Origin of the sequence: Variovorax sp. EL159 (genome assembly GCF_900100965.1) — a bacterium.
In the GTDB taxonomy this organism is placed as follows: domain Bacteria; phylum Pseudomonadota; class Gammaproteobacteria; order Burkholderiales; family Burkholderiaceae_C; genus Variovorax.
The window spans coordinates 165,770-222,024 of record NZ_FMUJ01000001.1 but is presented as its reverse complement, the minus strand read 5'-3'; the positions used below and the strand labels follow the sequence as shown (position 1 = coordinate 222,024).

The 56,255-nt window shown below is 67.1% G+C and carries 50 protein-coding genes and 4 tRNA genes (2 of these 54 running past the window's edge); 10 read left to right on the top strand and 44 right to left on the bottom strand.

The window, feature by feature from the left end:
• Positions 1-276: the final stretch of a BPSS1780 family membrane protein gene (locus BLQ28_RS01035; protein WP_093236709.1), read on the top strand. It extends 555 nt beyond the left edge of the window; only the last 276 of its 831 coding nucleotides appear in the window; the start codon falls outside the window, past its left edge; its stop codon occupies positions 274-276.
• 28 nt (positions 277-304) lie between these two features.
• Here the strand turns inward: BLQ28_RS01035 and BLQ28_RS01030 are convergent, their stop codons facing one another.
• From BLQ28_RS01030 to BLQ28_RS01020, 3 genes are all read right to left on the bottom strand, one after another.
• Positions 305-1,840: a DUF3999 domain-containing protein gene (locus BLQ28_RS01030; protein WP_256327131.1), complete on the bottom strand. Its 1,536-nt coding sequence runs from the start codon at positions 1,838-1,840 to the stop codon at positions 305-307.
• Entirely contained in the window at positions 1,837-5,721 is a 3,885-nt protein-coding gene (locus BLQ28_RS01025) for a DUF2339 domain-containing protein (protein WP_093236708.1), read from the bottom strand. The genes BLQ28_RS01030 and BLQ28_RS01025 overlap by 4 nt, the downstream gene beginning before the upstream one ends.
• Before the next feature lie 107 nt (positions 5,722-5,828).
• On the bottom strand, positions 5,829-8,264 hold the full coding sequence (locus BLQ28_RS01020) for a UvrD-helicase domain-containing protein (RefSeq protein ID WP_093236707.1): 2,436 nt from the start codon (positions 8,262-8,264) through the stop codon (positions 5,829-5,831).
• Positions 8,265-8,471: 207 nt separating this feature from the next.
• On the opposite strand from BLQ28_RS01020, the gene BLQ28_RS01015 reads away from it, so the two are divergent.
• Positions 8,472-9,449: a GMP reductase gene (locus BLQ28_RS01015; protein ID WP_093236706.1), complete on the top strand. Its 978-nt coding sequence runs from the start codon at positions 8,472-8,474 to the stop codon at positions 9,447-9,449.
• Between the two features lie 45 nt (positions 9,450-9,494).
• Here the strand turns inward: BLQ28_RS01015 and BLQ28_RS01010 are convergent, their stop codons facing one another.
• On the bottom strand, positions 9,495-10,361 hold the full coding sequence (locus BLQ28_RS01010; protein ID WP_176800977.1) for an alpha/beta hydrolase: 867 nt from the start codon (positions 10,359-10,361) through the stop codon (positions 9,495-9,497).
• Between the two features lie 90 nt (positions 10,362-10,451).
• On the opposite strand from BLQ28_RS01010, the gene BLQ28_RS01005 reads away from it, so the two are divergent.
• Positions 10,452-10,527: transfer RNA gene (locus tag BLQ28_RS01005), tRNA-Ala, on the top strand.
• Positions 10,528-10,580: 53 nt separating this feature from the next.
• On the opposite strand, the gene BLQ28_RS01000 is transcribed toward BLQ28_RS01005, so the two are convergent.
• A complete protein-coding gene (locus tag BLQ28_RS01000; RefSeq protein ID WP_093236704.1) occupies positions 10,581-11,288 on the bottom strand; it encodes an SDR family NAD(P)-dependent oxidoreductase in 708 nt (235 codons plus the stop codon).
• Positions 11,289-11,441: 153 nt separating this feature from the next.
• Here BLQ28_RS01000 and BLQ28_RS00995 point away from each other — a divergent pair.
• Positions 11,442-11,517 (top strand) — tRNA-Lys (locus tag BLQ28_RS00995).
• 547 nt (positions 11,518-12,064) lie between these two features.
• Here the strand turns inward: BLQ28_RS00995 and BLQ28_RS00990 are convergent.
• Complete coding sequence (locus BLQ28_RS00990) at positions 12,065-12,478, bottom strand: hypothetical protein (RefSeq protein WP_093236703.1); 414 nt, start codon at positions 12,476-12,478, stop codon at positions 12,065-12,067.
• A gap of 271 nt (positions 12,479-12,749) precedes the next feature.
• On the opposite strand from BLQ28_RS00990, the gene BLQ28_RS32880 reads away from it, so the two are divergent.
• Positions 12,750-12,926, top strand: coding sequence for a hypothetical protein (locus BLQ28_RS32880; protein ID WP_176800976.1), 177 nt, complete (start codon positions 12,750-12,752; stop codon positions 12,924-12,926).
• An 88-nt stretch (positions 12,927-13,014) separates the two neighbouring features.
• On the opposite strand, the gene BLQ28_RS00985 is transcribed toward BLQ28_RS32880, so the two are convergent.
• The 5 genes from BLQ28_RS00985 to BLQ28_RS00965 form a co-directional block, all read right to left on the bottom strand.
• On the bottom strand, positions 13,015-13,578 hold the full coding sequence (locus BLQ28_RS00985) for an HNH endonuclease (protein ID WP_093236702.1): 564 nt from the start codon (positions 13,576-13,578) through the stop codon (positions 13,015-13,017).
• A gap of 57 nt (positions 13,579-13,635) precedes the next feature.
• Positions 13,636-13,709 (bottom strand) — tRNA-His (locus tag BLQ28_RS00980).
• Positions 13,710-13,741: 32 nt separating this feature from the next.
• A complete protein-coding gene (locus BLQ28_RS00975) occupies positions 13,742-13,951 on the bottom strand; it encodes a short-chain dehydrogenase (protein WP_093236701.1) in 210 nt (69 codons plus the stop codon).
• Positions 13,952-13,987: 36 nt separating this feature from the next.
• A tRNA-Arg gene (locus BLQ28_RS00970) sits at positions 13,988-14,064 on the bottom strand.
• Between the two features lie 387 nt (positions 14,065-14,451).
• Positions 14,452-14,652 (bottom strand): hypothetical protein, encoded by a 201-nt coding sequence (locus BLQ28_RS00965; RefSeq protein WP_093236700.1) that lies wholly within the window; start codon positions 14,650-14,652, stop codon positions 14,452-14,454.
• 151 nt (positions 14,653-14,803) lie between these two features.
• On the opposite strand from BLQ28_RS00965, the gene BLQ28_RS00960 reads away from it, so the two are divergent.
• Entirely contained in the window at positions 14,804-15,199 is a 396-nt protein-coding gene (locus BLQ28_RS00960; RefSeq protein ID WP_093236699.1) for a hypothetical protein, read from the top strand.
• Positions 15,200-15,207: 8 nt separating this feature from the next.
• On the opposite strand, the gene BLQ28_RS00955 is transcribed toward BLQ28_RS00960, so the two are convergent.
• From BLQ28_RS00955 to BLQ28_RS00840, 24 genes are read right to left on the bottom strand one after another with little or no spacing between them, the layout of a single operon-like run.
• The gene (locus tag BLQ28_RS00955; RefSeq protein ID WP_256327130.1) at positions 15,208-15,645 is read right to left on the bottom strand and encodes an acyl-CoA thioesterase; all 438 of its coding nucleotides are present in this window, start codon (positions 15,643-15,645) and stop codon (positions 15,208-15,210) included.
• A gap of 5 nt (positions 15,646-15,650) precedes the next feature.
• Entirely contained in the window at positions 15,651-16,181 is a 531-nt protein-coding gene (locus BLQ28_RS00950) for a MarR family winged helix-turn-helix transcriptional regulator (protein ID WP_093236697.1), read from the bottom strand.
• On the bottom strand, positions 16,178-16,954 hold the full coding sequence (locus tag BLQ28_RS00945) for an SDR family NAD(P)-dependent oxidoreductase (protein WP_093236696.1): 777 nt from the start codon (positions 16,952-16,954) through the stop codon (positions 16,178-16,180). Before BLQ28_RS00945 ends, BLQ28_RS00950 begins: the two co-directional genes overlap by 4 nt.
• Before the next feature lie 53 nt (positions 16,955-17,007).
• A complete protein-coding gene (locus BLQ28_RS00940) occupies positions 17,008-17,754 on the bottom strand; it encodes an SDR family NAD(P)-dependent oxidoreductase (protein WP_093236695.1) in 747 nt (248 codons plus the stop codon).
• Positions 17,755-17,758: 4 nt separating this feature from the next.
• Positions 17,759-19,348 carry an ATP-dependent acyl-CoA ligase gene (locus tag BLQ28_RS00935; protein ID WP_093236694.1) on the bottom strand — a complete coding sequence of 530 codons (1,590 nt, stop codon included), beginning with the start codon at positions 19,346-19,348 and terminating at the stop codon, positions 17,759-17,761.
• A complete protein-coding gene (locus BLQ28_RS00930; RefSeq protein ID WP_093236693.1) occupies positions 19,338-20,069 on the bottom strand; it encodes an ABC transporter ATP-binding protein in 732 nt (243 codons plus the stop codon). Before BLQ28_RS00930 ends, BLQ28_RS00935 begins: the two co-directional genes overlap by 11 nt.
• On the bottom strand, positions 20,066-21,853 hold the full coding sequence (locus BLQ28_RS00925; protein ID WP_093236692.1) for a branched-chain amino acid ABC transporter ATP-binding protein/permease: 1,788 nt from the start codon (positions 21,851-21,853) through the stop codon (positions 20,066-20,068). The genes BLQ28_RS00930 and BLQ28_RS00925 overlap by 4 nt, the downstream gene beginning before the upstream one ends.
• Positions 21,850-22,905, bottom strand: a complete 1,056-nt coding sequence (locus tag BLQ28_RS00920) for a branched-chain amino acid ABC transporter permease (RefSeq protein ID WP_093236691.1) — start codon at positions 22,903-22,905, stop codon at positions 21,850-21,852. Before BLQ28_RS00920 ends, BLQ28_RS00925 begins: the two co-directional genes overlap by 4 nt.
• A 40-nt stretch (positions 22,906-22,945) precedes the next feature.
• Positions 22,946-24,109, bottom strand: a complete 1,164-nt coding sequence (locus tag BLQ28_RS00915; RefSeq protein WP_093236690.1) for an ABC transporter substrate-binding protein — start codon at positions 24,107-24,109, stop codon at positions 22,946-22,948.
• 40 nt (positions 24,110-24,149) lie between these two features.
• Positions 24,150-24,617, bottom strand: a complete 468-nt coding sequence (locus BLQ28_RS00910; RefSeq protein WP_093236689.1) for an aromatic-ring-hydroxylating dioxygenase subunit beta — start codon at positions 24,615-24,617, stop codon at positions 24,150-24,152.
• The gene (locus BLQ28_RS00905; RefSeq protein ID WP_093236688.1) at positions 24,614-25,939 is read right to left on the bottom strand and encodes an aromatic ring-hydroxylating dioxygenase subunit alpha; all 1,326 of its coding nucleotides are present in this window, start codon (positions 25,937-25,939) and stop codon (positions 24,614-24,616) included. Before BLQ28_RS00905 ends, BLQ28_RS00910 begins: the two co-directional genes overlap by 4 nt.
• A gap of 32 nt (positions 25,940-25,971) precedes the next feature.
• Positions 25,972-27,114 (bottom strand): ABC transporter substrate-binding protein, encoded by a 1,143-nt coding sequence (locus tag BLQ28_RS00900; RefSeq protein ID WP_093236687.1) that lies wholly within the window; start codon positions 27,112-27,114, stop codon positions 25,972-25,974.
• A 58-nt stretch (positions 27,115-27,172) separates the two neighbouring features.
• On the bottom strand, positions 27,173-29,656 hold the full coding sequence (locus tag BLQ28_RS00895; protein ID WP_256327129.1) for a penicillin acylase family protein: 2,484 nt from the start codon (positions 29,654-29,656) through the stop codon (positions 27,173-27,175).
• Positions 29,657-29,672: 16 nt separating this feature from the next.
• A complete protein-coding gene (locus tag BLQ28_RS00890) occupies positions 29,673-30,839 on the bottom strand; it encodes an ABC transporter substrate-binding protein (protein ID WP_093236686.1) in 1,167 nt (388 codons plus the stop codon).
• Between the two features lie 50 nt (positions 30,840-30,889).
• The gene (locus tag BLQ28_RS00885; RefSeq protein WP_093236685.1) at positions 30,890-31,624 is read right to left on the bottom strand and encodes an SDR family NAD(P)-dependent oxidoreductase; all 735 of its coding nucleotides are present in this window, start codon (positions 31,622-31,624) and stop codon (positions 30,890-30,892) included.
• Positions 31,621-32,433, bottom strand: a complete 813-nt coding sequence (locus BLQ28_RS00880) for a cyclase family protein (RefSeq protein ID WP_093236684.1) — start codon at positions 32,431-32,433, stop codon at positions 31,621-31,623. Before BLQ28_RS00880 ends, BLQ28_RS00885 begins: the two co-directional genes overlap by 4 nt.
• A gap of 17 nt (positions 32,434-32,450) precedes the next feature.
• Complete coding sequence (locus BLQ28_RS00875; protein WP_093236683.1) at positions 32,451-33,704, bottom strand: SDR family NAD(P)-dependent oxidoreductase; 1,254 nt, start codon at positions 33,702-33,704, stop codon at positions 32,451-32,453.
• Positions 33,701-34,873 (bottom strand): thiolase family protein, encoded by a 1,173-nt coding sequence (locus BLQ28_RS00870; RefSeq protein WP_093236682.1) that lies wholly within the window; start codon positions 34,871-34,873, stop codon positions 33,701-33,703. The genes BLQ28_RS00875 and BLQ28_RS00870 overlap by 4 nt, the downstream gene beginning before the upstream one ends.
• Positions 34,870-36,495, bottom strand: a complete 1,626-nt coding sequence (locus BLQ28_RS00865) for an AMP-binding protein (protein ID WP_093236681.1) — start codon at positions 36,493-36,495, stop codon at positions 34,870-34,872. Before BLQ28_RS00865 ends, BLQ28_RS00870 begins: the two co-directional genes overlap by 4 nt.
• Before the next feature lie 7 nt (positions 36,496-36,502).
• Complete coding sequence (locus tag BLQ28_RS00860) at positions 36,503-37,003, bottom strand: aromatic-ring-hydroxylating dioxygenase subunit beta (RefSeq protein ID WP_093236680.1); 501 nt, start codon at positions 37,001-37,003, stop codon at positions 36,503-36,505.
• Complete coding sequence (locus BLQ28_RS00855) at positions 37,003-38,316, bottom strand: aromatic ring-hydroxylating dioxygenase subunit alpha (RefSeq protein ID WP_093236679.1); 1,314 nt, start codon at positions 38,314-38,316, stop codon at positions 37,003-37,005. Before BLQ28_RS00855 ends, BLQ28_RS00860 begins: the two co-directional genes overlap by 1 nt.
• 22 nt (positions 38,317-38,338) lie before the next feature.
• Complete coding sequence (locus BLQ28_RS00850) at positions 38,339-39,331, bottom strand: PDR/VanB family oxidoreductase (RefSeq protein ID WP_093237635.1); 993 nt, start codon at positions 39,329-39,331, stop codon at positions 38,339-38,341.
• A gap of 13 nt (positions 39,332-39,344) precedes the next feature.
• Entirely contained in the window at positions 39,345-40,853 is a 1,509-nt protein-coding gene (locus tag BLQ28_RS00845; RefSeq protein WP_093236678.1) for an indolepyruvate oxidoreductase subunit beta family protein, read from the bottom strand.
• 4 nt (positions 40,854-40,857) lie between these two features.
• Positions 40,858-43,050, bottom strand: a complete 2,193-nt coding sequence (locus tag BLQ28_RS00840; RefSeq protein ID WP_093236677.1) for a thiamine pyrophosphate-dependent enzyme — start codon at positions 43,048-43,050, stop codon at positions 40,858-40,860.
• Between the two features lie 158 nt (positions 43,051-43,208).
• Here BLQ28_RS00840 and BLQ28_RS00835 point away from each other — a divergent pair, with 158 nt between their 5' ends.
• Positions 43,209-43,685 carry a MarR family winged helix-turn-helix transcriptional regulator gene (locus tag BLQ28_RS00835; RefSeq protein WP_093236676.1) on the top strand — a complete coding sequence of 159 codons (477 nt, stop codon included), beginning with the start codon at positions 43,209-43,211 and terminating at the stop codon, positions 43,683-43,685.
• 30 nt (positions 43,686-43,715) lie between these two features.
• On the opposite strand, the gene BLQ28_RS00830 is transcribed toward BLQ28_RS00835, so the two are convergent.
• The 6 genes from BLQ28_RS00830 to orn form a co-directional block, all read right to left on the bottom strand.
• A complete protein-coding gene (locus BLQ28_RS00830) occupies positions 43,716-44,594 on the bottom strand; it encodes a quinone oxidoreductase family protein (RefSeq protein ID WP_093236675.1) in 879 nt (292 codons plus the stop codon).
• A complete protein-coding gene (locus BLQ28_RS00825) occupies positions 44,591-45,394 on the bottom strand; it encodes an alpha/beta fold hydrolase (RefSeq protein WP_093236674.1) in 804 nt (267 codons plus the stop codon). The genes BLQ28_RS00830 and BLQ28_RS00825 overlap by 4 nt, the downstream gene beginning before the upstream one ends.
• The gene (locus tag BLQ28_RS00820; RefSeq protein WP_093236673.1) at positions 45,391-46,395 is read right to left on the bottom strand and encodes a 3-hydroxybutyryl-CoA dehydrogenase; all 1,005 of its coding nucleotides are present in this window, start codon (positions 46,393-46,395) and stop codon (positions 45,391-45,393) included. Before BLQ28_RS00820 ends, BLQ28_RS00825 begins: the two co-directional genes overlap by 4 nt.
• Complete coding sequence (locus BLQ28_RS00815) at positions 46,385-47,458, bottom strand: NAD/NADP octopine/nopaline dehydrogenase family protein (RefSeq protein ID WP_093236672.1); 1,074 nt, start codon at positions 47,456-47,458, stop codon at positions 46,385-46,387. The genes BLQ28_RS00820 and BLQ28_RS00815 overlap by 11 nt, the downstream gene beginning before the upstream one ends.
• A gap of 216 nt (positions 47,459-47,674) precedes the next feature.
• Entirely contained in the window at positions 47,675-49,588 is a 1,914-nt protein-coding gene (locus tag BLQ28_RS00810) for a DEAD/DEAH box helicase (RefSeq protein ID WP_176800975.1), read from the bottom strand.
• Positions 49,589-49,839: 251 nt separating this feature from the next.
• Positions 49,840-50,436 (bottom strand): oligoribonuclease, encoded by a 597-nt coding sequence (gene orn / locus BLQ28_RS00805; protein ID WP_093236670.1) that lies wholly within the window; start codon positions 50,434-50,436, stop codon positions 49,840-49,842.
• Between the two features lie 59 nt (positions 50,437-50,495).
• Here orn and BLQ28_RS00800 point away from each other — a divergent pair, with 59 nt between their 5' ends.
• The 3 genes from BLQ28_RS00800 to rsgA are packed head-to-tail and all read left to right on the top strand — an operon-like array spanning position 50,496 to position 53,110.
• A complete protein-coding gene (locus BLQ28_RS00800) occupies positions 50,496-51,755 on the top strand; it encodes a M48 family metallopeptidase (protein WP_093236669.1) in 1,260 nt (419 codons plus the stop codon).
• A gap of 35 nt (positions 51,756-51,790) precedes the next feature.
• On the top strand, positions 51,791-52,144 hold the full coding sequence (locus BLQ28_RS00795) for a 4a-hydroxytetrahydrobiopterin dehydratase (protein ID WP_093237634.1): 354 nt from the start codon (positions 51,791-51,793) through the stop codon (positions 52,142-52,144).
• A gap of 12 nt (positions 52,145-52,156) precedes the next feature.
• Positions 52,157-53,110 (top strand): ribosome small subunit-dependent GTPase A, encoded by a 954-nt coding sequence (rsgA, locus tag BLQ28_RS00790; RefSeq protein ID WP_093236668.1) that lies wholly within the window; start codon positions 52,157-52,159, stop codon positions 53,108-53,110.
• Between the two features lie 10 nt (positions 53,111-53,120).
• Here the strand turns inward: rsgA and BLQ28_RS00785 are convergent, their stop codons facing one another.
• The 3 genes in view from BLQ28_RS00785 to BLQ28_RS00775 are tightly spaced (at most 17 nt apart) and all read right to left on the bottom strand, a layout consistent with a single transcriptional unit that may run on beyond the window.
• Complete coding sequence (locus BLQ28_RS00785; protein ID WP_093236667.1) at positions 53,121-54,146, bottom strand: DUF695 domain-containing protein; 1,026 nt, start codon at positions 54,144-54,146, stop codon at positions 53,121-53,123.
• Between the two features lie 12 nt (positions 54,147-54,158).
• Positions 54,159-55,253, bottom strand: coding sequence for a histidinol-phosphate transaminase (gene hisC, locus BLQ28_RS00780; RefSeq protein ID WP_093236666.1), 1,095 nt, complete (start codon positions 55,251-55,253; stop codon positions 54,159-54,161).
• A gap of 17 nt (positions 55,254-55,270) precedes the next feature.
• Positions 55,271-56,255: the 3' portion of a CobD/CbiB family protein gene (locus BLQ28_RS00775; protein WP_093236665.1), read on the bottom strand. 17 nt of this gene lie beyond the right edge of the window; only the last 985 of its 1,002 coding nucleotides appear in the window; its start codon lies off the right edge, out of view — the gene reads right to left on this strand; the stop codon is at positions 55,271-55,273.

Genomic DNA, 56,255 nt, shown 5'->3' with positions numbered 1-56,255 from the left:
GAGCCCGTGAAGAGCATCTTCTTCAGCATCGTCGCGCTGTTCCGCAACTTCGGCGCCTACACGCTGTTCGGCATCGCCTGGTTCGGCGTGTTCCTTCTGGCCGGCCTTGCCATGGGCCTGCTCGCCACAGTGCTGATCGGCTTCGGCGCAATGGGCTCGGGCGGTGCGGCACTGGCGGTGGGCAACGTGCTCATCGTCGGCACGGCGCTGGTGCTGGCGGCCATGTCGCTGAGCTCGACCTGGTTCACCTTCCGCGACACCTTCGACCCGAACTGAGCGCGGCGGCCGCTGCGCGGCTTCCGATTCAATCGGGCCTGGCCGCGTCCTTGCGCAGGCTCGCGAACAACGACCATGCCATGCCGGCCAGCAACAGCAGGCCGACACCCAGCGCACCCCACAACCACCATTTGCGTGATGCCGCATCGGCGCCCGCCGCCTGCGGAATCGGCGACTGCGCGGCCGCCGCCACGGCGGCCGTGCTCGCCGCCGTCGGCAACGCGACCGAGGCGCCATCGGCAACCACCGGCTTGTCCGGCGCATAGCCCGGGATCAGCGTTGAAAGCGCGAGCGGCGCACCGGGCTCGGCACCTTCGACGGTACCGGCAACGGGCGCCGCACGCCACGCCAGCGAGAACGGCGCCGCGCCCTGCGCAAGAAACACCAGCGTGCGCGGCACCGCACCCACGGCGATGACCGGTGGCGTCGCACCCAGCACGCTCACCGGGCCGGCGGTTCGCAGGCGCAAGCGCGCGTACACCGCACCATCGAGCGCAAGCACGGGCGAGCGCGCCTCGCCGCCTGCCTGCGCAAGGCGGTAGACCACGGCATCGAGCAGCGGCGATTCGTCCGGCCTGTCAGGCAACGAAACCGGCCGGCGCTGCTGGTGCCGCAATGCGTAGAGCGGATTGCGGGGCACGGGCTGCTGCTGCGGCGTGGCCGCGGCGGGCGCCGGATCGGACAGCCCCGAAATGCCGACCTGCGCCAGCGTGTTGATGTCGGCCAGGTCGATGCGCAGGCTCTGCACCGGCAGGCCGCGCGGCAGCAGGTAGTCGCAGTAGTCGGTGGCGCAGCGCTCCGGCTTCAGCGGGCCCGACCATTCGAGCGGCGCGACGGGTTCGACCTCTTGCACGCTGTCGATGCCCACGCCGGTCAGCGGCGCGCCGTGTTGCGGGTCGCTCCATCGCAGGCGCAGGAAGCGCGTGCGAAGGCTGCCCAGATCGACCGCGAGGCGTTCGATGGTCTGGCCGCCATGAGCCAGCCGCACGAGTTGATCTTCGCCGCCCACCGGCCGCCATTGGCGCAGGTCGTCGCTGGCTTCGAGCCGGAAGGCGAACAGGCCGCGCGCATCGGGCGCGATCTCGAAGCGGGCTTGCAGCAGGCTCCCCTTGACCTGGCTCAGGTCGATGAGCCATTGCGTGGCCTCGCTCGCCTTGCGCTGGGCGCTGGCGGCCTTGCTGTCGAGTGCCAGCGAGCCGTCGGGCCGCACGGAAAAGGCGAGCGATGCATCGGCCGGGGCCGCGCCGTTGTCGCTGCCGGGCAGCGCGAAGATCGGCACGTCCTGCGAGGCGGTTTGCGGTGTCGCGGCCTCGTTGCGCAACCAGGCATAGGGCACGGCATGGCCTGCAGCGTTGCGCACGCGAAGGTCGCGCAAGTCGCCGTACGCAGCGCTGCCGTAGATCGACAGGGGCAGCGTGAGCCGGTGGTACGGCCCGTCGCCCTGCAGCACGATGGGCGCGGAGGTGGCGGGCTGTGCGTGCGCCGCGCCAAGGAAGCCCGTTGCAGCCACGACGGCCACGAAGGCGCCGCGTGCGCGATGCATCCGGATCACGGCGCCGCTCATGCCGCACCGCCTTCCGCTGGCGCCTTCTGCGGCGCTTCTTCTTCCTTCTTGGGCGGCACGGGTGCGAAGTAGCCCACCAGCAGCAGCAACGCGCCCACCGCGATGAACGACACGATGCGGAACAGCCCGCCGCGGTTGGCCAGCTCGACGAAGAACAGCTTCAGCACCACCACACCGAGCAGCACCGCGCCCGCGACCCACAAGGTGCGCACCTTGCGCGAATGGCCCAGCACCATCGCGGCCACACCGCACACCGCCCAGGTGATCGACAGCGCCGCCTGTGTCAGCCACGAGGCATAGAGCGCATCGAAGCGCCATTCGACACCTGCGTAGTGATGGCAGGTGCGCAGCACCATGCCCGTCAGCAATGCGAGCCCGGTGAGGCCGACTGCGCCCTTGGCGATCATCGGATCGACACGCGCGAACGATCCTTGCGGCAAGGCGCGCCACCAGAGCATCAGCGCGAACAGCACCAGCCATTGCGCAAGCTCGAGCGGATTCAGCAGCGGCACATAGGGCAGCGGCGCGGCATTGCCCGGGCTCACGGCATTGGTGAGCCAGACCCAGACCAGCAGGTACACCACCACCGGCGTCGCCGCGAACTCGAGGTAGGCGCCGCGGTATTCGGTCAGCGGCCAGCGCTGCAGCACCGCACGCGAGCGCAGCGCCCACAGCACGAGCGCCGGCACGATGGCCCAGCCCAGCAGCTGCCAGCTCGACCACTCGGCCCCGATGCGCCCGAGCTGCCATTGGCATTCGCGCGCCGCGAGCAGCAAGAAGAGCCAGAAGCCCGCGACGTGGAACGGCATCAGTGCCGGGGTTTCGAACCAGCGCTTCTGCGTGCGCAGCAGGCGCAGATGCCACACCAGCGCCAGCGGCCAGGCGATCCAGCCCAATGCGCTCGACGGCACGTAGAACGGCGTCGGGCCGCCCGCGACGCCGTAGGCTGCGATCAACCCGAAGCCCGGCAGCGTGGCGATCGTGGCCTTGCCGAGCTGCGACCAGTCGCGGCGGTACGCCACGAGCGCGGCCAGCACGGAGGTGACGAGCACCACGGCCATCGCGACTGCGGGCACATGGCTCGCGAGACCGTGACGGTTCAGCACGCGGAGGCTTTCGTCGAGCACGCCGAAGAACCACCAGAAAAGCCCCCAGATCACCGGCGCCCACAGCACGACCGGAATCGCGCACCACGCATTGGCCCAGCGCTTGCGCGCCGCACCTGCGGGCTCGCTCACGCGCGGCCGTGCTTCGTCACGCAGCCAGTCGCCGGCCAGCAAGGCGGTGAGGCCCAGCACGACCGGCGTCCAGAAATCGAGGTGCGCGAAAGCCGGCCGCACCGCTTCGGGGTCGACGGACTGGCTCGCACCGAACGCGCATGCCGCGATCACCTGCAGCACGCCAGCTAGCGCAGCGAGCGGGAAATGCGCCATGCGCAGTGCCACCCAGAGCACGACCGTGGCCGTCAGCGGCCACAGCAGCGCAGCCTGCGCCAGGGTCAGCTGGAACAGCATCGCCAGGTGCAGCAGGCTCACGCCCGCGAGCACGCCCACCATATTGCCGATCGACCACACGGGCTGGATGCCCCGCGCCAGCGCCGCACGGTGCGCCTGCAGCATCGACCACGCGGCGCTGCCGAGCACGCTGAGCGCGATCAGGCAGGCAGCGGCGGCGCCCTGCCATCCGCTTTCGAGCACGCGGCCGTCGGTCATCTCGCCCACGTGGTGCAGCGTCGCGATGAAGCTCGCCACCGCGAATGCCTGCATGCCGAAGCTCACAGAGGTCAGCGGCAGCAACGCGAAGCGCACCGCCACGGCGAAGGTGACCGACGCCAGCACGGCGGTTGCAGCAGCGGCCCAAGGCGGCGTCCACCATTGCCAGAGCAGCAGCGTCAACGCGGCCATGGCGAGCCACGGCAAGGCGCTGCCGGCCATGGCTTCGACGGTGTTGCCGGCATCCAGCTTGGCGCGGCGATGCATGGCCCACATGGCGAAGGCGCTCACGGCCACCAGCAGCGGACCGATCAGCGAGCCCTGGAGCAGCGGATGGCCCGGGGCCGCGTCGAGCCCCGTGGCTTCGAGCAGCTTCAGCACCGCGCCGGCAAACACCACGAACGCGAAGGCGCGCGCATACACGCGCCCCTGCCGCGCGCCCAGCCAGTACATGCCGGCGGCCTCGACCGCCCAGGCCGCGCCAGTCCACTGGCCTTCGAGCCCGAGTGGAATCGCCAGCGTGCCGAAGATCACGCCGACGATGGCGTAGGCCTCCGCCAGCAACGCCAACCCCTTGGGCTGCGTGGCGAACACCAGCCGCCCCATCACGAGATAGAAGGCCGCAAGCGCCATCGCCGAAAAGGCGGCGCCGTATTCCCACGGACGCATCAGCAGGACCTGCATGCCGAACGCGACCATGGGCGTGCCGAACACGAGCGAGCTGTCGACCCGGCCGGCGCGGCGCAGCGTGTCCAGCGCGCGTGTGGCCAGCGGCTGCGCGGGCTGCACCGGCGCATCGAACAGCGTGCGGCGCGCGAACAGCAGGCCGATGGCGGTGAACAAGAGGAAGAACGCGATCAGGAAGGGCTGGATGGTGCCGTACTGGTCGTCGGTGTAGTACTTGTGCGCCCAGCCGGCCGCCAGCGTGAAGGTGCCGACGAAGCCGATCAGGTTCAGCACGCGCCAGGCCTTGAACCAGGCGATCAGCACGATGCCGACGTCGAGCACCAGCAGGTAGGTGAAGAGGCCGACTGGCTGGTTCGAACCGGTGGAGGCGAGCACCGGCGCGGCAAAGCCTTCGAGCGCAGCGACGATGGCCAGCAGCGGCGCATTCTGCAACACGGCCAGCGCGGCACTGAGCACGGCCACGCCGAACAGGAAGGCGAAGCCGACGCTGGCCGGCAGCAGCCCGCTGAGCTTCATGGCCGCGAGCGTCGTGAGATAGAAGACACCGATGCCCGCGCCCTGCAGGATCAGCGCATAGCCTGCGCGCTTCTTGCGCAGCAGCCAGCCCAGCGCCAGCAGGCCGGCGCCGACCAGCGCCACAGCCGCATAGCGCAGCTCGATCGGCACGGTCACGCGCTCGGCGGTGTAGCGCAGCAGGAAGGCCAGCCCGAGGAACAGGATCAGCACGCCCAGCTTGACGAGCATGTTGCCGCCGAAGATCAGGTTGGCGATGGGTGCAGGCAGGCGGTCGCGCAACGGCACCGGTGGCGGCGGAGGCGGCGGTGGTGGACGGCGAACAGGTGCTGGCGCGGCCACGGGCGGCTTGACCGGGGCGGCGGCCTCGGGTTGCGGCGGTGCGACGGGCTTGTCGACGGGGGCGACAGCAGCAGCCACCACAGGCGCGGCGGGGGTGACCGGCACGTCGGCAGCCGCAGCGGCATCTGCCGCGGCTGGCGCGAGCACCGTCATCGTCGCGATGCGCGGACGGGCCAGCTCCGCAGCAGGCGGAGCCAACGGCAGCGACGGGACGGTGGCGGGCAGCGTGTCCGCCATCGAGGTTGCGAGATCGCTGGCCGGCATGTCGGCCAGTTCGGGAATGACGGAGGCGGTGGCCTCGGCGGCAGGTGCCGCCACCCCATCGGCCGCGCCTTGCGACAAACGCCGCTCGAGCAGCGAGACACGCTGTTCGAGCTCCGCCACGCGCTGCTGCAGCTTCAGCACACCGCCAGCCGGAGCGGTGCTGGTGCTGGTACTGCTGGCCGCAGGGCTCGCGGTGCCGGGGTTCGGCGCGCTTTCAGCCTCGGTTCGCTGGGGTGCGGCTTTCTTCTTGCCGAACATCAGCGGGAGCGCGAACGCGCCCAGCACCGCAAGGACCAGCGCCGCCGGGACCGACTCGAACAGCGCTCCGATCACCAGGCCGGCAATGATGCCAAGAAACCACATCCCGAACTCCCCATGTTTGGCGAGCCCGGAGTTTACGGCCGTTCAGGACAAGGAGCGCTCTGGCGCCCGTCCCGCCTGCGCTGTTAGCTATAGTTTTAGTAGCGCAATCAAACCGGCGTGAGCTTGGCGACCGACAACGCCAGCCACTTGACGCCGTGGCGCGTGAACTTGACCTGCGCACGCGCATCGTCGCCCGTGCCTTCGAGCGCCACCACCGTGCCTTCGCCGAACTTGTTGTGGAACACCTGCATGCCCGAGCGCAGGCCGTGCGACGGCGCCGCTTTTTGCGGTGGCACCGGCGGGCTGGCGAAAGTGTCCTTGTTGCCGCCATAGCTGCTACCGCCGCCATAGCTACTGCCGCCACTGCCGCCGCTGTAGGCGCCACCACCACCGCGCGTGCTGGCATAGCCGCCGCCATAGCCGAAGGCCGACGGCGTGAAGCCCTGATTCTTGGGCGTGAGCCACTTGAGCGCGCCTTCGGGCAGTTCGTCGAAGAAGCGGCTCTTGACGTTGTAGCGGGTCTGGCCGTGCAGCATGCGCGTCTGCGAATGGCTCAGGTACAGGCGCTTGCGTGCGCGCGTGATGGCCACGTACATCAGGCGGCGCTCTTCCTCGAGGCTCTCGAAGTCGCTCATCGAGTTCTCGTGCGGGAACAGGCCCTCTTCCATGCCAGTGATGAACACGCAGTCGAACTCCAGGCCCTTGGCCGCGTGCACGGTCATCAGTTGCACCGCGTCCTGCCCCGCCTGCGCCTGGTTGTCGCCCGATTCGAGCGCGGCATGCGTGAGGAAGGCTGCCAGCGGGCTCAGCGTTTCGCCGGTCTCTGCATCGGGTGCGAGCGGCTCGTCGATCACCGCGCGCGTCAGGTCGATGCCTTGGCTCGCCGGCGACTGGCGCAGTTCGTCCACCGGCAACGCCACCGCATCGCGGCCGAAGCCTTCCTGCGTGACGAAGCTCTCGGCGGCATTCACGAGTTCTTCCAGATTCTCGACACGGTCGGCACCTTCGCGGTCGGCCTTGTAGTGCTCGATGAGCCCGCTGTGGTCGAGCACCAGCTCGATGATCTCGCGCAGGCTCACGCCCTGCGTCTGCTCGCGCAGCACGTCAATCTTGGCGACGAAGCCGGTGAGGTTCGTGCCGGCCTTGCCGCCGACGACGCTCACGGCGTCGTGCAGCGAGCGCCCGGCCGCGCGTGCCGCGTCCTGCAGGGTTTCGAGCGTGCGCGCGCCGATGCCGCGCGGCGGAAAGTTGACGACGCGCAGGAAGCTGGTGTCGTCGTCCTTGTTCTCGAGCAGGCGCAGATAGGCCAGCGCGTGCTTGATTTCGGCGCGCTCGAAGAAGCGCAGGCCGCCGTACACGCGGTACGGCACCGAGGCATTGAAGAGCGCGGTTTCGATCACCCGGCTCTGCGCGTTGCTGCGGTAGAGCACGGCCATTTCCTTGCGCTCGAAGCCGTCGCGCGCCAGCTGGCGCATTTCTTCGACCATCCATTGCGCCTCGGCAAGATCGGTGGGCGACTCGTACACGCGCACCGGCTCGCCGGGGCCCTGGTCGGTGCGCAGGCTCTTGCCCAGGCGCTTCTTGTTGTGGCTGATGAGCTCGTTGGCCGAATCGAGGATGTTGCTGTAGCTGCGGTAGTTCTGCTCCAGCTTGATCTGGTGGCGCACATCGAACTCGCGCACGAAGTCGGTCATGTTGCCCACGCGCGCGCCGCGAAAGGCGTAGATGCTCTGGTCGTCGTCGCCCACGGCGATCACGCTGTTGCTTCCGCTCGGCGTGAACTGGCCCGCAACCACGTTGCCCGAGAGCATCTTGATCCACGCGTACTGCAGGCGGTTGGTGTCCTGGAACTCGTCGATCATGATGTGGCGAAAGCGCCGCTGGTAGTGCTCGCGCACCGGGTCGTTGTCGCGCAGCAGTTCGTAGCTGCGCAGCATCAGCTCGCCGAAATCGACCACACCTTCGCGCTGACATTGCTCTTCGTAGAGCTGGTACAGCTCGACCTTCTTGCGGTCATCGTCGCTGCGGACTTCGACGTCACCGGGGCGCAGGCCGTCTTCCTTGGCGCCGGCGATGAACCATTGCGTCTGCTTGGCCGGAAAGCGCTCGTCGTCGACGTTGAACTGCTTCATCAGGCGCTTGATGGCCGAGAGCTGGTCTTGCGTGTCGAGGATCTGGAAAGTCGACGGCAGGTTGGCCAGCTTCCAGTGGGCGCGCAGCAGCCGGTTGCACAGGCCGTGGAAGGTACCGATCCACATGCCGCGCACGTTGACGGGCAGCATCGCCGTCAACCGCGTCATCATTTCCTTGGCGGCCTTGTTGGTGAAGGTCACGGCGAGGATGCCGCCGGCGGAAACCTGCCCCGTCTGGAGCAGCCATGCGATGCGGGTGGTGAGCACGCGGGTCTTGCCCGAGCCGGCGCCCGCGAGGATCAGCGCGTTGCCCGCCGGCAGTGTGACCGCGGCGAGTTGCTCCGCGTTCAGGTTATGGAGCAGCGGCAGGTCCGCAGGATGGGCGTCAGCCGCAGGATCGTTAAACAACATCCCTCGATTGTAGAAACCACTGCGTATGCGGGTTATATGAAGAAGCGGAAGACCTGCCGCCGCGAGACCGCGTAAACTCAATCACCGGGCCCAAGTTTCTTGCGCCCGGTTTTTTGTGGGCGTCTTCCTTTGCAGAAGGCGCCGCGAAAACCGGCCGGACCAAGCGCTCATTCGTTCTGTTCAACGATTCCTTTCAGGAGCCTGGTCATGCAAATTTTCGATTACGACAACATCCTTCTGCTCCCGCGCAAGTGCCGCGTGGAGAGCCGTTCCGAGTGCGATACCAGCGTGAAGCTGGGCGAGCGCACGTTCCGCATGCCGGTGGTGCCGGCCAACATGAAGACGGTGGTCGACGAATCGAACTGCCTGTGGCTGGCGCAGAACGGCTACTTCTATGTCATGCACCGCTTCGACCTCGACAACGTCAAGTTCGTCAAGGACATGCAGGGCAAGGGCGTGTTCGCCTCCATCTCACTCGGCGTGAAGAAGCCCGACTACGACACGGTCGATCAACTGGTGGCCGAGGGCCTGACGCCTGAATACATCACGATCGACATCGCGCACGGCCATGCCGACAGCGTGAAGAACATGATCGGCTACCTCAAGGAAAAGCTGCCGAAGTCCTTCGTGATTGCCGGCAACGTCGGCACGCCCGAGGCCGTGATCGACCTGGAGAACTGGGGCGCCGACGCAACCAAGGTGGGCATCGGCCCGGGCAAGGTGTGCATCACCAAACTCAAGACCGGTTTCGGTACGGGGGGCTGGCAGCTGTCGGCGCTCAAGTGGTGCGCGCGCGTGGCGACCAAGCCGATCATTGCCGACGGCGGCATCCGCGACCACGGCGACATTGCCAAGAGCGTGCGCTTCGGCGCGTCGATGGTGATGATCGGCTCGCTGTTCGCGGGGCATGAAGAATCGCCGGGCAAGACGGTCGATGTCGACGGCGTGCTCTACAAGGAGTACTACGGTTCGGCCAGCGACTTCAACAAGGGCGAGTACAAGCACGTCGAGGGCAAGCGCATCCTCGAACCCATCAAGGGCAAGCTGGCCAACACGCTCATCGAGATGGAGCAGGATGTGCAAAGCTCGATCAGCTACGCGGGCGGCCGCACGCTGATGGACATCCGCAAGGTCAACTACGTCACGCTGGGCGGTGCCAACGAAGGCGAACACCTGCTGATGTAAGGCGGCCCCGAGGGGCTGCACCGCCGGTCGTTGCGCCGGTCGTCGTCAGGCTTCGAGCAGTTGCACCGCATGCCGGTGCAGCACGTGGGCCGGATCGGCGATCGCGTCGACCACGTCGAAATGGTTCAACCCTGGGAGCACTTCGCACACCGGCACGGTGTTGCGGCCCCACGCCTCGCGGATCATCGCGTTGTGGCGAATGAACTCCGCGCTCTCGCCACCACCGGCCGCCGCGTAGAGCTGGCCGCGTGAAGGCGCAGGCCAGAGCGCGGGACTGGCGCGCAGCGCATCTGCATCGGTCAGCTTGAGCACCTTCTCCAGGAACGGCGTGCGCTGCAACGGCCGCAGGTCGTACAGGCCCGAGATCGAGAGCGCGTTGCGCACCAGTTGCACGGGCAGGTCGGGCGCGACCGCCTTCCAGTCGCAGGCCAGCAAGGCCGCGGCCATGTGCCCGCCCGCCGAGTGCCCGGCCACCGTGATGCGCGACGGATCACCGCCGTAGGCCGCAACATGGCGCCATGTCCACGCGAGCGCCTGCACCATCTGCAACAGGATGCCCGGCACGGTCACGGGTTGCTCAGCAGGACCGGGGCACAACGCATAGTTGGGCACGACCACGCACACGCCGCGGTCGTTGAACGCGGGGGCAATGAAGGAGTGCTGGCTCTTGTCCATCGCACGCCAGTAGCCGCCATGGATGAAGACCAGGACCGGCGCATCGGGCACCGGTGCCGGGAAGATGTCGAGCGTCTCATTCGGGCCGGCGCCGTAAGGCAGGTCGATCCGGCCGGGCAGGTTGTCGCGTGCTGCGGCGGATTCGCGCGCCCACCGTTCGAAGTACACCGGGTGGTTCTTGACCCGCGCGAGGTTGTTGTACATGCCTTCCAGCCAGGCGGGATCGTACGAGGCCATGCGGTTCCTGCTCCTTGTTTCGAGAGGCGCGCATCTTGGCATGAAGGCCTGCGCCAAAACGGCAGTTCTGGTTAAAATTCGCCTTGCGTTGGGGGGGTAGCTCAGCTGGGAGAGCGCCGCGTTCGCAATGCGGAGGTCGGGAGTTCGATCCTCCTCCTCTCCACCAACCGATTTGAAAAGGGCCTTGGCAATCGCCAGGGCCCTTTTCTTTTTTCCGGCTCAGGTATCGAGCGTCAGGTGCTGGCCATGAAGTGCGGCCGCCGCGGGCGATGCAAGAAAACCGATGGTCTGCGCCGCAACGGAAGTCGAGACCCAGTCGGACGGATTCGCATCGGGCATCGCCTGGCGATTGGCGGGCGTGTCGAGCACGCTGGGCGCCACGCTGTTCACGTTGACGCCATGCGGCGCCGCCTCGGCGGCCATCGCTTCGACCAGGCGCTGCAGCGCGCTCTTCGACGCGATGTAGGCGGCCATCGCCGGCACGCCACGCGCCGCCACCTTCGCCGTCACGGCGATGACGCGACCGGCGCCGCGCTCGATCATCGAAGGCAGCACCGCCTGCGTCACCGCGACGAACGACCACGCATTGAGATTCATCATGCGGTCCCAGCTCGCACGCGTGAGCGCATGCGTTGCCTCGCCCATCTCGAAGCCGCCCGCGATGTGCACGAGCACGTCGACGCGGCCGAAAGACTTGAGCGCCTGCTCGGCAAGACCGGCCATCTCCGATGCTGAGGTCACGTCGCCCGCGAGCAACAGGTGCTGCGAGTTGTCGAGGCCCGGGAACACTTCGGCCAGTCGGCCCGCGTGGTGATCGACCAACGCGAGACGCGCGCCCTGCTCAAGGAAGTGCTGCGCCACCGCACGGCCCAGCGCGCCCGCGGCGCCGGTGATCAGAACATGGGGCGTGGTGCTTGCATCGCTCATCGAAATTCTCCTGGTAGAGATGGAGGTGGAGGGGCCGATGCCCCATCGGGGATGACGCATCCTAACGCTGCGACTCATAAATTTTTTGGACAAGCCGAAATTCTGGGATATACTCGTGGTCTTGCCAGAAAACGCAAAACGTTTTCAAAGCAAGGGCTCTTAGCTCAGTTGGTAGAGCAGCGGACTCTTAATCCGTAGGTCGAGTGTTCGAGTCACTCAGGGCCCACCAACCAACATTGCGGAAACGCTGAAAAGCCTGCTACCTCACCGGTAGCAGGCTTTTTTCATTGGCGCGCCGTGCATCGGTCGGCGGGCATGGAGCGGGCCCATCGAGCAAACGCGGACACGTCGTGCGACCGGTTGTTTGGAACAATCCCGCTGCCATGCAGCAAGACGCCTTCACAGCATCGAGAACACAGACGGTTCGCTATCTCGATCTGTTGTCGCGTGCGGTCGCGCACATCGACACGCATCTGTCGGACCCGCTGGATGGGCGTGCACCAGATAGGCCCTCTCGAACTGTGCGATGCACATATCTCCGCGCATGAATGGCTGCTCCCGCTCGACCGGCGCATGCAATTGCGCAAGCGGTGGCATCGGCTTTTCGAATCGTTCGACGTCGTCATCGCGCCGCCCTTCGGCACGGCCGCGTTCGAGCACATGGTCGATCCAGATTGGGAACACACAACGCCGACCATCGATGGCGAGCCATCGATGTACCGCGATCAACTAGCGTGGTCCGGGCCGACAACAGTCGCGGGCGAGGAAGCCTGGCCCTACGCGCCGCCTTGCACGGCGACCCAGTCGTCGACAAAGCGCACAAGCACATCGTGCTTCTCACTCACTTCCGCCGCGAGGTACTGCCGTGCATGCGCCTGGGCCACTTCGCTCGACAGGAACCACTGCGCGCGCGCATCGCTGCCTTGCGGCGGTGGCGTGCCCCAGTCCGCAGCCGCACCGCCGCGAAATGCTTCGGTGACCGGCAGGCGTCCATCGGTCTTGCCGATGTCCGACAGCAGGCTGCGCGGGCCGCCCTGCGTGATGCGGACCTGGACGACGTCGCCCTCCGCATGAACGAGTGCGCCCAGGCCACCCGCCTGATGCACCTGCCAGAGCTGCGCCGCTGACGCATTGCGGATCCAGCTCTCCAAGGCTCGCGTCAGGCTTTCGAGAATGATTTGTTTGTTCATACGGCAATTTTTCACATTTTTATTCGTCGCTTACGCCCACTCAAGACCCGCCCTACAAAAGTAGCCAGTAGGACGTGGCATCTTGTCCCTGCTGTCACGCAGCACAAGAACAACAACGAAGGGACATCAAACTTCGAAGCGAAAAGCTCGTTGGCCCGCTCAGGCGGGTATTTTTTTGTCTGCTCGCAGCGGGCGTCAATGGCCTTGCCAGGAAACAACGCAAAGGGCCGCCACCGGCGCATGCTTTGAAGCCTGAGCTATATTTCCGCCCATGGAAAAGGCTTCCGACATAGGCAAACCCACCGTTCCCATCGACCTGATCGGTCCGGAACATTGGACTCGCTCGAAACGCAACAGCGGACGCTTCACAAAGTTCGTTTTCATCGTTGTAGGCGGCATTGCAGCAGCAGGCGTGGTGGCCTATCGCTTCTTCGGCATCGGCCGCTGACCGGTCCTTCGTACACGCAAGAAAAGCCCGCCGTCCTAAAGACGGCGGGCTTTTTTCATGGTCGCGGACAAGCTGCATTGATGCGCCCTCACTGAAGCCGCGACCCCTTGGGCAGCCGCTTCGCCAGCCATTCGTGCACGTCGGCGCGAATGTTGCGACCTTCGAGCAGGAAGTTCTCGAAGCGGCTGGGCACGTACGGCAGGTAGACCAGCGGCATGCCCGCTTCTTCGGGCGTGCGCGCCGCCTTCCTGTTGTTGCAGACCGCGCATGCGCTCACCAGATTGGTCCACGTCCACGGGCCACCGCGCGACTCGGGCATCACGTGTTCGCATTGCAGATCGCGCTCCTGGAACACGCCGGCGCAGTACGCACAGGTGTGGCGGTCGCGCCGCAGCAGCTTGCTCTTGGTGACGCTGGGCACCACGTCGAACAGGTTGATCTTCGACGCGCCACGCAGCGCGATGATGGGCGCCACGTCAACACGCGACTGCACACCGCGCGCCACGTTGAAGCCACCACGCAGCGTGGCCAGCGGCAGGTCGCCGTCTTCCCAGGCGACCGATCCGGTGGCGTAGTGCAGCACCGCCTGCTCCAGCGAAATCCAGGCTTGCGGCGTGCCCTGAATATCGAGTTGCAGGACGTGAGGGTGCATGACTCGCCTCCTTTCGCGGCGATGGTTGAATCAGGAGAAAAAAAGAAAAAGAACAGATGGGGTGCACGAACGGAATCGAACCGTCGTCAGCGGGACCACAACCCGCGGCTCTGCCGTTGAGCTACATGCACCATCGAAAAAAAGAAAAAAGCCGGCTGCCGACCTACCACTCGCCCAGCAGGCGCACGCGCTGGTCGAGGTCGAGGGCATCGAGGCGGCACTCGCCACGGCCAGGCGATGCAGACAGGCTGTCCGTCTCGCGCCGTGCATCGGTGCCGATGCCGAAGCGTCGGGCCAGTGCAAAGACCATGCGCTTGCGCGGCTGGGCCGGGCGCACGGTGATCATCCGGATCGGGGTGTTGCGCTTGCGCATGGTGACTCCTTGGTTGGTTGCGACAAAACAAAAACATGGCCCCACGTGCACGACTCGAACGTGCAACCCCTTGCTTCGTAGGCAAATGCTCTGATCCATTGAGCTAACGCGGGTCGAAAAGCAAAACAAAAAGTGTCCGGTTACGAGTTCCGGCGCCGCCCAATCTTTGCGGCCGGTTTCCGCGGGAGGGCCATCTGCATGGCCCGGTCCCGCTCGGGTCGGGTTGAGAAAAACGGATGAATGACCCGCTTTTCCATTTCGGTTGTGTCCTCACGCGACGGACAGCGCGCTGGGCGCTGCCCCGTACGACGTCGCTGCACAGGGGTGATCACTTTCCTGCACATCCCGCCAGACCGTCTACGCGGTGGACTCTGGCGGTGTGGTGAAGGCACACCCGAAATGGCAAAGCACGACCAACAAACAAACAAAGCAAAAAACAAAAAGGCCCGGAACCTTTCGGTGTCCGGGCCTCTGCTTGAGAGAGCTTGGAAGATGTGCGCCTATGCGCAATCTCCACCCGGTAGCACCTGATCCTCGAACTTGCCAACGCGCAGGCTTGCTGCGGCTTTCGTGGCATGCACGTAGCTCTGGCGCAGGTTCGACGGGGTCGACAGCATGTTGAAACCGCCGCACGACCACACGCGCACGAACGCCCGGCCCGATGCGGGTCGAATGTTGGTGAGAGTCAAGGCGGTGTTCACGATGGTTCCTGGTCAAAAATTGCCGCTGTCGGCTGTTAGGGGTTGAAAAAGGGGACGGCCTGGGCCGCGAATGAAGGCAACTGTAAATAGTGTTTACGGCGACGTCAACAACCGGGACAATCTTTTTTTGTCTCGTTGTTGTTTTTGAACAGTGCCCAATATCACCGTCGCGCGCCGTCGCAATGCCCTCGCGCTGCATCGCCGCTTTCTCGAAGAGGCCGTTGCCGCGGGCCTGCCAGCCAAGGGGCTGGACCAAGCCTTTGCGAAGAAGATCGAAGTCTCCCCCAGCATGTGGAGCCAGATCAAGAGTGCCCGGCCCATCGGCGACAACCTCGCGCGGCAGATCGAGCGGCACTGCGACGTCGAACCCGGCTGGCTCGACAAGGAAGACCGCCCCTCCGAAGTGCCCGATGCCGCCGAAGAGCGCTTCATTGCAGCCGCACGAGAAGCATGGCGAACAGCCAATGCCAAGGGCAAGCGGGAGCTGAGCGGCTGGCTGAAGAAACGCGCGCAGGACGCCGCCGACGCCGCAGAGCCAAAGCCCTGAACTGAAGTTCAGCCCAGCGCGGGCGCGTCGCGCAGGATGGCCGCGCGCATGTCGTCCGGAATGGCGACGGCGCGGTGCGTCTCCAGAGAGGTCGTCACCAGCACCTGCTTCACCTCCATGCGCAGCTCGCCCGAGACGGGTTCGAAGCAGCGCAACGCCAGCGACATCGAACGAGAGCCCAGCCGCTCCACCGCGAGCCCGAGCGTCACCCGGTCGCCCATGCGGCTCACGGCACGAAAGTCGGCTTCGAGCTTCACGGTCGGCAGGCCGATGCGGCGCTGCGCCACCAACCCGTGGTAACTGAGCCCCAGGCCTTCGTTCACCCAGTCTTCGACAAGGCCGTTGAGCATCACGAAGTACTGCGGATAGAAGACGATGCCCGCCGGGTCGCAATCCGAGAACCGGATCAACCGGGGGCGCAGGAATTCGGCGTTGGCGTCGCTCACGGTCATCAGCCCTCTTCGCCCGCGGGCTCGCCGCGCATCACGTGCACGCGCAGCAGCCCCAGCTGGCTGTGCATCTGCTTGACGGTCTTCATGTCCAGGCCCGAGAACATTTCCAGAATCCACTGCTCGTGCTCGCTCGCCATCGTCTCGAAGGTGCGCCGGCCCGTGGGCGTGAGGCTCACGATCCAGGCGCGGCGATCGTCGGGGCTGGGGGCGCGCGCCACCATGCCTTCGCGTTCGAGTTCGTCCGTCAGCCCGGTGACGTTGCCGCCGGTCACCATCAGGTAGCGCGACAGCACGCGCATCTTCAGGCCGTCCTTGTAGCGGTAGAGCTGCGCCATGTAGTCGAAACGCGCCAGCGAGATGCCGAAGCGCTCGCGCAGGCGGCGACGAATCTCTGCCTCGATCTGCGTCGTACTCGCCAGCATGCGCAGCCACAGCTTGAGCATCGCGTGGTCTTCATGGCCTGCGCGGGCCTCGTGGCCGAGTTCTTCGGCATCGCTCAGCACGGCATGTGAAGCGTCGTTGCGTGTCATGTCACTTCTCCTCCTGAAACCGAGATCGATTGACCCGTGACCGATGCGGCACCCTCGCCGCACAGCCAGCGCACGGTATCGGCCACCTCGGACGGCTGCACGATGCGCTTTTGCGGATTGACGCTGGAAAACTCGGCCAGCGCATCGGCCTCGCTGCGCCCGGTCTTGCCGACGACGTTGGCCACGCTGTTGCGCAGGATGTCGGTGTCGGTATAGCCGGGGCACACGGCATTCACCGTGATGCCCTTGCGCGCCACCTCCAGTGCCAGCGAACGCGTGAGCCCGATCACGCCATGCTTGGCCGCGGTATAGGCAGCCACATAGGCATAGCCCTTCTGCCCCGCCGTGCTGGCGATGTTGACGATGCGGCCCCAGCCGGCGTCGAGCATGTCGGGCAACGCCGCCTGCGCGCACAGAAAGCTGCCGGTCAGGTTGACCGACAGCATGCGCTGCCACAGCTCGAACGAAGTCTTGAGGAACGGTGCGCTCTCGGCCGCGCCGGCGTTGTTGACCAGCACGCCGATCGCGCCCCGTGCGGCTCGTGCCTGCGCAAAGGCCGATTGCACGGCCTCCGGGTTGGCCACGTCGGCAGTGGCCACGCCATGGCCGCTGCCCGCGAGCGAGTCGGCCACGCGCTGCAACGCGTCGCGGTCGCGCCCCAGCAAAGTCAGAACGGCGCCTTCGGCGGCCAGGGTGCGGGCGATCTCCGCGCCGATGCCGCGCGCGGCGCCGGTCACGAGCGCATGGCGGCCAGTCAGTGAATTTGAGTACATACCTGAATGTTTTAGTTCTGAATCATTTTAACGATGTACGTCCCTGCAGGTTGTCACCGCATGAAACGCCCGCCGTTGAGGTCCAGCGTCGCGCCCGTCATGAAGGCGGCAGCCGGCGAGGCCAGATAGACCACGGCCGCTGCCACCTCCTCGGGCAAGCCGAAGCGGCCGAGCGGAATGCCGGCCTTCACCGTCTGTTGTCGTTCAGGGCCCATTGCTTCGAGCGCCGGACTGAGGATGGCCGCAGGCGCCAGCGCATTCACCGTCACGCCATGCGGCGCCAGTTCTTGCGCGAAAGAACGCGTCAAGGCCAGCAACCCGGCCTTGCTCGCCGCATAGTGCGCGCCGGTCGCCGTGCTGGCCTGCTGCCCCGCCATCGATGTGAGATTGATGATGCGGCCCTCGCCGCGCCCGCGCATGTGGCGCCCGGCGATGCGGCAGCCGAAGAAGCTGCCGCGCAGGTTGATGGCGAGCACCTCGTCCCACTCTTGCGACGTGATGTCCCAGATCGACGTGGTCGGCGTGCGTGCGGCGTTGTTGACCATGATGTCGACCGCGCCGAAGTGCGCCACGGCCTTGTCGAAGCATTCGGTGAACGCCCTCTCGTCGCGCACATCGAGTGGCAGCGCAAGACCGCCCACCGATGCGGCGACCGACTCGACCTTGCCGAGGTCGATGTCCGCCAACGCCACACGTGCACCCGCCTCCACCAGCCCACGCGCGATGGCGGCACCCAGCCCCTGCCCCGCGCCCGTCACGAACGCCACGCGTCCCGAAAGCGGCAGCAGCGTCGTGCTCATGGGCCTACGACCTCGCGGGCCGAACGTCCCAGGTCTGTGCCCCGACACCGCGCTCGCGCAGCTTGAACTTCTGCACCTTGCCGTTCTCGGTGCGTGGCAGGTCGGGCAGCAAGTCGATGTAGCGCGGCACGGCGAAGTACGGCAGGCGGCTCTCGCAGAATCGCGCCAGCTCGGCCGGATCGACGTGCACGCCCTCGCGCATCACCAGCGCGGCCATCACCTCGTCTTCGGCCAGCTCCGAGCGCACCGGGTACACCGCGCACGAAGCCACGCCCGGATGACTCAACAACACCTGTTCGACCTCGAACGAAGAGATGTTCTCGCCACGCCGCCGGATCGCATCCTTGATGCGGTCGATGAAGCGGAAGGCCCCGTCGGTATCGCGCACCACGCGGTCGCCCGTGTGGAACCAGAGATTGCGCCAGGCCTCGACAGTCTTCTCCGGCATGTTGAAGTAGCCGCTCGCGAAGGCGTACGGCTCATCTGCGCGCAGCAGCAATTCACCGGCCTCCCCGGGCGGCAACTCTGCATCGTCCTCATCGGCCACGCGTGCATCGAAGCCTTGGCGCAGCCATCCCATGACGCCGCCGCGCGGTGAATCGGGCGCAGTGGCGATCGCAAAGTTGGTTTCCGTCGAGCCGTAGCCTTCGAGCAACGCGACACTGGTACGTGCCCTGAACGCCTGCCCCGCCGCCGCTGGCACACCGGGGCCAAGCCCGATGCGCACGCGATGATTGCGCTCGCCTTCGCCCTCCGGCTGCGCCAGCAGGATCGGCACCATCGCGCCGAGCAGGTAGACCACCGTCGCGCCGTTCGCCCGCATCGAGGGCCAGAATCCCGAAGCCGAAAACCGCGACTCGAACACCACTTCCGCACCTGTGAGCGCGGCCTGCGCAAAGGTGTTGAGCGCGTTGATATGGAACAGCGGCAGCGTGGTGCACAGCACGTCGTCCTGGCCAACGCCGAGCACTTCTGCACTGTTCACGCCCCACCAGAAGTACTGGGCATGCGGGCAGATCACACCCTTGGCCGGCCCGGTGGTGCCAGACGTGTAGAGGATCGCGAGCGGATCGCCGGGCTGAACGGGCGCTGGCGGCACGGCTTCCGCGCCTTGCGGGTACGGAACCACATGCACGCCAACAGGCGCCTGCCATGCGACAGGCCCCACCGCGCCGACAACCCAGACTTCGCACAACGCCGTGCGCCCGAGGTCCGCCGTCGCAAGCCGTTCGAGAAAGCTGGCTTCGATCACCAGCAGCTTCGCTTCGCTGTTCGCCAGGAAATATTCGATCTGCGGCCCCATCGACGCCGTGTTGATCGGCACGACCGATGCGCCCATCCAGCCCGCTCCCAGGAAGGCTTCGAGAAACTCGATGCGGTTGCCGCACATCACGGCGATCCGATCCCCGCGCACCACACCGGCCTTGGCCAGCGCACCGGCACGCACAGCCGCCGCCTGCGCCGCATCGCCATGCGCCCATTCGCGCCCCGCCATGCGCAGCAAGGGCCGCCCACCGAACCGCTCAGCTTGCCGTTGCAGCATGGCAGGCAACGTGCGCTGCGCAGGCGGCATCGCGCGGGCCTCACTCGTCATCGTGCGTGCCTCCACCCAGGTAAGTCGCCTGCACGCGCGGGTCGCTCGCCAGTTCGGCCGAAGCACCCGACAGCGCGATCTCGCCCGTCTCCAGCACATAGCCTTCGTCGGAACTTTCGAGCGCGGCGCGCGCGTTCTGCTCGACCAGCAGGATCGAGACGCCGTCGTCACGCAGCTTGCGCACGATGGTGAGGATGTCGCGCACGATCAGCGGTGCGAGGCCCAGACTGGGTTCGTCGAGCATCAACAGGCGCGGCGCCGACATCAGCGCACGTCCCACCGCCAGCATCTGCCGCTCGCCGCCCGAGAGCGTGTCGGCCCGTTGCGCGCGCCGTTCGGCAAGGCGCGGAAAGCGGTCGTACACCGACTGCAGCCGCCGCTTCATCGCATCGCCACGCAGCCGCTTGGCATAAGCGCCGAGCTGCAGGTTGTCGAGCACGGTCAGTTCGCCGAACAGCTCGCGCTTCTCGGGCACGAGGCACAGGCCACGCTCCACGCGCGCCTCCACGTCCAGCCCCTGCAAGTCTTCGCCCTCGAAGCGCAACGTGCCCTTGCATGGCAAGAGGCCCATCGCGGCAGCCAGCAGCGTGGTCTTGCCCGCGCCGTTCGGGCCGATCACCGAAATGATCTGCCCGTGCTGCAGGTCAAGCGATACGCCGCGCACCGCCTCCACCTGCCCATACGACACGTGCAGGTCGCCAATCTCCAGCATCGCGGTCATACAACGCTCCCCAGATAAGCCGCCTGCACACGCTCATCGGCGCGCACCGCCGACGGCACACCCTCCACGAGCTTGGAGCCGAAGTTCATCACCACCAACCGGTCCACCAGTTTCATCACGAAGTCCATGTCGTGTTCCACGATGAGGATGGTCACGCCCTCCTCGCGCAGCTTGCGCAGCAAATCGCCGAGCGCCATCTTTTCCTTGCGGCGCAGGCCGGCCGCGGGTTCGTCGAGCACCAACAGCACCGGGTCGGCGGCCAGTGCGCGCGCAATCTCCAATATGCGTTGCGTGCCCAGCGGCAGGCTGCCCGCCAGCTCGTGCGCGCGGTCGCCCAGCCCGATGCGGTCGAGCTGGCGTTGCGCCTCCTGCAGGATCTGGCGCTCTTCCGTGCGGTCGAGCCGCAGCCCCGCCTTCAGGATGCCCGAGCGCGTGCGCGAGTGCGCGCCCAGCGCCACGTTGTCGAGCAGGCTCATGTGCGGGCGCAGCTTCACGTGCTGGAAGGTGCGCGCCAGGCCCAGCCGCGCCACCTGCCGCTGCGGCATGCCGCCGATGTCGTGTGCCAGAAAACGCACCTGGCCCGCGCTCATCGGCAGCGTGCAGGTCAGCAGATTGAACATGGTCGACTTGCCCGCGCCATTGGGCCCGATCAGCCCGACGATCTCGCCGGCCTTCACGTCGAAGCTCACGTCGTTGACCGCCACCAGCCCGCCGAAGCGCTTGACCGCGCCGTTCACCGACAGCACCTGCGTGCCGCGCTCGGGCAACTGGCGATGCGGCAGCGGCTCGACCGGTGGTGCGTCGTGGCGCGATGCGCCTTGCGTGCCGGCGCGACGGCGCGTCCAGCGCCGCAGCAGGCCCATCACGCCGCCGCGTGCAAAGTGCAGCAGCAGGATGAAGAGCGCGGCAAAGGCCACCGCCTCGAGTTGCCCCGCGCGTTGCGTGAGCATCGGCAGCACATCTTGCAAACCGTTCTTGAGCACCAGCACCAGCGCCGCGCCCACCAGCGCGCCCGCCAGCTGGCCGAGCCCACCGGCCACCGCCATCAGCAGGTACTCGATGCTGGCGCGCACGTCGAAAGGCGACGGGCTCACGAAGCGGTTCATGTGCGCATAGAGCCAGCCGGCCAGCCCCGCGAAGAGCGCGGCCGTGACGAACAGCGAGAGCCGCACGCGATAAGCATCTGCCCCCACGCTGGCCAGCAGCGTGGCGCCGCCGCGTAGCCCGCGAATGGCGCGCCCGGGCCGCGACTGCAGCAGGTTGTGGCTGAACAGGCAGGCCAGCCCGACCACCACCCAGATCAGGTAGTACATCGCACGCGGATCGGCCAGCGACCATCCCGCGATCTGCAGCGCCGGAATGTTCGACAGGCCGGTGTGGCGGCCGAGCGCATCGACGTTGCCGAACAGCATCGCAATCGACAGCCCCCACGCGATGGTGCTCAGCGGCAGGAAGTGCCCGCCGAGCCGCAGCGTGAGCATGCCGATCGCCAGGGCCGACAGGCCCGTGAGCAGCAGTGCGAACAGCAGCCCGATCCAGGGCGACATGCCCTGCGTGGTCGTCAGCCAGGCCGTCGCATAGGCCGCGATGCCCACGAAGGCCGCCTGCCCGAACGAGGTGGCGCCACCCACACCCGTGAGCAGCACCAGCCCGAGCGCCACCAGCGCGCCGATGCCGATGTCATTGAGCAGCGACACCGTGAAGCTGCCCGCCAGTGCCGGCACCAGGGCCAGCACGACGACCAGCGCGGCGATCCACGCCATGCGTTTGCGGTTCGCGTTCATTGGTCCACCTCGTCTTCTTCCTCTTCGGCATGGACCGCCATGAACGACCGCAGCATGAGCACCGGTATCAGCAGGCTGAAGACGATCACGTCCTTCAGCGCGCCGCTCCAGAACGAGGCGAAGCTTTCCACCACGCCGACCGCGAGCGCGCCCACCGCCGTCATCGGGTAGCTCACCAGCCCGCCGATGATCGCGGCCACGAAGGCCTTCAGGCCGATGATGAAGCCCGAGTCGTAGTACATGGTCGTCACCGGCGCGATCAGCACGCCGATGAGCCCTGCGAGCAGCGAAGCGCAGCCGTAGGCCAGCAGCGCCGTGCGCACCGGCCGGATGCCGACCAGCCGCGCGCCCACCCGGTTCACCGCCGTCGCGCGCAGCGCCTTGCCCGCCACCGTGCGCTCGAACACCAGGAAGAACAGCCCGCTCAGCACGATGGCCGCGCCCACCATCAGCACCACCTGGCCACTGACCGTGAAGCCGTCGCTCAGCGTGAACATCGCATCAGTCAGCGGCGTGGTGCGCGAGCCTTCCGGCCCGAAGAACAGCAGGCCCAGGCCCGACAGCAGGAAGTGCAGCGCCAGCGACACGATCAGCAGCACCAGCACCGACGCATCCGCGATCGGCTGGAACACCACCCGCGCGAGCAGCGGCGCGATCGGCACCACCAGCAACACCGCCACCGCAATGTGCACCGCCACCGGAATACCGGGGCGGGCCACCATCCACGCCAGCACGCAAGGCAAGGCCGGCAGCACGCCCCACATCAGCACCGCCTTCGGAATGCGCGCCGCTTCACCGCGCCGCACCAGGCTGCCTATTTCCGTGGCCATGGCCAGCACCGCCAACGTGGCGACGAGGCCGATGGTCGGCGGCACGCGGCCGGTTTCGAAGGCCGCGAGCGTCAGCGCCGTGAAGGCGGCGATGTCGCCGAACGGCACGAACACCACCCGCGTGACGGAAAAGATCAATACCAGCCCGAGCCCGGCCAGCAGATAGACGGCACCGTTGGCCAGGCCATCGGTGACGAGAATCAGCGCCACGTCCCATGTCATAGAAAACCCTCTTCAAAAATCGTCGTCGGCATGAGGAGGTTCAAGGTGCGAGCTTCCATTGACCGTTGTCGAGCTTGACGATCACGCGCGCGCGCTCGTCCACGCCATACAGGCTGCCGGGCTTGAAGGTGTACACGCCGTGCGTGCCCACCACCTCCTTCGTGCTGAAGATCGCGTCGCGCAGCGCCACGCGGAACTCGGGCGTACCCGGCTCGGCCTTCTTCATCGCGCGCGATGCCGCGTCGGCGAACACCAGCCAGCCGTCGAAGGAGTAGGCCGAGAAGGCGTCGCTGGTGGGTGCGTTGTTGACCTTCTGGAACACGGCGCGGAAGTCGGTCGCGATCTTCTTGGTCGGGTAGTTGTCGGGCAACTGCTCGGCCACGATCACCGGGCCGGTAGGCATCAGTGCGTTCTGCCCGGCCGCTCCGACCACGCGCACGAAGTCGGGGTTGATCAGCCCGTGCTGGCCGTACACGCCACCCTTGTAGCCGCGCTCCTGCAGCGCAAGAAACGGCAATGCACCAGGCGTTCCGGCGCCACCGGTCATCACCGCATCGGGCCGCAGCGCCACGATCTTGAGCACCTGCCCCGTCACCGAGGCATCGGCACGCGCATAGCGCTCGTTGCTCACCACCTTGATGCCCGCGCCGGGCGCAGCCTTCATCAACGCGTCGTACACGAGGTCGCCCCAGGCGTCGGAAAAGCCGATGTAGCCCACCGTCTTCACGTTGTTGCGCTTCATGCGCTCGACCACGGCGTCGATCATCAGTTGCGTGGGCTGTGCAACGGTCATGACCCACGGGTTCTCGTTCGCGTCGAGCAGGATGGGCGTGAGGCCGATCATCGGCGTCTTCGCCTCCTTGCCCACCTGCGCCATCGCGATCGCGGCGGGCACACCCGAGGTGCCCATGAGCAGGTCGACCTTTTCTTCTTCGATCAGCTTGCGCGCATTGCGCCCGGCCGTGGTGGGGTCGGAGCCGTCGTCCAGCACGATGAGCTGCACCTTGCGGCCGTTCACCTCAGGCTTGTAGGCCAGCGCGGCCTGCATGCCCTTGGCGTAGGGCACGCCGAGCGAAGAATTCGGCCCTGACAGCGACACGCTCAGGCCGACCTTGAGGTCGGCCGCCAGCGCACTCGCAACGCCACAGGCGGTCAGCGCGGCCGCGAGGGCACCGCGCGTCAGGGTCTGCATCAGGCTCTTCATGTCGTAGCTCCAGTGAGGATGGTGGGAATGAACAGGTAACTCAGATGAACAACTGGATGGCCGGCAAGGCGCGCGCGGCGTTGAGCAGGTCGATGCGCTTCTGGCGGATCGACCAGGAACCGGCGGGCGTTCGCACGAGGTGATGGCGAGCAGTGCCGCTCAGCAATATCTGGTCTTGCCCGCGCGCCTCGACGTAGAGGAACGGTGTGCGCAGCCAGGCCTCGTCGCCCGCCTCGCGCTCGATGCGCGAAGGCTGCAGCACATGCTGGCTGTGGCTGGCCGGGTGCTGCGAATGCGCGCGCGGATTCTTCAGGCGGTCCACGCGCAGTTGCAGCAGCAGGCGGTCTTCGTAGGCCAGCGAGTTGTGCGAGAACGGATCGGCCTGCGTCGCGCCGAGCAGGGGCACCCAGTAGTGGCCGTCTTCGGCGAACAGGGCCAGCCAGTCGTCGAGGCGCCGCTCGTCGAGCAACGCCGCCTCGTGGGCGACGAAATCGCGCGGGTCGTTCATGGCGCGGCCTCCATGCCCGCCACCATCGACTTCGCCCAGGCGCGGAACTGGTTGCGCATGAGCAGCTCGTTCGTGCCGTTGGTGGTAAGGGTCGGTTGCGCCAGCTCGGCCGCGTCGTAGTTGCGATGCAGGCTCACCCAGTCGTTGCCGTCGGCGCGCAGGCCCTGCTGGATGCTCTCGAACAGGTGCACGTCGTCATGCGCGACCACCGACATCGGCGAGAACACGAGCCGGTTGTAGCTCATGGCGCGCTCGAACAGCAGCGCCGGCGCGCCCGCCGCGCGAAAGCTCCAGGCCTCGATCAGCGTGCGGTTGGCCGCCAGCGGGCGAATCACGCGAATGGCCTGCGGCGAACCCTTGACCGACAGGCTCGGATAGAAGACCGAGTTCTGCGGCGAACGCTGCAGGATCTCCGTCGCACGCGCCTCGCCGTGCGCCGCGCGCATCGCGGCTTCGTATTCGGGCAACTGCGCGTAGTTGGAGTGGATGCTGAAGTTCACCCCCAGCACGCTGTGGCCGTTGGCGAACACACGCCCGCCCATCTTGTCGAAGAACTCGTAGCCGGAGCCGAAGGGCAAGATCTGCTCCATCGCCATTGGCTTGGGATCGGTGGGCGCATGGCCCTGCCACAGCGCCTCGGCGGCCTGCGTGGCCGATTCGTGCGTCGACATCGGGTGCACCGTGTCGTTGATGTTCTCCAGGTACATCTTCCAGTTGCAGTGGACGATGTTGCGCAGCACGCCGCCGCCCACGCTGAGCTTTCCTTCGGGCGAGCGGTCGACCATGTTGTCGATGGCGCCGAGCACTTCGCCGAAGTAGTCCTCGAACGAAGGGCCCTGCTCGGACAGTCGCACGAACACGAAGTCGCGGTACACCTTCACGTGCTTCACCGGCGCGAGCCCCTGCCCCGATTCGCAGGCTTTGAGCTGCGTGCCCTCGTAGCCGTTCTTCAGCGGAATCGCGAGCGGCGCGCCGTCGAGCTTGTAGGTCCACGCGTGGTAGGGGCAGCGGAAGAAGCGGCCGGCGTTGCCGCTCTCGTCCGTCACCAGCTGCGTGCCCTTGTGGGCGCAGCGGTTGTAGAGCACCTGCACGTCGCCGCCGGGTTGGCGCACCATCAGCAGCGGTCGCCCGGCGATCTCCTGCGTCACGAAGTCGCCGGCCTCGGGCACCTGGCTCGCATGGCCGAAAAAGACCCAGGTGTTCGCGAACAGATGCGCCTGCTCGAGCTCGAAAAGCTCATCGCTCAGGTACAGATCGCGGTGCACCCGGTCGTCCTGCACCAGCGCCGCGACGAGATCGGGGCGATTGCGGTAGGTGGTCATGGCGGTGGACTCGGTGGCTCAGGCCGTGGTGCTCAGGGGACCAGCTTCCACTGGCCTTTGGTCATCTGCACGATGACCACGCCGCGCTGGTCGGAGCCATAGCGGTCGTCGGGTTTGAAGGTGTAGATGCCGTGCGTGCCCACCAACTCCTTCGTGCTCACGATGGCATCGCGCAGCGCCGTGCGGTACTGCGGCGTGCCGGGCTCGCCCTTGGTGCGCGAGGCCGCATCGGCCAGCAGCAGGTAGGCGTCGTAGGTGTACGACGAGAACGCATCGGTCGGCGCCACGCCATTGACCTTCTGGTAGGCCGCGCGAAAGCCCATCGACACCTTCTTGATCGGGTTGCTATCGGGCAGTTGGTCCGCCACCAGCACCGGGCCGCTGGGCACCTGCAGGCCTTCGATGGAGGCACCGCCCACGCGCACGAAGTCGGCGTTGATGAGGCCGTGCGTGCCGTAGATCTTTCCCTTGTAGCCGCGCTCGGCGAGCGCGATGTAGGGCAGCGCGCCCGGCGTGCCAGAGTTGCCGGCAAACACCGCATCGGGCCGCGCCGCGACGATCTTCAGCACCTGCCCGGCCACCGACGAATCGCTGCGCGCATAGCGCTCGTTCGCCACCACCTTGATGCCGGCCGTGGCCGCGCTCTTCACCAGCGAGTCGTAGGCCAGGTCGCCCAGCGCGTCGGAGAAACCGATGAAGGCCACCGTCTTCACGCCCGACTTCTGCATGCGGTCGACCACGCCCGCGACCATGAGGGGGAATGGCTGCGACACCGTCACCGTCCACGCCCCCTCGGGGCCGGCAATGGTCACCGGCGTGGGCGAAATCAGCGGCGTGTTGAGCTCGCGCGCCACCGAGGCGATGGCCATCGCACCCGGCACGCCCGAGGTACCGATCAGCACGTCGACCTTGTCTTCGGTCACCAGCTTGCGCGCATTGCGCCCGGCGGTGGTGGGGTCGGAGGCGTCGTCCAGCACGATCAGCTGGACCTTGCGGCCGGCGATCTCGGGATGCTCGGCGATGGCTGCGCGGATGCCCTTTTCATACGGCACGCCGAGTGCGGCGACGGGGCCCGAGAGCGAGCTGATGAAGCCGATCTTGAGATCGGCCGCGGCAGCAGTCAGTGCAATGGGAGCAGCCAGCAACGCGAGGCCAAGGCGGGTGATTGTCTTCATGGGAGCTTTCTCTGCGGGACGGGTGGGCGAAGAAGAAGGGACATGGCTCGGCGGCGCCTCAGTAGCGCAGCGTGCGGCGCGATTCGAGATCGGCATCGACCTGCGCGGGCGTGAGCCGTTCCGGCTTGCAGTCGTAACGCTCGAACAGCGCCAACTGGTCGCTGTAGTGGCGGTCGTGCGCGCCATTCGGAGCGATGAAGCCGCTCTGCCCCGGCGCCGCGACCGAGCACATGTCGAGCGCACCCGGCCGCAGCACGACGCGGTAGCTCAGCGTGCCGCGGTTCATGTAGGGACTGAGCTCGGGCTCTTCGCCGGCGGCCGCCCACGGCACGCCGATGGCATTGATGCGCGAGAAGCGATGGCGCACCACCGGCGTGGTCCAGGCGGCCATGTCGGGCCCGAAGCGGGTGTGCAGTTCCGCCACGGCATCGGACAGCGCGGCGCGCACCATCGTGCGATGGTCCTTGCCGTTGAAGAAGTCGTGGCGCTGCGGCACACCCGACGCCGGTCCGCTCAGCGCGTTCCACAACAGCTTGGCAACGGCCGCGGGCTGCACGCTTCCCGGCGAGCCGCGCGGCGTGAGGGTTGGGTAGCCGAGGTTGGCGTAGCTCGCGAAGACCGCCGGCGGCAAGTCGTCGGCCAGCAGGCGCCGCGACATCGCGCCCAGCCAGGCGCGCAGCACGGTCGTGGCCTGGTTGTCGTAGACCTCGGCACCCGGGGCGGCGCGGTTCTTCATGTCCCACCTGGCCAGCAGGTCGGCAGCGCGCCGCACCGGGTCGCCGGCCGGCAGGCCTGCGGCCGCATCGACGATGAAGGGCACGAAGTAGCGCGCGTTCAGGTCGGCCTGCGCCGCGCCCTTGTTCACGTTCCAGATCTCGTCGGCGCCCAGCTTGCCCGTGCCCTGAAGCTGCGCATGGATCTCGGCGACACGGTCGACATGCGAGAAGTTCGCCCCGTCCGCGCGCAGGCCTTCGGCGATCTGGTTGTTCCAGCTCGCAAGGTAGCCCTGCGCGGGGTTGTAGGCGCGCGGGTTGGCGCTGAAGGGCAAGGTGCCTTGCCACTCCATGCTGCCGTCGCCGCGCGCGGGAAAGCGGATGTCCTGCGAGGCCGGACGGCGCGGCAGGCGCCCCAGCCCGACGGCGCCGATGTTGCCGGCCACGTCGGCATAGAACCAGGTGATGGAGGCGGCCACGCGCTCGCCCTGCGCAAGAAACCCGGACCAGTCGCGCGACTGCGCGGCACGCGCCCAGCCCATCATGGTCTCGATCTCGCGGCCCTGCCACGTGTTGCGCGCGGTGTAGGCGCGGCCGTTTGCCAGGTCCCAGCTCTGCACGAAGCCATGCACCGTTGAATCTATCTCCACGCGCTGCGGCGCGGCGCCCTTCACATGGATCACGTCGGTGCGCCGGGTCATCGGGCGGTAGGCGCCGTCGTACTTGTATTCGTAGCGGTTGGCCGGGTTCAGCTCTTCCTGGTAGATGTCGTTGGTGTCGAGCGAGCCCACCGTCGAACCCCACGCGATGGTGCCGTTGGTGCCGAACAGCACCGGCAGCAGGCCGATCGGCGTCAGGCCCGTGAGGTCGTAGCCCGCGCCGTGCAGGCCGATGCCATGCACGAACGACGGATTGTTGAAGCCCTGCTGGGGGCCGTTGTACAGAACGGCCACGCCTTCTTTCGTGCGCGAAGGGCCGAGCACCCAGGCGTTGCTCGCGGTCGGCATGCCCTCGGTGGCCGCAAGGCCCATGCGGGCCACCTGCATCGCGCGGAAGTCGGCCGCCGCCCGCTCGGAGACCGGCGCAAGCGCCGCGTCGCCGGGCTCGGCGCTGGCCAGATGCCGTTCGCCGCCGCGCGGAACGATGGTCGGCGCGGTGGTGTCTTCGAGCCACCGCAACTGCTCGTAGATCTGCATGCCGACGGCGTCGCCGCGTGCAGCCTTGAGCTGGTTGAGCAGCGCAAGGTTCGAGACCTCGGCCGTGCCTGCGAAGAATCGGTTGAGGATCAGGCCGATCCAGACCATCGCCACGTCGTCCGCGGTCCAGGTCGCCGGCTCGAAGCCGTTGTCGATGAACTCACGCGGCAGCAGCCGGTCGCGGTTCGCCATCACTTCACGGATGCGTGCGTTGACGCCTGCCGCATAGCCTTCGAACATCGCGCGGTCGTCGGCGCTCAGCGCATCGATCTGGCGGCGGATCGACACCGGGTCGATGTTGGAGCGCGTCGCCTTGTCGGTCGCCACGAAGTCCGGCCCCAGCACCTCGGCCACGCTGCCGTTGCCCGAACGTCGCGCCATCTCCAGCTGGTAGAGCCGGTCTTCGGCAACGGCATAGCCGAAGCCATAGAACAGGCCCTTCGTGTCATGGGCGTAGACGTGCGGCACGCCATAGCGGTCCCGCTTGATGGTGACTTCGCCGCCGCCGGGCGCGGTGGCCGCGCAGCCGGCCAGCAGCACGGCGGCGAGCAAGGCCACGCCGGTCGCGCGCCGGCCCGAAGGACGACGACGCAGAAGACGAAGGTGCGGGTGCATGGGGTGGGTGCCGTTCATCGAAGGGGCAGGACGCTCAGGGAACCAGCTTCCACTGTCCCTTTTCGAGCCGCACGACGACACGCGAGCGGTCGTCCGAGCCGTAGCGGTCGGTCGGCTTGAAGTTGTAGACGCTGTGCGTGCCCACCAACTCTTTGGTGCTCACGATGGCATCGCGCAGGGCCAGGCGGAACTGCGGCGTTCCCGGCTCGCTCTTGCTGGCCAACGCGCGCTGCGCCGCATCGAGGTAGATCAGCCAGGCATCGAAGGTGTAGGCCGAGAAGGTGTCGGTGGGCGGCGCGCCGTTGGCCTTCTGGTAGGCGGCGCGGAAGTCCATCGCGATCTTCTTCATCGGGTTGCTGTCAGGCAGTTGCTCGGCCACGACCACCGGGCCCGTGGGTGCCAGCAGGCCTTCGACCGACGTGCCACCGACACGGATGAAGTCGGGGTTGATCAGCGAATGCATGCCGTAGATCTTTCCCTTGTAGCCGCGCTCGGTCAGCGCCAGGTAGGGCAAGGCGCCCGGCGTGCCGGAGGCACCGGTGATCACCGCATCGGGGCGCAGCGCCACGATCTTCAGCACCTGCCCGGCCACCGACGAATCGCTGCGCGCATAGCGCTCGTTCGACACCACCTTGATGCCGGCCGCGGGCGCGGACTTCGTGAGTGCGTCATAGACCAGGTCGCCCCAGGCGTCGGAGTAGCCGATGTAGGCCACCGTCTTCACGCCGGCCTGCTTCATCTTCTCGACCATCGCGCCCATCATCAGGGGCGCGGGTTGCGGCAGCGTCACCATCCATGCACCCTCTTCGCCCGCTAGGTCGGCGTTGGCGATGGAGATGAGCGGCGTCTTGGTCTCGCGCGCCACGCCCGCGATGGCCAGCGAACCCGGCGCACCGGCCGTGCCGATGATGACGTCGACCTTGTCTTCCTCGATCAGCTTGCGTGCATTGCGCGCGGCGGTCGAGGGGTCGGAGGCATCGTCGAGCGAGATCACCTGGACCTTGCGGCCACCGATTTCGGACTTGTAGGCCAACGCCGCCTTCATGCCCTTGTCGTAGGGAATGCCGAGCGACGACACCGGCCCCGACAGCGAGGTGATGAAACCGATCTTGAGATCGGCGGCCCATGCGCTCGCGGCGCTCAGCGCGCCGAGGCCCACGGCCATGGCCGCGAGTGTGCGAATTCGGTTCAGGACTTTCATGGCGATGCTCCAGAGGTTGTTTTGAAATGAACGTGAGGAAAACCGAAGACTCAGAGGGCCAGGCTGCCGACGCTGGTGCCGCCGCACACGTACAGCACCTGGCCGGTGACAAAGCTGTTCTCGGGCGCGGCAAAGAAACGCACGGCGCGTGCCACGTCGGCCGATTCGCCCAGGCGCTTGACGGGCACCGAGGCCGCGAGCGCGCGCTCCTTCTCGCTGCCGGCCTCGACCACGTCGTAGAACATGTCGGTGCGAATGGGGCCGGGCGCGACCACGTTCACCGTGATGCCGTCGCCCGCGAGTTCGAGCGCCCAGGTGCGGGCCATGCCCAGCATGCCGGCCTTGGTCGCCGAATAGCTGGTGCGCGTGGCCAGGCCCAGTGCGGCGCGCGAAGACAGCAGCACCACGCGGCCGAAGCGCTGTGCGCGCATGGCGGGCAATGCGCCCTGCACGAGCTGGATCGCACAGCCCAGGTGCAGGTCGACCAACGCATCGAGATCGTCGAGCTTCACGTCGGGCAGCAAGGCGGCGCGGATGACGCCGGCGTTGTGGATCACGGTGGTCGGTGCGAAGCGCTCGACCAGTTCGCGCACGGCCTCGCCGGTGGCGGCGCGGTCGCTCAGGTCGACTTCGATGCTGTGCAGCTTCGGATGGTCGATCTCGGCCTTGCGGCGCGCCAGCGACACGACTTCGTAGCCCTGCGCGAGCAGGTCTTCGCAGATGGCCTTGCCGATGCCGGCGCTGCCGCCGGTGACAGCCGCGACCTTGGATGCAACGTTGCTCATGCCGAAGCTCCCACCAATGCCAGCACACGCAGCGGGCTGCCGCTGCCCTTCTCGATCTTGAGCGGCGGGCAGATCAGCACCGCGCCCGACGGCGGCAGCAGGTCGAGGTTGCTCAGGCACTGCAGCCCATAGCGCCCGGCGCCATGCATGTAGTAGTGGCACGGATAGGGCGGGCGCAGGTGGTAGCCCTGCCCTGCATCGGTGCCGATGGCCTCCGAGCCGAAGCCCAGCACGTCGCGTTGCTCGACCAGGAAGCGCACGGCCGCCGTGCTCGGGCCGGGCGTGTGCTGGCCAGTCTCGTCGAAGTTCTGGTAAGCCTCGGGGTCGGTGCGCTTGGACCAGTCGGTGCGCATCAGCACCCACGCGCCCTTCGGAATGCGGCCATGCGCCGCTTCATAGGCCTCGATGTCCTCAAGCGTCAGCAGGTAGTCGGGATCGTCCTTCACCTGCGGCGAGCAGTCGACCACGCAGGCAGGCGCCACGAAGTGCTGCACCGGAATCGTGTCGACCGAGTTGTTCGGCAGGTCGCGGCCCGAGATCCAGTGGATCGGCGCATCGAAGTGCGTGCCGGTGTGTTCGCCGCAAGAAAAATTGTTCCAGTACCAGCCCGGCCCGCGCTCGTCGTACTTCGACACTTCCTCGATGCGGAAGGGCCAGCACTGGCCCATCTCGGGCGGCAGCGCGATCTGCGGAAACTCGGGCGTGAGCGTCTGCGTGAGGTCGATCACGCGGATGCGGCCGCTGGCCATCGCAGTCACGAGGCCGCCGAGAATTTCGGCGGCGGACATCAGTTCGGTGGTTGTCGTCATTCGTGTGGCTCCTGTTCTCAGCCGCCTGCAGCCAGCTCGCGCTCGAGCACCTTCGGGTTGTCGCGCCAGCGCTCCAGCCACTCCTGCGCCACGTCGCCGGGGTACACGTCTTCCACGCCGTCGCGCAGCGCCTTCACGATGGCGTTGGCCAGCGCGGCGGGTGCGAGCTTGGGCGGTGGCGTGTGCTGGTTCCATTCGTCGTCGATGGGGCCGGGGAACACGTTGATCACGCGGATGCCGGCCGGCCGCATCTCGGCGCGCAGGCACTGCGCGAGCGAATGCGCCGCCGCCTTCGAGGCGCTGAAGGTGCCGTGCGGCGGGAAGTTGCTGAGCGCGTAGATCGACAGCAGGTTGACCCACGCCGTCGCGCCCGTCACGCCGTCGGCCGAGCGGCCTTTCAGCGCCGGACCGAACTCCTGCGCAAGACGCAGCAGGCCGAAGTAGTTGATGTCCATCTCGGCCTTGGCCACGTCCGTGCCGCGCCGTGCGCCGATGCCGAAGGTGCGATGCACCTCGGCGTTGTTGATGACGATGTCGACCTTGCCGCCGATGGAGCCCGCCAGCTCCGTCACCTGCCGGCCGTTCGTCAGGTCGAGCGGTACCAGCGTGACCTGCGGCAGCGCCGAGATGTCGTCGAGCCCGTCGCCCATCTTCTTCCACGGCTCGGCATGGCCGACCCAGACGATGTCGGCGCCGGCCTTCACCAGCGCACGCACGATGGCTTGCCCGGTTTCGGTCTTGCCGTCGGTCACCAGCGCCTTGCGGAACTTGGGGTCGCTGGTCATTTCACGCAGCATCTTGTCGTCGGCCATATGGGCACTCCCTTCATTCGGAAAACCAATGAGAACGGCCTGGCCCGCGCGGTCGAGCCGGGCACCCACGCGCACGCGCTGCGGTGCGTCACCAACTTCGCCGTGCAGGTGGACCATGAGCGTCGGGCCGGCATCCAGGTGCACCAGGCCCAGCCGCCAGGGCAGCCGCTCGCGGAAGAACAGGTCGTTGCTGTGGTGCAGCGTGGTGCTGCCGAGCAGTTCGCCCTCGCCGCTCTGCTGGCGCCAGCGCAGGGCGGCCGACAGGCATTTGTGGCAGACCTCGCGCGGCGGGTACTGCACGGTGCCGCAGTCCTCGCAGGTCTGCAGCTCGAAGCGGCCTTCGGCGGCAGCCGCCGTGAGGCCGAGCGCCACGCGGCCGCGCGCACCGGGCGGCAGGTTCATCTGCCGGGTGCGCAGCACCGGGTTCTTGCGCGGGGGGCGCATCAGGGGCATGGTCATGCGGGTCTCCCGAGGATGACGGCGCCTGTGCAGAGGCAGCGGTCGTAGGTCACCATGCCGAAGCCGGCGACGAGGCCTAACTGCGCGTCAGGCACGGCGCGCGCGCCAGCCTCGTCGGTCAGTTGGCGGATCGCCTCGACCATGCCGAGGAAGCCGCCCGCCGCCCCCGCCTGTCCGGCCGACAGCTGCCCGCCGCTCGTGTTATTCGGAAAGCTGCCGTCGAAGGTCATGGTGTGCGACTGCACGAAGGCCGGGCCCTCGCCCTTCTCGCAGAAGCCCAGGTCCTCGAACTGCATCATCGCGATCACCGGGTAGTCGTCGTAGGTCTGCACGAAGTCGAGCGCCGTGGGCTGCACGCCGGCCTGCGCGTAGAGGTCGTCGCGGTCCTTGCGCCAGCCGCCCTGCACCATCACCGGATCGTCTGCATAGGCGTTGTGGCGTTCGATGGCACCGCGGATCACCACGTGCGCCAGGCCCAGGTCGCGTGCACGTTCCTCGCTCATCACGAGGAAGGCGTCGGCACCGGCGCAGGGCATCACGCAGTCGAACAGGTGAATGGGGTCGGAGATGGGCCGCGCGGCCATGTACTCGTCGAGCGTCAGCGCCTTCTTGAACATCGCGTTCGGGTTGCCGAGCGCGTTGGTGCGTTGGTCCACGCAGATGCGGCCGAAGTCTTCGCGCTTCGCGCCATAGGTGCGCATGTAGTTCGCGGTGATGAACGCGAAGATCGAGTTCGGGCCGCCCGAGCCGTAGGGGTAGCTGGCGTCGCGCGCAAAGTTGCTGAAGCTGCCGAGCGTCTGGCGGAAGGAGTCGACGTGGTTGGTGTCGGCCCCCACGCAGGCCACGATGTCGGCATCGCCCGCCTGCACGGCCCGCGCGGCGCGGCGCAGGCACATCACACCCGAGGCACCACCGGTCGGCACGTGGTCGAGCCAGCGCGGCGACAGGCCCAGGTGCTGCGTGACGCCCACGGCCGTGTCAGGCGCGAGCGAGAAGCTGCTCAGGCACAGGCCGTCGATCTGTTCCTTGGTCACGCCGCTGGCATCGATCAGCGCCTCGATGGCCTGCCCGATGAACCAGTGCGCCGTGCGCGTGGAGTAACGCACATAGGGCACGGTGACCGGCACGGCCACCGCAACGCCTTCGTAGGAGAGCCGTCGCTTCGTCATGCCTGCCTCTTTTTCATTGCGCGGGTGTCGATGCAATGGCCCTGGCCCGGCAGCGACTGCGCCATCTCGCGCAATTGGCCGCGCTGGATCTTCTGCGAGGGCGTGAGCGGCAGTGCGTCGACAAAGGCCACGTAGCCAGGGGCCTTGTAGTAGGCCAGCTGCGCCAGCGCATGCTCGACGATGCTGGCGGCGATCTGCGTGCGCTGCGAGGCGTCGGCGTCTTCGCGCATGACGATGCAGGCCAGCACCTCGTCGCCGCGCACCGCGTCGGGCGTGGCGGCCACGGCCGATGTCTTCACGGCCGGGTGCTGGTTGAGCACGCTCTCGACCTCGACGGCCGAAATGTTCTCGCCGCTGCGGCGGATCACGTTCTTCTTGCGATCGACAAAGAAGAAATTGCCCTCGGCATCGCGGCGCACGAGGTCGCCGGTGTGGAACCAGCCATCGGCCCAGGCTTCGCGGGTGGCTTCTTCGTCTTTCAGGTAGCCGGAGAAGAAGTAGCGCTGCGGGTCATCGCCGGCCGAGCGCACCAGCAGTTCGCCCGGTGCATCGACGCCGACGTCGCTGCCGTCCTCGCCCACGAGGCGGATCTCCACGAAGTCTTCCTGCCGGCCGAAGCAGCTCGTGCCCACCAGGCGCGGCTCGCGGTTGGCCATGATGCAGGCGGCGGCGCCGGTCTCCGTCATCGCCCAGGCCTCGACCAGCGGAAAGCCGAAGCGCTCTTCGAAGGGTGCGTGGTTCTTGCGGTCCACGCCCGCGCCGAAGCCCCAGCGGATCGCATGGTCACGGTCGGCGGCCGATGCGGGCGCCGACAGCAGCATGGCCGGCATCACGCCCAGGTAGTGAACGATGGTCGCGCCGCTTTCCTTCGCGCTGGCCAGCCAGGTCTTCGGGTGGAAGCGGTCGAGCTGCACGAGGCACCCGCCCGCGACCAGCACCACCATGGTGGAGAACGCCATCGCGTTCATGTGGTTGAGCGGCAGCGGCGTGATGACGCGCTCTGCATCGGGGCGGATGCTGCACACGCCGTCGAGTGCGGCATACCACTCGCCCGCGCGCAGGAAGTAGGCGTTACTCAGGATGCAGCCCTTGGGCCGGCCGGTGGTGCCCGAGGTGTAGAGCAGGCCGCATTCGGTATCGACGCCGATGGGCTCGCCGGCACGCGGCGCGGCCGTCTTCGCGCGGGGAATCGCGTCGTCGGGCCCCATCGTCTCGAAGGCCACGCCTGCTTGGGTCGCAGCCGCGCGCAGGTCGCCGGCCCGTTCGGGCAGCGTCACGGCCAGGCCGATCTCGCTGTGGCCGATCAGGTAGACCAATTCGGCCGAGCGCATCTCGGCGTTGATCGGCACCACGCTCACGCCCAATGCATTGAGCGCGAACCAGTGAAAGAGAAAGGCAGGCCGGTTTTCCAGCAACAGGCCGATGCGGTGGCCGTGCCCGTAGCCGGCTTGCGCATAGGCCGCGCGCAGGCGTTCGACCTCTGCAGCAGCTTCGCCCCAGCGGATCGCACCGGCTGCAATGCCATAGGCGGCAGCGGTCACCGATTCGGTGAACAAAAACTCGGCATCCGGCGTTCGTTGCGCGGTCGCCGCGAAGACTTGATGGACGGTGGCGTGTGTCATCGCGTCCTTAGATGAAGAGTTGCACGGCCGGCAGGGCCGCGTCGCAGTTGAGCAGGTTGACGCGCTTGAGCGTCATGCGCAGCGCGCCGTCCTGCACCACGAGGTGATGGAAGAAAGTGCCGACGTAGAACTGCAGTTCGTCGCCCTGCGATTCGGTGTAGTGGAATTCGGTGCGTACCACGAAGCGGTTCGCCTCGGCGTCGAACTGTTCGACCACCGGCACCTGCAGCAGGTGATGGCAGCGGCTCGGCGGCTGCTGCGAAAACGCGCGCGGGCTCTTCAGGCGCTCGATGCGCAGGTCGCGCAGCAGCTTGTCTTCGTAGAGGTGCGAGGTGTGGTTGAGGCCGTCTTCCTGGTCGGGCACGAGCGGAATCCAGTAGAAGGCGTCGTCGGTGAAGAGCGCGTTCCACGCCTCGTAGCGGCGGGTGTCGAGCAGGTGCGCTTCGTTCACGACGAAGTCGATCAGGTCCTGGCGGGTGACTTCGGAGTGGGTGTCGGTGCCGGCCATCACATGGTCTCCGTCATGCGTTGCACCCAGCTGCGGTACTGGTTGCGCATCGGCAGCTCGTTGGTGCCGCCGGTGGTGATCTCTCCGCCCTTCAGCTCCGACGGGTCGTAGTCGCGGTGCAGGCTCACCCACTCGTTGCCGCTCGCGTGCAAGCCGGCCTGCATGCCGCGGTAGGCCTGCAGGTCGTCATGCCCCACCACCGAGAACGGCGAGTTGATGAGGCGGTTGTACATGGTGGTGCGCTGCAGCAGTTCGGGTGGCGCGCCCTTCAGGCGGAAGGTCCAGCTCTCGACCAGCGTCTTGTCGGCCGAGATCGGCTTGACCACGCGAATGGCCTGGATCGCGCCCTTGATCGTTAGGTTCGGGTAGTACACGGTGTTGTGCCGCGCCATGCCGAGGATCTGCGCCGTCTTCTCTTCGCCGTAGCGCGCCTTCATGGCGTCGTCGTACTCGGGGATCGCCTTGTACTTGCTGTGGATGCTGAAGTGCACGCCCGTGAAGCTGTGGCCGTGGTCGTAGATGCGGATGCCCATGTCTTCGAAGAACTTGTAGTCGGACATGAAGGGCACGAACTGCTCGACCGCCATGGGCTTGGGCTCGTCTTCGGGCTTGTCGGCCCACATGCGCTTGGCGGTGCCGGCTGACGACTCGTGCGCCACCATGGGGTGCATGGTGTCGTTGAGGTTCTCGACGAACATCTTCCAGTTGCACTGGTGCATGAAGCGCAGGCAACCGCCCGCGATTTCCAGCTCGCCTTCGGGCGAGCGGTCGGCCATGTTGTCGATGGAGCTGAGCGAATCGCCGAAGTATTCGTCGAAGTCGGGCCCGGCGTCGTTGATCTTCACGAAGATGAAGCCGCGGTGGCTGCGCACATGCTTGAGCGTCGTCAGGCCCTTGGCCGATTCGCACTCGTGCAGCGCCGTGTTCTCGTAGCCGGTCTTCAGCGGAATGGCCAGCAGTGCGCCATCGGTCTTGAAGGTCCACGCGTGGTAGGGGCAGCGGAAGAACTTGCCGGTGTTGCCGCAGGGCCCGCTCACCAGCCGCGAGCCCTTGTGGGCGCAGCGGTTCATCATCGCGCGCACGCTGCCGTCGGTGTGGCGCACGACGATCAGCGGGCGGCCCGCGATCTCGTTGCTGAACCAGTCGCCAGGCTTCGGGATCTGGCTTTCGTGGCCGACGTAGTTCCAGGTGTTGGCGAAGAAGTGCTCCTGCTCCAGCTCGAACAGTTCCTGGCTGGTGTACAGGTCGCGGTGCACGCGGTCGTTCTGCACCAGCGCGCGGATCGCGTCGGGGTTGTCTCGGTACGAGGTCATGGTGTTGTGCCTCCTGATTTCTTCAGATGTCGAGCACCAGCCGCGCACCCTTGGCGCGCGAGATGCAGATCTGGATGACATTGCCCTCGGCCTTCTCGCGGGCGGTGAGCACGTAGTCGCGGTGGTCGATCTCGCCTTCGAGCACGGGCACGGCGCACACGCCGCATTCACCGCGCTTGCAGTCGAACATCGGGTCGCAGCCGTTCTCGATCAGGCAGTCGAGGATGCTCTGGTCGGCCGGCACGGTGAAGCGCTGGCCCGATTGGGCAAGCTCCACCTCGAAGGGCTGGTCGCCTTCTTCGGCGACCGGCTCGGTGAACAGCTCGAAGTGCACGCGGTCGTGTTCCCAGCCGCGCGCCTGGGTGCGGGCGAGCACGGCATCAAGCATCACCTTGGGGCCGCAGACGTAGAGGCGGTCGCCGGTGGGCACGCCATCGAGCAAGGCGTCGATGTCGAGCGGCGTACCGGCTTCCGCATCGGCATGCACGCGCAGGTCGTCGCCCAGCAGTGCTTTCAGCTCCGGCAGGAAGGCCATCAGCTCGCGGCTGCGACCGGCGTAGTGCATGCGCACGGGCGCCTCTTCGGCGCGGCGCCGCGCGGCCATGGTGGCGAGCGGCGTGACGCCGATACCGCCGGCCACCAGCACCGTGCCGCCAGGGCCGGTGTGCAGGGGAAAGTCGTTCTTCGGTGGCTCGATGGCGACGGTGTCGCCTTCTTTCAGCTGCTCGTGCATGAAGCGCGATCCACCACGGCCTTCGGCCTCCTTGCGCACCGCGATCACGTACTCGGTCGGCGCGTTGGTGGCGTTGCGTGCCGTTGCGAAATTGATGAGCGAGTAGTGGCGCCAGTCGGTCTTGCCATCGGGCAGCGACACCTGCACGCGGATGTGGGCGCCTGCGGCAAAGCCGGGCAAGGCGCGACCGTCTTCGGCGCGCAGCCGCAGCAAGCGGATCAGCGGATTGAGTTCACGCGTTTCGGCGACGCGCAGCGCAAGGGTGGCGGTGGGAGCGGTCATCTTCTGTGTCTCTTCAGGCCAGGGCGTGCTGCGCCAGTGCGGCTTGCAGCTTGTGGCCGTGTTCGTCGGCCAGCGCGGCATCGCGCAACTCGCGCAGCGTGGCGGGTGCCAGCGCCGCGCCGGCACGCTCGAAGGCACGCATCACGGTGTCGTAGTTGCGAAGGCCGCGCTCGTGCGTGTCGCTGTAGCCTTTCACGAGGCGCTGGCACTGGGCCAGCTCGACCGCCAGCGCCGGGTTGCGCTGTGCGGTGGCGGCGATGCGCTGCAGCCACTCCTCGATGCGGCGGTTTTCTTCGGCATAGCGCATGGTCGACAGGCGCCAGCGCTTGCATGCCGCGACGGTGCGCAGCATGAGGTAGCCGCGCAGCGAGCTGGTCTGGATCACACGGCCGTGCTGGGTATAGCGCTCGACCAGCTTCTTCGGCAAGGTCGAGTTCATCAGCCAACGGCCGATGCCGCCCGGCAGCGTCTCGCAAATTTCCTGCAGGCGCGGGTGCATGTATTCGTTGATGGCGAGCACCTGGCCGGGCTGCACGCGGGCCTCGCCGCGCACGCGCTCGAAGCGTGTCGCGCGGGTCTTGAGGGCGGCGACGCGGGCGGTGTCTTCGTACGACATCCACAGCGCGAGATGGCGCGCGGTTTCGCGCAGCAGGCGATGGGCATCGTCGTTCGGCAGGGCTGCAATGGCGGCCATGCGGTCGAGGTACAGACCGGCGTAGGCCGTGTCCTGGTAGTCGATGAGGCGGCGCACACCTTCGAGCAGAAGGTCTTGCGCCGTTGCCGGGAATTCGCGCTGGACGCGTTCGACCAGGGCACGCACGGCGGGGTGACGCGGCTGCGGCGTTGGCGTGGCCGGCGGTGCGGCTTCCTGCGCTTCGCCATCGTCGCCACCCTGGGCCCGCACGAACGCGGCGCCGAAGGCCTTGAGGCTGGGCTTGACCCCCACGCCGCCGCGCTCGATGGTGGCCTCGAACTGCGCACGGCTGAAAGGCAGCACGCCCGAGCCGGCCAGTGCGCCGAACAGCACGGCGCTGATCACGCTGCCCGACACCTCGGCGGCCTGCGCCATGTCGAAGCGGATGAAGCGCTTGGCGGCCTTGGCGGTGTGCGCGAGCAGTTGCGCGCTGTCGACGCGGCCATCGCCCAGTGCGCTTTTTTCCGCGATGGAGAACACGCGGTGCGTCGATGCGATCAGCGTGGTGCGGTCACTTGTGACAAGCCCGCGCTGCACGGCGCGGCCCGCTTCCATGAGTTCCGATGCCAGCACCACGTCGACGTCGCCCGGCAGCGGCATCAGCGCCAGCACCGGCCGTCCGCCGTCCGCTTCGGCTTGCGCCGTGGGGTACAGCTCGACGTAGTAGATGGTGGCGCCGGTGCGCTGGGCCACGCCCGGCACCGATGTGGTCTGGGCGACGTAGCCGTTGGCCTCGCCCATGTCGACGATCCAGTCGGCCAGCACGCCGCCGCCCTCCCCGCCCATGGCGAGGATCGCGATCTTGATGGGTTGCACCTTGTTCGTCATGGGTTCAGAAGGCATAGGCTTCGCGGCGGCGGGCTTCGCCACGCTGCAGCCAGCCGATCACCGCTGCGCGCACGCGCTCGCGCAGCGTGTCCCAACGGCTGGGGTTGCTCACGATCTGCGCCTTGTAGAACGAAGGGCACAGCACTGCGGCATGCGAGACCTCGCCGCACACGCCGCAGCCCACGCAGCTGTCGAGCACGGTCGCAACCGGGTCGGTGCGCAGCGGATCGGGGTTGGGCTTGATCGACAGCGACGGGCAGCCCGACAGGCGGATGCAGGAGTGGTCGCCGGTGCAGGTGTCGGAGTCGACGCCGAATTTCTCGCGCACCATGCGCTTGCCGTCTGAGATGGCCTTGCGCACCAGCGGCTTCTCGCGCCGCTGCTTGTTGAGCATGCACTCCGACTGCGCGATCAGGACCTTGGGGCCCTGGGTCCTGGTGGTCAGCGCTTCCTTGAGCGCGTCGCGCATGCCGGCGACGTCGTAGGTCCGACGCAGCGTGCGGACCCATTCCACGCCCACGCCGCGCACGGCACGCTCGATGGCATGGCCGGTGCTGCGCGTCTTGTTCGCGGCGTGCGACGAGAGGATGTCTTGCCCGCCGGTCGCCGAGGTGTAGTTGTTGTCGACGACGATGGTGAGGTTGTCGCTCTTGTTGAAGACCGCGTTCGCCACGCCGCTGGTCAGGCCGTTGTGCCAGAAGCCGCCGTCGCCCATCATCGATATCGCGCGCTTGCCGGCCGGCACATTGAGCGCCGACGCGCCCGCCCCGCCCAGGCCATAGCCCATGGTGGTGTTGCCGATGTTGAAGGGCGGCAGGATCGAGAACAGGTGGCAGCCGATGTCGGCGCTCACGTGATGCGGGCCGAGTTCGCGTTCGACCAGCTTCATCGCGCTGAAGATCGGGCGCTCGGGGCAGCCGGTGCAGAAGCCCGGTGGGCGGGCATGCACGACCTCACCCAGCGAAGTGGATGGCAGCGCGGGTTCGGGTGCCGCATCGATGCCGATGGCGGCCACTTCCTTGAGCGGGATCACCTTGCGCACCGGTGCGGGAACGGGCAGCGGTGCGAGGCGGCCGTAGCGTTCGCAGAAGCTGCGCGCGCCCTTGAGCAGTTCGGACGAGGTGTACTCGCCGGCCACAGGCAGCATGTCCTTGCCGTGCAGCGCGGTGGTCGAGCCGGCCTGCCGCAGGATGGTCGCAAGGTTCTGCTCGACGAAGTTGGGCTGGCCCTCTTCCACGATCATCACCGCGCGCTTGCCTTCGCAGAAGCGCAGCACCTCGCTCTCGATGACGGGGTAGGCCACGTTCATCACATAGAGCGGCACCTGGGTGTTGCCGTAGACGTCGGCCAGGCCGAGGCGTTCGAGCGCGCGCAGCATGGTGTTGTAGCTGCCGCCCTGCACGATGATGCCGATGTCGTCGGCGTCTTCGGAAAAGAACTCGTTGAGCTTGCGTTCCTCGATGAAGCGCACGGCGGCGGGCCAGCGGTCTTTCACCTTCTCTTGCTCGTGCACGAAGCTGGCGGGCGGCAGCACGATGCGGCTGACATCGCGCTGCGGGTTCTCCATCGCTTCCTGCAGCGTGAACTTCGCGCGCTTGTTGTCACCAGCGATGAAGTGGCCGTGCACGTGGCAGGCACGGATGCGCAACTGGAGCATCACGGGCGTGTTGCTGGCCTCGGAAAGATCGAAGCCCTGCTTGACCGCGTCGACGATGCTCGGCAGGTTCGGGCGCGGATCGAGCAGCCAGATCTGCGACTTCATGGCGAACGCATGGCTGCGCTCCTGCATGATCGACGAACCCTCGCCGTAGTCTTCGCCCACGATGATCAGCGCGCCACCGGTCACGCCACCCGATGCCAGGTTGGCCAGCGCGTCGGAAGCCACGTTGGTGCCCACCGTGGCCTTGAAGGTGACGGCACCGCGCAGCGGGTAGTTGACGGAGGCGGCCAGCGTGGCGGCGGCCGTGGCCTCGCTGGCGCTGTTCTCGAAGCGGATGCCCTGCTCGGACAGGATGTCCTGCGCATCGGCCAGCACGTCCATCAGATGCGAGATGGGCGCGCCCTGGTAGCCGGCGACATAGGAAACACCCGATTCGAGCAAGGCCTTGGTCACCGCCAGAATGCCTTCCCCGCGGAAGACATCTCCACCAGAAAGCCGCAGTTTCTTGACTTCTTCGACGAACGAACGCTCAGCCATGTGGGTCCTTGTTCTCTATCGTGGGACGATGCGCTCATCTGCCACATCATGCTTTCTATAATGTTGACAAATGAATGTATCCACAATCATGAATTACCCTAGACATGCAAACAGCGTGCCCGCAGCCGGTGTGGGCTGTCTGCCTATGAGGTGCCTTCATGGATGAACAACCCGTTGCATCGCATCGCTTTGTCGATGACTACCTGCCGGCGCTGCTGGCGCAGGCCAGCCAGCTGATTTCCTCGGAGTTCCACGAGGTCGCGCGGCAGCAGGGCTTTTCTGTGTCGGAGTGGCGCGTGATGGCCTCCCTGGCGGGCAGCGATGCCATCAGCATCGGCCAGCTCGCCCAGGTGACGGTGACCAAGCAACCGACGGTGACGCGGCTGCTGGACCGCATGGAATCGCGCGGGCAGGTCGAGCGCCTGCCCCACGAAAGTGATCGCCGCATCACGCTGGTGCGCATCACGCGCAAGGGCCTGAAGGCTGTCGAGCACCTGATGGAACTGGCGCGGGACCACGAACGCCGCGTGCTGGAGCCCTTCGGATTGCGACGCGCCGAAGAGCTGAAGCAGACGCTGCGGCAGATGATCGACCTGCACGTGCATGTGCCGGTCGAGGCACCCGAAGAAGACTGAGCGCCCTCGCCCCTTGCCGCGCCCTCTCCGCTAGGGCACGAGCACCGCGCGGCCGCGATGGCCGCGCTGCGCGATCCAGTCGAGCGCAAGGGCCGCATCGGCCAGCGCGAAGCTCTGCACGTCGAGGTGCAGGCGACCATCGGCCAACCGTGCGAGCAACCTGGGCACCGCGGCACGGCCCGCGGCTTCTCGCCTGAACATGTTGAGCGGCAGCAGCGCCACGTCGCGCTGCAGGAAATGGGCGATGTCCAATTGCAGCGACGGGCCGGCGGTGTAGCCGACCAGCACGGCGCGCCCACCCGGACGAACAGAAGGCAAGACTGCCGATAGAACGCTTCCGCCGACGGTGTCGATCAGCAGGTCTGCGCTGGCGACTGGCGGAGGATCGGCACGCGGGTCGACGGGTGTCACGGTGCATCCGGCCTCGCGCGCCAATTGAATGACGAGCGAGCCCACGGCGCCGCTTGCGCCTGTCACCAGAAGATGCTCGCCGGCATTGAGCTTCGCGACTTCATGCAACGCCACCCAGGCCGATGTGCAGGGCGAGAAGAATGCGGCGCCGAGCGTCATCGGCAGTGCATCGGGCAAGGCACCGAGCGCCTCGTCGGGCGCGTCGATCAGTTCGCACCAGGTGCCGTCGAACAACGTGCCGAGCCCGCTGCCACGCAACCACACGCGCTGCCCCGCGGCATAGCAGCCGCTCGCGACGACGATGCCGGCGGCCTCCACGCCCGGCGTGTACGGCAACGGCGGATGCCGGAGAAAACTGCCGCGCCACACGGTGCGATCGATATGGCCGACTGTGGCGGCCTGCATTCGCACGATGGTGCGGCCGGGGCGTGGCACCGGGTCGGCCACTTCTTCGAGCACCGGCACGGCATCGAAGCCATGGATGCGAACGGCCTTCATGGCCGCGTCGAGAGAAAGTCGAGCACCGCGCGCGCAAAGGCCTCGGGCATCTGGTCGGGCAGCGGCACCATGCCGCCTTCGATATCGACGATGCGCGCCTGAGGCAGATGGTGCTGCAGCTCCTGGGCATGCGGGGCGGCAAACGGGTCGTTGGTCGCGCGGATGATGAGCGCGGCCTGCGTCACGCGGCCGATGCGGTCTTCCATGCGGTACGACGCAACCGCGCGGTGCCCTTCCTCGACGCGGTGCCCCACCTTCAACGCATCGCGCACGAAGGCTTCGAGCAGATCGGGGCGCCCCGGCGGATAGAAGCCCTGGCGCCGCTGCCACAGCGCCGCGAGATGGCTGCCGTCTTCGCTCGGAGCGACTTCATCGATCGGTGGTCTTTGCGCGCGCGCACGGCGAAAGGCCTCGTCTGTGTACGGCGTGGACGACAGCACCAGGCTGCGCACACGCTCCGGAAATGCTGCAGCCAATTCGAGCGCGATGACGCCTCCGGTGTGATGCCCGACGACATCGGCGCGCCCGATGTGCAATGCATCGAGCAGCTCGCACGCCACGCGTGCCCACTGCGCGATGCTCGCCGGCACACCACCGTCGGCGGAGTCGCCGAAGCCTGCGGTGTCCATGGCGATGGCATAGCAGCGCGCGCCGATCAACGGCAGCACGTCGCGGTACTCGGCCCAGCTGCGCGGCGACTGGTGCAGCAGCAGCACCGCGGGCGCCTGCGGATCGCCGCATGCCGCGTAGTGCACCTGCCCCACCGACAGGTCGGCGAAGGCGCGGCGAAGAATCGTCATGGCAGGGTCTCGTCGGCCGGCGCGCGCCAGAGGCCTGCGTGCCGCAGTTCGCCGAGCGTGCGCGAGAGCACGTCGCGGCGATAGGCGGCGATGTCGCGGCCCTCGTAGTCGTAGAAGCCGCTGCCGGTCTTCAGGCCGAGCCGGCCCTCCTCGACCATGCGGCCGACGATGGCCGGCGCGGTGTAGCGGCCAGGGTCGAGCGAGGCCGACATTTCGCGGCTTGCGTGATGCAGGATGTCGCAGCCGCCGAAGTCGATGAACTCGACCACGCCGAGCGCTGCGAACCGAAGGCCGAGGCCATACCGCGTGGCCTTGTCGATTTCTTCGGCTGTGGCAGCACCGTCTTCGATCATGCGGGCCGCCTCGTTCATGACCAGCGCCTGCAGGCGCGGCACGATGTAGCCCGGCGACGCGCCACACACCACGGGCAGCTTGCCGATCGCCTCCATCAGTGCCTTGGTGCGTGCGAGCACGGCGGCGTCGGTGCCCGGATGACAGCTCAGTTCCACCACCGGGATCACATACGCCGGGTTGAGCCAGTGCATGTTCAGGAAGCGCGCCGGCAAACGCACCAGCGCCGCGAGCTGCGTGACGAGGATGCTGCTGGTGGTCGAGGTCAGGATCGCGTCGTCGCGGCAATGGCGGTTGAGCTGCTCGAAGGCTTCGCGCTTGGCCTCCATCGTTTCGGGCACGCCTTCGAACACCAGCTCGGCGGCGGCCAACGCTTGCGGTGCCGCGGCGGCATTCACAAAATCCACGCGGGCGGCAATCGACTGGATCTGCTTCGCATCGAGCACGCCGAGCTGCGCCAGGCCTGCAAGGCTGGCCTCGATCTCGGCCTTGGCTTCGTCGCGCAATCGCTGCCAGGCATCGTCGCTGCGCTGGCGCAGGTCGATCAGCGAAATGCGGTGGCCGGCATAGGCGAATGCGATCGCGATGCCGCGCCCCATGCGGCCCGCACCGACGGCCGCGAAGCGGGGCAACGCGGCGTCATTCGCCATCGTGCAGCCTTTGCCTGAGCTGCGCCGCGCTCAGGTCGGCAAGGCCGAGGCTCTCGAAAGTGCGCGGGCCTTGACGCAGGTCGCGGCCAAGGAAGCCGCCGACGATGGCCAGCAGGCCGTGCGCGATGGGCGCGTCCACGCCGGCATGGCGCGCGGCCGAGGCCAGGAAGGCGAGGCCGAGTTCGGTGTCTTCCGTGATGTAGCGGTGCGTGTGCAGGTCGATGTTCTCTCGCCAGTCGCCCGACTTGACGAGCTGCTTGTGGGCATCGCCGTACATCCAGCGGTCGTTGTCGTAGTGGTCGGCCAGCGGATAGTGCGGCGCGCCCTGGCCGAAGGCTTCGCGCACGGCGATGCGCTCCTGGTCGAGCCGGTCGGTCACGTCGCGCACGGCGCGCTGCGTGCCTTCGTTGTGGATGTCCCAGCGCTCGAAGTGCTGCAGCGGCGCGGCGTTCATCACCATCAGCGGCGGATGGATGACGGGGCCGGCATTCATCAGCGCGCCCGACAGCGCGTCGCCGCAGCCGTGGACGGCCGGGTAGGCCTTGCGGATCACCGCGATGGCCTCGGCTTCTTTGCGCGCCGGGTAGACGCCGGTCGGCAGGCGGATGGCGCGGATCGTGACGTTGACTTCGCGCTCCCCGTGCTTGCGCGCCAGATACGGCAAGGTGCCCGTTTCGGCCCAGGCCACGTCGGCGCGGCTGCCCGCCTGTTTGACGGCCCTTGCCATCACGTAGCTGCCGAAGGTGCCCGGCGGCAAAAACACGACCTGGCCGTCGACCAGGTGCGGAGCCATCGCAAGCGCGATGTCCTGCTGGGCGATGGCGGGCGTGGGAATGACGATCAACTCGGCCCCTTTCAGGGCTGCGGCGATGTCTGCGGTGGCGAGTGCGAGCGGCACTTCGCGCGCACCGTCGGCGTCCTTCAGCATGATGGCCCCCGTTCGCAGGACCGGCTCGAGTGCCTTCGCGTCGCGGCGCCACAGGCGCACCTCGTGGCCGGCTTCGGACAGGTCGGCGGCGGCCGCGTAGGCGCCATGACCACCCCCAAGAATCGCAAGTTTCATGTTCGAAAGTTGAAAAGCAGGTGTCGATGAACCGGCAGCCGCAGGGCGGGCCCGGGAAAGCAATGCGCCATTACATTACTTTTCATCGATTAAGGTGTCAATCAAATTTCTCGACGACCCGATGCTCGGAAACCCGAAACGAAAAAGCCCGCGTTCGTGAGAAGCGCGGGCTTTTTTGGGGAGCGAAGCGGCTGTCAGGCCGCTCTGGAGGAAGGATCAGCGGCTCGGCTTGAACGCGCGCTTTTGCGCGTCGCGGGGCACGAACACCTTGCCCGGGCCGCCATGGCCTGCGCCATTGCCGCGGGGCGCGAAGCCTTCACGCGGTGCGAAACCTTCGCGGGGAGCGAAGTCGCCGCGACCGCCGCTGCGCGGGGCGTTGTCACCCCAGCCCGGCTTGCGGCCGTAACCGCCGCCGCCTTCGTCGCGACCACCGCCGAAGCCGGCGTTGTGACCGCCGCCATGGCCGTGACCGCCACCGAAGCCACGCGGGCCGGCCGGTGCACCGGGGCCACGCGAGCCACGGTCATTGAAGCCGCTGGCACCTGCGTAGCCGCTGTTGCCGCCGCCGAAGCCGCCGGCATTGCCACCACGATGGCCGCCACCACCGAACTTGCGGTCGCGCGACTGGTTGTCACGACCGCCACCGCGGTACTCGCCCATCGGGGGACGCGATTGCGGCATGCGCTGTTGCGGCTCCAGGCCGGCAACCACTTCAGCCTTGAACTGCTGGCGGCTGTAGTGCTCGATGTCCATGATCTTGCGGCGATCGCGGAACTCGGCAAAGGTGATGGCCAGGCCGTCGCGGCCTGCACGGCCGGTGCGGCCGATGCGGTGGGTGTAGTCCTCGGCCTTCATCGGCAGGCCGAAGTTGAAGACGTGGGTGATGGTCGGCACGTCGATGCCGCGGGCGGCAACGTCGGTCGCCACCAGGATCTGCACCTGGCCTTGGCGCAGCGCCATCAGGCGGCGGTTGCGCAGGCCCTGGCTCAGGGCGCCGTGCAGCGCCACAGCGCTGAAGCCTTCTTGCTGCAGGTCGTTGGCAAGGCCGTCGCACTCGACTTGCGTGCTGGCGAACACGATCGCCTGGTTGATGCTGGTGTCGCGCAGCCAGTGGTCGAGCAGCTTGCGCTTGTGCTGGCTGTTGTCGGCCCAGTACAGCGATTGCTTGATGTTGGCGTGCTTTTCTTGCGGGCTGTCGATGGTGATGCGCTGCGGCTCGCGCATGACGCGCTGGGCCAGTTGCTGGATGCGCGGCGCGAAGGTGGCGCTGAACATCATCGTCTGCTGGCGCTCGATGGTGAGCTGGTTGACTTCAGCCAGATCGTCGGCAAAGCCGAGGTCGAGCATGCGGTCGGCTTCGTCGACCACCAGGAACTTGACCTGGTCGAGCTTGAGCTGTTGCGAGCGTTGCAGGTCGAGCAGGCGGCCGGGCGTGGCAACCACGAGGTCGGCGTTCTGCAGCTTGGCGATCTGCAGTTGGTAAGGCATGCCACCCACCACGTTGGCGATGCGCAGGCCGCGGCAATGGCGGACCAGTTCGATGGCGTCGTGCGCGACTTGCTGCGCGAGTTCGCGCGTCGGGCACAGGATCAGGGCGCCGGGGGTGGCGGCCTTGAAGTGACGGGCGTTGGTCGGGTCCTTGCGCTTCGGCTTCTTCGGTGCGGCTTCGCCGCGGGCAGCGGCTTCGGCGGCCAGGCGCTGGAATTCAGCCTTGGCTGCGGCGTCGGCTTCGGCCTGGCGCTTCAGGAGCGTGTGCAGCACGGGCAGCAGGAAGGCAGCGGTCTTGCCCGAACCGGTCTGGCTGGAGACCATCAGGTCGACAAAACGGGCCTTGCCGTCCTGGCCGGCGTCACCGCCCATGGCGATCGGGATCACCTTCTCTTGCACGGTGGTCGGCTGGGTGAAGCCCATGTCGGCCACGGCAGCGATCAGTTCGGGCGCAAGGCCGAGCTTGACGAAGCCGTTGGGCTGAGCGGGTTCTTCTTCGACCGCAGCGATCTCGGGGGCGGCTGCGTCGAGCACCTCGAGGATCGGCGCTTCGGACACAGTGTCCACGGCGGCGGTGAATTCGTTGTTGGTAGCGGATTGCACAGGCGCGAACTCGCCCTGCGCTTCAAAAGCGTCGGTCATGTAGATATCAATCTCAAACGCGAGCGCTGCCGTAGGCGGCGCCCCGTTGGTGGTTAAAAACATCAACCATCCAACGACATTCAGCTTCTGGCTAACGCCTGAGGCTGTGGCCCTTTTTGATCAGCGAATGCGATCGGGCGCGGTGTGCAAGATAGGGAGATGCGAGAGACGCTGGCCGGGTGTTCGAAACATGCACCGATCAGCGAAGCCTGCGATTATGGCACGGCTTCGGGTTTTTACCTAATCCCCTGTCAATCAGTCAGGCGCAGGAAGGTTTCGCGGTAATGGGCAAGCTCTTCGATGGACTCGTGCACGTCCGCCAGCGCGGTGTGCGCCTGCTGCTTCTTGAAGGCGCTGTAGGCCGTGGGTTTCCAGCGCTTGGCCAGTTCCTTGAGCGTGCTGACGTCCAGGTTGCGGTAGTGGAAGTACGCCTCCAGCTTGGGCATGAACTTGACCAGGAAGCGCCGGTCCTGGCCGATGGTATTGCCGCACATGGGCGAGCCGCTGCGGGGGATGTACTTGGCGATGAATTCGAGCAGTTGCTGCTCGGCGGCGGCTTCGTCGATGGTGGAAGCCTTGACCTTGTCGATCAGCCCGCTGCGGCCATGGGTGCCCTTGTTCCAGGCATCCATGCCGTCGAGCACGGCGTCGCTCTGGTGAATGACCAGCACGGGGCCGTCGATGCGGGGCGTGAGGTCGGGGCCGGTGACGACCACGGCAATTTCGAGCAGGCGCTCTTTCTCGGGGTCGAGGCCGCTCATTTCGCAGTCCAGCCAGACCAGGTTCTGGTCGCTTTTCTTCAGGGTGGGCGGGGCTGCGGGGGGTGTCGGGGCAAGGGATTCGGGCATCGCAGGATTGTCGCCGACGGCCCGCGGCCCCAGATACCGAGGGCTAAACTCCGCGCTCCATGTCCTATTCGCTCATCTTCACCATTGCCTTTGCGGTTGCGCTGGTTGCGGGCCTGCTCGTGAAGTTCTGGCTGGCTTCGCGGCAGGTGCGCCACGTGGCGCGGCACCGCGGCGCCGTGCCAGAGGCTTTCGCCCAGACCATCACGCTCGCCGCCCACCAGAAGGCGGCCGACTACACCATTGCGAAGGCGCGCTTCGGCCTCGTCGAGATGGCCTGGAGCGCCGCGCTGCTGCTGGGGTGGACGCTGCTCGGCGGCCTCGACCTGCTCAACAAGCTGCTGCTGGTGTGGATGGGTGGCGGCATGCTGCAGCAACTGGCGCTGCTGGCGGCTTTCGCGGCCATCGGCGGCTTGCTCGAACTCCCCTTCACGCTCTGGCAGACCTTCAGGCTCGAAGAACGCTTCGGCTTCAACAAGATGACCTGGAAGCTCTGGCTGGCCGACACCGTCAAGTCGACGCTGCTCGGCGCGCTGATCGGGCTGCCGATCGCGGCGCTGATCTTGTGGCTCATGGGTGCGGCCGGAACGCTCTGGTGGCTGTGGGCCTGGGGGGCGTGGATGGGCTTCAACCTGCTGTTGATGCTGATCTACCCGACCTTCATCGCCCCGCTCTTCAACAAGTTCAAGCCGCTCGACGACCCGACGCTGAAGGCGCGCGTGACGGCCCTGATGAAGCGTTGCGGCTTTGCTGCCAAGGGCCTGTTCGTGATGGACGGCAGCACGCGCAGCGCGCATGCCAATGCCTACTTCACCGGCTTCGGTGCCAGCAAGCGCGTGGTGTTCTACGACACGTTGCTGCGCCAGCTCAACGCAGGCGAAGTGGAAGCCGTGCTCGCGCACGAGCTCGGCCACTTCAAGCATCGCCACATCGTGAAGCGGCTGATTGCGATGTTCGCGCTGAGCCTCGCCGGCTTCGCACTGCTGGGCTGGGTCTCGACCCAGGTGTGGTTCTACACCGGCCTGGGCGTGCAGCCCAACATGGCCGCGCCCAACAGCGCGCTCGCGCTGCTGCTGTTCATGCTGGCCGTTCCCGTGTTCGGCTTCTTCATTGCGCCACTGCCGGCACGCCTGTCGCGCAAGCACGAGTTCGAGGCCGACGCCTATGCGGTGGCGCAGACCAGCGGCGCCGACCTTTCGGCCGCCCTGCTCAAGCTCTACCAGGACAACGCATCGACGCTCACGCCCGATCCGGTGTTCGTCAAGTTCTACTACTCCCATCCGCCCGCCTCCGAGCGCCTTGCGCGCATGACGGCGGCGTGAGTGATCGCATCAACCCTGTTTTGAAGAAGCCCACCATGAGCAGCATGTTCACGCCCAAAGACTGGAAGAGCCTTCCTGCCCGCAAGGCCCTGAGCGCCACCGAGATCGTCTCCGGCCTCGCCAAGCTCGATGGCTGGAAACTCAACGGCGACGGCACCAACGTCGCCATCGAGAAGACCTTCACCTTCGCCAATTACTTCGAGACCATCGCCTTCGTGAACGCCCTGGCCTTCGTGGCCCACACGCAAGACCATCACCCCGATCTGTCGGTGCACTACAACCGCTGCGTGGTGCGCTTCAACACGCACGACGTGGGCGGCCTGTCGGTCACCGACTTCGATTGCGCGCGGCAAGCCGACGCGCTGGTCGCCACTAGTTCCGCCGCATGACGGAACGCGCCCGTGGCTAAGCCGGCCCGCGCCGCTGCCTTTGCAGCCACCGCTGCGAAGACACTCCACGAGGGTCTCGTCGTTGCCAGCCATGGACGTCATTGCCTTGTCGAAACACCCGCCGGCGAGCGGCTGATCTGCCACCCGCGCGGCAAGAAAAGCCAGGCCGTGGTCGGCGACCGCGTACGCTGGCAGGCCACCGAAGACGAAGGCACCATCGAAGAAGTGCTGCCGCGCCGCAACCTCTTCTATCGGCAGGACGAGATCCGCACCAAGTCGTTTGCGGCCAACCTCGACCATGTGCTGATACTGATCGCGGCCGAGCCGGAGTTTTCCGAGCACCAGTTGGCGCGCGCGCTGATTGCCGCGGAGGCCGAGCGCATCACGCCGATCATCGCCCTCAACAAGAGCGATCTGGTCGAGCCTTTCGAGCGCGCATGGAACAAGCTGGCGCCCTATCGCCGCATGCACCACGGCGTGCTGCCGCTCTCGCTGAAGGCCTCGGGCGAGGCGGACTACGCATCGCTGATGAAGCTTCTTGCCGGCAAGTCCACCCTCGTGCTCGGCCCCTCCGGCTCTGGCAAGAGCACGCTGACCAACCTGCTGGTGCCAGGCGCGACCGTGCTGACCCAGGAAATTTCGCAGGCGCTGAATTCAGGCAAGCACACGACCACCAGCACCACCTGGTACTGGATCGACGAAGCCCGCACCACCGGCCTGATCGACTCGCCGGGCTTCCAGGAGTTCGGCCTGAACCACATCGAGCCGATGCAGCTTGCCGGGCTGATGCCCGACATCGCCGAGCACACGGGGGACTGCAAGTTCTACAACTGCACCCACCTGCACGAGCCGGGCTGCGGCGTGATCGCGAATGTGTCGTCGGCCACGGCGCCGGGCCCCATCAGCGCGAGCCGCTACAAAATCTACGGCGAGTTGTTCGCCGAGTTGAGCCAGAAGCGGTACTGAAGCAGGCGCTTCAGGCCAGCCAGATGCGGTACGACTTCCAGGTCGGGTCGAAGGCAAGGTCGAGCGTCACGGGCAATTCCGATTCGGCCTGAAGCGATTGCGCGTGGGCAATCGCCGCCTCCGGATGCGCGATATGGAAGTGGATGGTGCGAACGCCCTCTTCCAGCACGACGTGCGTGCAGCAACCATTTTCATGCGTCTGCAACAGCGCCGTGAGCCGGTCTTCGTAGACGCGCGCCTCGTCCAGTTCCTCGCCCGAGTCGACGGAAATGGCGGCCGACAGCCGATGCCCCAGGTCCGCGCGGCCGAGCAGCGCATTCGCGGCGTCGTTGCGCATCACGACCATCTCGATCTCGCTGCCGTCCTCGGCTTCGCGCGTGGCGGTCAGGCCGGACCAGGCATGCTCGCCGACCGGGAACACGCCGGTGTGGCCAAGATCGTCGCGCCAGCATGCATCGAACAGGCGCACGAAATCGTCGAGCGGCACGCCATCGAAATCCGCGTGCGCATCGGCCTCGACATGGTCGACCGGCCCGACCTTCACTGCGAAGTCGTACTCGCCCAGGATGTGGTCGAGCATGATCATGCTCATGTGGCGCGCGTGGTCCTGCATGTCCATCGGGATGGGCTTGGCGAAGCCGATCTCCAGCGCCACGAGCCCGCGATAGGGCTCGTGCTTCACGAGGACGTCCGTGGTGGCCAGCTCGAAATCGTTCATGCGCATGCTGAAGCCTTCGCGCATGCGCTGACGGAAAGCCTCCACCTCGAGCTGTGGCAACGCGGGCGCGCTCTGCACCAGCGCCATGAGCTCCTCGAAATCTTCTTCGGCGCCATGCGCCGTGAGCACGAGCTTGAAAGCCGGCGGATCACCCAGCACCTCGGCGGCGAGATTCGGAAAGAGCGGCTGCAGCAGCTCGTTCAGTGCGTTCACCAGTTCATGGCCGGACATGGCGCGCAGGCTGTCGAGCCGCTCGCTCAAGGCCTGCCAGAAGGCGGTGCGTGCGGCTGCGCGCGGATCGGTGTTGACGGTCGACATCGACAGTTCTTCCTATGTGTTTTCGGCCAGAATTTCCTGCAGCCGCTGCACAAGCACGCCGCACTGTTCGCGCGTGCCGATGCTGATGCGCAGGTACTGCGCGATGCGCGGCTGCTTGAAGTGCCGCACCAGCACCGCGCGCTCGCGCAGCAGCGCGGCCAGCTCAGCCGCATCGCGCCGGGGGTGGCGGGCAAACACGAAGTTGGCCTGCGAAGGCAGCACCTCGAAGCCCAGGTCTTCGAGCTGGAGGCTGAGGCCTTCTCGGGTGTCGGCGATCTTGTGGCAGGTGGCCTTGAACCACGCCTCGTCGTCGAGCGCCGCCGCGGCACCGGCCAGGGCCAGCCGGTCGAGCGGGTAGGAATTGAAGCTGTCCTTGACGCGCACCAGTGCATCAACGAGGTGCGACTGGCCGCAAGCGAAGCCGACCCGAAGGCCGGCCAACGCGCGCGACTTGGACAGGGTATGCACCACGAGCAGGTTCGGGTACTTGCCAATCAGCGGCAGCGCGCTTTCACCGCCGAAATCGACATAGGCCTCGTCGACCAGCACCACGCGATCGGGGCAAGCCTGGAGCAGTTGCTCGATGCGCGACAGCGGCAACCCGATGCCGGTGGGCGCATTCGGATTCGCGAGCACGATGCCCGCGCAGCCACGACGCGCACGCGCCGCGATGGCTTCCACGTCGATGCGCAGGCCTTCGTCGACCGGCAGCAACTCGCAGGCAATGCCGTAGAGCTGGGCATACACCTTGTAGAAGCTGTAGCTCACGTCAGGCATCAACACCGGCTCGGCCTGCTGGAAGAACGCGAAGAAGGCGTGCGCCAGCACTTCGTCCGAGCCATTGCCCGCGAAGACCTGATCGACCTGCAGGCTGTGCCGCCGGGCGACCGCTTCGCGCAGCGCGAGCGACGTGGGGTCGGGATAGCGCTCCAGGCCGTTCGCGGCCGCGCGCTGGATCGCTTCGACAGCGCTCGGCGACGGCGGATACGGGTTCTCGTTGGTATTGAGCTTGACGAGGTTCTCGATGCGCGGCTGCTCGCCGGGCACGTAGGGCTCGAGCGCGCCGATGCGCGGACTCCAGAAAACCGGCACGGCGGTGCGACTCATGGCGTTCCCTTGCTCGCTCAACCGAGCAGGCGGGCAAGGGTGAGCAAGGCCAGCAGCACCATCCACATCACGACCGATCGCCAGACCAGGCCGACCACGCTGCGCAGGTGGCCGGGCTCGGGCTCACGCCCTGGCGTACTGCCGCTGTCGGGCGGGCGCCCCTGCGCGACAGATTCACCGGCTTGCGCGCGCGACAACGGATCGAGCGTAGGGATGGGGCTGAGCGAGCCGCCGCCCAGTCGCACGTTCACCGCGCCGGAGGTGGCGGCCAGGATCACGCCATCGTTCTCGTTCGGGAAGCGTCGCGCGTCATTGCGCCAGCAATCGATCGCCTCCTCGAAGCTGCCGACCACCGCGAAGCCCAGGGCCGTAATGCGTGCGGGCAGCCAGTCGACAGCATGCCAGGCGCGGTCTGCAGCCTCCTGGACGGAAACGCTCGAAGGTTGCACCGCAGCGCCGTTCTTGTGCGCCCAGTAACGCGAGACGAACTCGCTCATGCGATAGAACACCGCGCCTGCCGGCCCGAGGCCGATGGCGGCTATCACCGAAAACCAGGCCAGCACCCCGAACACATGGCGGTGCGCGGCGATCACCGAATGCTCGATGACGTGGCGAACGATTTCACTGCGCGGCAGGTCGGCCGCATCGACGCCTTGCCAGTGCGCCAGTAGCGAACGCGCGAGCGGCTCGTCGCCTTCGTCGAGTGCATCGCGGATGTCGGTGAAGTGGTGGCTGAATTGCCGGAAGCCCAGCGTGACGTAAAGCACCGCAATGCTCCAGAGCACCGCGAACGGCAGCCCCAATGTGAGCACCAGCAGCCAGTGCACACCCAGCGCCAGGAGGGTGGGCAAAAACACGGCGAGCCCCCAGGCGATCCATCCGTGATGCGGCTTGCCCGCGTCGAAATTGCGGCTGGTCCAGCGTGTCCACGCCAGAACGCTGCCGTACACGGGGTTGCGCGGGCCCAGTGGCCGCACCTGCTCGATCAGCAGCGCGCACAGG

Coding starts and splice junctions, on each gene's coding strand:
- BLQ28_RS00920 (WP_093236691.1), bottom strand. CDS start 22,905: ATGACATGGGACGTGGCGCTGATTCTCGTCACCGATGGCCTGGCCAAC.
- BLQ28_RS00870 (WP_093236682.1), bottom strand. CDS start 34,873: ATGACGAAGCGACGGCTCTCCTACGAAGGCGTTGCGGTGGCCGTGCCG.
- orn (WP_093236670.1), bottom strand. CDS start 50,436: ATGCCCGAATCCCTTGCCCCGACACCCCCCGCAGCCCCGCCCACCCTG.
- BLQ28_RS32880 (WP_176800976.1), top strand. CDS start 12,750: ATGGAAAAGGCTTCCGACATAGGCAAACCCACCGTTCCCATCGACCTG.
- BLQ28_RS00865 (WP_093236681.1), bottom strand. CDS start 36,495: ATGACACACGCCACCGTCCATCAAGTCTTCGCGGCGACCGCGCAACGA.
- BLQ28_RS00900 (WP_093236687.1), bottom strand. CDS start 27,114: ATGAAGACAATCACCCGCCTTGGCCTCGCGTTGCTGGCTGCTCCCATT.
- BLQ28_RS00830 (WP_093236675.1), bottom strand. CDS start 44,594: ATGAAGGCCGTTCGCATCCATGGCTTCGATGCCGTGCCGGTGCTCGAA.
- hisC (WP_093236666.1), bottom strand. CDS start 55,253: ATGAGTCGCACCGCCGTGCCGGTTTTCTGGAGTCCGCGCATCGGCGCG.
- BLQ28_RS00990 (WP_093236703.1), bottom strand. CDS start 12,478: ATGAACAAACAAATCATTCTCGAAAGCCTGACGCGAGCCTTGGAGAGC.
- BLQ28_RS00795 (WP_093237634.1), top strand. CDS start 51,791: ATGAGCAGCATGTTCACGCCCAAAGACTGGAAGAGCCTTCCTGCCCGC.
- BLQ28_RS01015 (WP_093236706.1), top strand. CDS start 8,472: ATGCAAATTTTCGATTACGACAACATCCTTCTGCTCCCGCGCAAGTGC.
- BLQ28_RS00930 (WP_093236693.1), bottom strand. CDS start 20,069: ATGACCGCGATGCTGGAGATTGGCGACCTGCACGTGTCGTATGGGCAG.
- BLQ28_RS01030 (WP_256327131.1), bottom strand. CDS start 1,840: ATGAGCGGCGCCGTGATCCGGATGCATCGCGCACGCGGCGCCTTCGTG.
- BLQ28_RS00845 (WP_093236678.1), bottom strand. CDS start 40,853: ATGACGAACAAGGTGCAACCCATCAAGATCGCGATCCTCGCCATGGGC.
- BLQ28_RS00890 (WP_093236686.1), bottom strand. CDS start 30,839: ATGAAAGTCCTGAACCGAATTCGCACACTCGCGGCCATGGCCGTGGGC.
- BLQ28_RS00800 (WP_093236669.1), top strand. CDS start 50,496: ATGTCCTATTCGCTCATCTTCACCATTGCCTTTGCGGTTGCGCTGGTT.
- BLQ28_RS00815 (WP_093236672.1), bottom strand. CDS start 47,458: ATGAAACTTGCGATTCTTGGGGGTGGTCATGGCGCCTACGCGGCCGCC.
- BLQ28_RS00835 (WP_093236676.1), top strand. CDS start 43,209: ATGGATGAACAACCCGTTGCATCGCATCGCTTTGTCGATGACTACCTG.
- BLQ28_RS00785 (WP_093236667.1), bottom strand. CDS start 54,146: ATGTCGACCGTCAACACCGATCCGCGCGCAGCCGCACGCACCGCCTTC.
- BLQ28_RS00860 (WP_093236680.1), bottom strand. CDS start 37,003: ATGGCCGGCACCGACACCCACTCCGAAGTCACCCGCCAGGACCTGATC.
- BLQ28_RS00950 (WP_093236697.1), bottom strand. CDS start 16,181: ATGACACGCAACGACGCTTCACATGCCGTGCTGAGCGATGCCGAAGAA.
- BLQ28_RS00925 (WP_093236692.1), bottom strand. CDS start 21,853: ATGAACGCGAACCGCAAACGCATGGCGTGGATCGCCGCGCTGGTCGTC.
- BLQ28_RS00825 (WP_093236674.1), bottom strand. CDS start 45,394: ATGACGATTCTTCGCCGCGCCTTCGCCGACCTGTCGGTGGGGCAGGTG.
- BLQ28_RS00875 (WP_093236683.1), bottom strand. CDS start 33,704: ATGACCATGCCCCTGATGCGCCCCCCGCGCAAGAACCCGGTGCTGCGC.
- BLQ28_RS00945 (WP_093236696.1), bottom strand. CDS start 16,954: ATGTACTCAAATTCACTGACTGGCCGCCATGCGCTCGTGACCGGCGCC.
- BLQ28_RS00820 (WP_093236673.1), bottom strand. CDS start 46,395: ATGGCGAATGACGCCGCGTTGCCCCGCTTCGCGGCCGTCGGTGCGGGC.
- BLQ28_RS00940 (WP_093236695.1), bottom strand. CDS start 17,754: ATGAGCACGACGCTGCTGCCGCTTTCGGGACGCGTGGCGTTCGTGACG.
- BLQ28_RS00895 (WP_256327129.1), bottom strand. CDS start 29,656: ATGAACGGCACCCACCCCATGCACCCGCACCTTCGTCTTCTGCGTCGT.
- BLQ28_RS00885 (WP_093236685.1), bottom strand. CDS start 31,624: ATGAGCAACGTTGCATCCAAGGTCGCGGCTGTCACCGGCGGCAGCGCC.
- BLQ28_RS00850 (WP_093237635.1), bottom strand. CDS start 39,331: ATGACCGCTCCCACCGCCACCCTTGCGCTGCGCGTCGCCGAAACGCGT.
- BLQ28_RS00810 (WP_176800975.1), bottom strand. CDS start 49,588: ATGACCGACGCTTTTGAAGCGCAGGGCGAGTTCGCGCCTGTGCAATCC.
- BLQ28_RS01020 (WP_093236707.1), bottom strand. CDS start 8,264: ATGTTGTTTAACGATCCTGCGGCTGACGCCCATCCTGCGGACCTGCCG.
- BLQ28_RS00915 (WP_093236690.1), bottom strand. CDS start 24,109: ATGAAGAGCCTGATGCAGACCCTGACGCGCGGTGCCCTCGCGGCCGCG.
- BLQ28_RS01010 (WP_176800977.1), bottom strand. CDS start 10,361: ATGGCCTCGTACGATCCCGCCTGGCTGGAAGGCATGTACAACAACCTC.
- BLQ28_RS00855 (WP_093236679.1), bottom strand. CDS start 38,316: ATGACCTCGTACCGAGACAACCCCGACGCGATCCGCGCGCTGGTGCAG.
- BLQ28_RS00840 (WP_093236677.1), bottom strand. CDS start 43,050: ATGGCTGAGCGTTCGTTCGTCGAAGAAGTCAAGAAACTGCGGCTTTCT.
- BLQ28_RS00985 (WP_093236702.1), bottom strand. CDS start 13,578: ATGCACCCTCACGTCCTGCAACTCGATATTCAGGGCACGCCGCAAGCC.
- BLQ28_RS00905 (WP_093236688.1), bottom strand. CDS start 25,939: ATGACCACCTACCGCAATCGCCCCGATCTCGTCGCGGCGCTGGTGCAG.
- BLQ28_RS00975 (WP_093236701.1), bottom strand. CDS start 13,951: ATGCGCAAGCGCAACACCCCGATCCGGATGATCACCGTGCGCCCGGCC.
- BLQ28_RS00910 (WP_093236689.1), bottom strand. CDS start 24,617: ATGAACGACCCGCGCGATTTCGTCGCCCACGAGGCGGCGTTGCTCGAC.
- BLQ28_RS01025 (WP_093236708.1), bottom strand. CDS start 5,721: ATGTGGTTTCTTGGCATCATTGCCGGCCTGGTGATCGGAGCGCTGTTC.
- BLQ28_RS00880 (WP_093236684.1), bottom strand. CDS start 32,433: ATGACGACAACCACCGAACTGATGTCCGCCGCCGAAATTCTCGGCGGC.
- BLQ28_RS01000 (WP_093236704.1), bottom strand. CDS start 11,288: ATGAGCGATGCAAGCACCACGCCCCATGTTCTGATCACCGGCGCCGCG.
- BLQ28_RS00935 (WP_093236694.1), bottom strand. CDS start 19,348: ATGACGAGTGAGGCCCGCGCGATGCCGCCTGCGCAGCGCACGTTGCCT.